Below are 55,682 nucleotides of genomic sequence, written 5' to 3' on the forward strand. Positions count from 1 at the left end.
GCGACCATCGCTTGTTGGCGCGCGACCGCTTGGGCGGGCTGCCGTTTGGCCCAGAACGCTTGCTGCTCGATAACGTCGAGCATTTGTCGATCAGCGTGCAGTTGCGCTCCAGTTGTGACGAGGGGGCGGCATGGCAATGGCGCGCGGCGGAGGCGCTGGACGGCAGCGGCGCTCAGCGGTTGGCGGCGGCGCGGCTGGAGCTGGCGTGGCGGCTGGATAGCCGTCGGGCGCGGGTGGAGCGTTTGAGCCAGGACTTGCCGTTGATGTCGACTTCGTCATGCGGGGATAAAACATGAATCATTCTGCACAGCGCGGCGGTACCTTGCTGATGGTAATGGGGCTGTTGTCGCTGCTGGCCATGCTGGTGTTGTCTTCGTCGCAGCTTATCCTCAGCGCGCGCTTGCTGGCGGCCAATGCGCAGGAGCGCCGCCGCGCCGAAGGATTGGCGCGGCAGGCTTTGCGCGGCGCGGAGCAATGGGTGTGGCAATGGGACCTGAAAAACGATATGGCCAGCCGAGCAAGCGATCCCGGCAAGTTGTATGGCCACGAGTCTGTGTTCTCGCCCACCTGCCATGGGACGCAAGGCAAGGGCCTGTGCGAGCCGACGACGCCGCCGGAGAAACAGAGCCTGAACGGCGTGCCTCTGCTGCATCCCTGCGGCAACAGCCGGGAGTACGAACTGGAACCATCGGTCAAGCAATGGCAATGCCCGCAGGGCGTGCGGGCGGGCAGCCTGTCGTGGGCGAATCCGCGTTATGTGGTGGAATTGATCGACCCGCGCTTCGGTTCCGGGCAGAACGGCCCGGCGCGTTTGTACCGGATCACGGTGCGCGCCTGGGGACATAGCCGCTTCAGCGCGGTGACGCTGCAGAGCTGGTATCGAGTGGACAATGGCGGCGAAGGACGGCGGCTGGGTTGGGAGGAGAAAGCGCGATGAACGGAAGCGGACTGCGTGGTTTCACTCTGCTGGAAATGATGATCTGCCTGGCGATTGCCGCCTTGCTGCTGTCTTTGGCGGTGCCGGGCTATCAGCAATACATGCAGCGGGCGCGGCTGGCGGAGGCGAAGGCGGCGCTGCTGGAAAACAGCCACTTCATGCAGCGCTGGTATCACGAATACGGTGTCTACTACCAGGATGGTCCGCTGGCTTGGCCTGCCTTGCCGGCTAGCGGAACGGCCGCCTTCGCCATAGGCTTCAGCAGCGCAACGCCTTCGGCCGACAATGTCGAGCAGGCCAGCTTCATCATCGAGGCGCGGCCCAAGCCGGGTTCCGGCCTCGATGAGTGGCTGCTGAAAGTCGATCAGGACGGATCGATCAAGCAGTGCAGGCTAGAGGGCGGCAGCGAGCAGTGCCAGCTCTGAGCCGCGCCTGCTTTAGGACGCGATCAGGCCTGTTGCGGCGCCGGATCGTCCCCCCACGGCGCCACCTTGACCAGCAGCATCATGCCGGGAATCGCCAGCGCCGTGCACAGGAAGAAGAACGAGGTCCAGCCGATGGACTCCACAATGTAGCCGGTGGCGGCGTTGGCCAGCGTGCGCGGCACCGCCGCCAGGCTGGTGAACAGGGCGAACTGGGTGGCGGTGTAGGCCGGATGGGTGCTGCGGGCGATGAAGGCGACAAAGGCCGCGGTGCCGAGACCGACGCCCAAGGCCTCGAAGCCGATGACCACCGCCAGCATCGCCAATTGCTCCGCGCCTACGCTGTCGAACCGGCCGTAGCTGGCCAGCCAGGCAAAGCCCAGTATCGATACCACCTGCACCACGCCGAAGGCCCACAAGGCGCGGTTGATGCCCAGCTTGATCATCCACACGCCGCCCAGCAAGCCGCCGATCACCGCCGGCCACAGCCCGGCGTGCTTGGCCACCAGGCCGATCTGCGATTTGGCGTAACCCATGTCCAGATAAAACGGCGTGGCCAGCGAGGTGGCCATGCTGTCGCCGAGCTTGTACAGGAAGATGAAGCCCAGTATCCACAGCGCGCCCTGCCAACCCTGGCGGGTGACGAATTCATGGAACGGTTCCACCACCGCCTGACGCAGGGTTTTCGGGCTGCCGGAGGCCAGCTTGGGCTCTTTGACCATCAGCGTCATCAGCGCGCCGGGCAGCATGAACAGGGCGGTAATGACGAAAACGCTGCCCCAGGGCATCCGGTCGGCCAGGATCAGCGACAGCGAGCCCGGCACCAGGCCGGCCAGCCGGTAGGCATTGATATGCACGGTGTTGCCGAGGCCGAGTTCGGCGTCGTTGAGGATTTCGCGGCGGAAGGCGTCCAGCACGATATCCTGGCTGGCGGAGAAGAAGGCCACCGTCAGCGCCAAGCCGGCGATGCTCCAGATGTCTTGTTTGGGATCGAACAGGCCGAACACCGCCAAACTGGCCAGCAGCGCCAGCTGGCTGGCCAGCATCCAGCCGCGGCGGCGGCCCAAGAGCGGCAGCGCGTAGCGGTCCATCAGCGGCGACCACAGGAATTTCCAGGTGTAGGGCAGGCCGATCAAGGCGAACAGGCCGATGGACTTCAGGTCTACGCCCTCGCTGCGCAGCCAGGCCGGCAGCAGATTGATCAGCGCGTACAGCGGCAAGCCGGAGGCGAAGCCGGTGAATACACAGACGAGCATGGTGCGCGAGAACACGTCGCGCCGCCAGTTGATGGTGGCTAGGGTCATGGGCTGGTTGTCGTTATGGTTGGCGGGCCGCCCGCGCCGGGCGCGGACGGGAATCAGCGCCGCAGCGCCCGTTCGATTTTCTGGTCGGTCTTGTACTGGCTCAGCGCGTACACCGACCACAGCGCGGCCGGCAGCCAGCCGATGATGGTCAGTTGCAGCAGCAGGCAGAACAGGCCGGCGAAGGGCCGGCCTATGGTGAAGAACTGCAGCCATGGCAGGAAAATGGCCAGCAACAGGCGCATGTTTCTCTCCTTGTGCGGGACGGAATCAGCCGCGCGCCACCCGGTAGAAGGCCAGGCTGCCGCGCAGGTTTGGCAGCAAGGATACCCGCTTGCCCTTGTCCATGACCACCCTCTGCATCACTCGGATGCGGTTTTTGGCGCAGAGTTCCTCGAAGTCCCCCAGCATGCACCAGTGGATGTTGGGCGTGTCGTACCACTGATACGGGATGGTGTCGGACACCGGCATGTGGCCCTGCAGGATCTGCAGCCGGTTCTGCCAATAGCCGAAGTTGGGGAAGGTGACGATGGCCTCGCGACCGACGCGCAGCATCTCGTTGAGGATGGCCTCGGTGTGGCGCATCGCCTGTATCGTCTGAGACAGCACCACGTGGTCGAAGCGCGCGTCGCCGAAGTCGGCCAGGCCGGTTTCCAGGTCGCCCTGGATGGCGTTGACGCCGGAGGCGACGCAGCGCACCACATTGGCCACGTCGAAGTCCACGCCATAGCCCTGCACCTGCTTTTCCTGCTGCAGGGCGGCCAGAAGCTGGCCGTCGCCGCAGCCCAGGTCCAGCACTCGGCTGTGCGGCGCGATCCAGTCGGCTATCAGTTGCAGGTCGGGACGGAGAGTCTGGATGGCGCTCATGCGTTCACCTCCTGCGCCACGCGCTGAAGATAGGCGCGCATCAGGTCCACATACGGCTGATCCAGCATCAGGAAGGCGTCATGGCCGTGCGCCGATTCGATCTCGGCATAGCTGACGCGCTTGCCGGCGGCGATCAGCGCCTGCACCGTCTCGCGCGAGCGTTCCGGCGAGAAGCGCCAGTCGCTGGTGAAGCTGGCCAGCAGGAATTGAGCCTGCGCCGGCTTCAGCGCGGCGGCCAGGTCGCCGCCGTGTTCCCGGGCCGGGTCGAAGTAGTCCAGCGCCTTGGTCATCAATAGATAGGTGTTGCCGTCGAAGTAGTCGGAGAATTTGTCGCCCTGGTAGCGCAGATAGCTCTCGATCTCGAACTCCACGTCATAGCCGAACTGATACTCGCCGGAGCGCAGCATGCGGCCGAATTTCTCGCCCATGCCATCATCGGACAAATACGTGATGTGGCCCAGCATGCGGGCCAGCCGCAGGCCGCGGCGCGGCACCGTGCCCTGCTGGTAGAAGTCGCCGCCGCAGAAGTCCGGGTCGGACAGGATGGCCTGGCGCGCCACGTCGTTGAAGGCGATGTTCTGCGCCGACAGCTTGGGCGCTGAGGCGATCACCAGCGCGTGCGCCACGCGATCGGGATAAGCGATGCTCCACTGCAGCGCCTGCATGCCGCCAAGCGAGCCGCCGATCACCGCCGCCCAGCGCGTGATGCCCAGGCGGTCGGCAAGGTGGGCTTGCGAGGTCACCCAGTCCTGCACCGTCACCACCGGGAAGGCCGAACCCCAGGGCTGGCCGGTGGCCGGGTTCAGGCTGGACGGGCCGGTGCTGCCGTGGCAGCCGCCAAGATTGTTGACGCCGACGACGAAGAAGCGGCGGGTGTCAATGGGTTTGCCAGGGCCGACCATATTGTCCCACCAGCCGGCAGCCTTATCGTCAGGCTGGTAACGGCCGGCGACATGATGATGGCCGGACAGGGCGTGGCAGATCAGGATGGCGTTGCTCTTGTCGGCGTTGAGCCGGCCGTAGGTTTCGAAGCGCAGCTGGTAGCTGGGCAGCACGGCGCCGCTGGCGAGCGGCAAAGGGACATCGAATACGGCGTCTTCGGCCGCGACGATGCCTACCGAACAATCGGAGTCGGTCATGGATTTGGGGGCCTCTTCTATTTTTTATCCGCGCCCGCCGCTCTCTGCCGGAGCATGTCATGGCGCGGTCTCCTGCGGCTACCGTCAGATTATATCCACAACATCGGCTTGCGCGGGAAGTGGTCGCGCCGGGATAATCGGCCGTTCTCCGTCACCGGTGCCGCCATGTTCGGACGCCTGTTCAAATTCTTCGCGCTGTGCCTGATCCTGTGGGCTGTCGCCCGCTGGCTGCTGGGGCCGCGGCAGCGCCGCACGCTGCATGAGTTGTTCTCCGCGCTGGCCATCGCCCTGCTGATCAGCGCCGGACTGTTCTGCGTGTTGTATTGGCTGGGCTGGCACACTATCTGAATCGGCAAGCCCTTGATCCCGCTCAGCTTGTCTGCGGTCGCATCGCGCTAGACTGCGCGCTTTTGTCGGCAACGCGATGGACCTGACCCGCCACCTTCATACCTTTGGCTATTACCTGAAACAACGCTTCGGCCAGACCGTGCATAAGTTGTCTCTGGCCGGCGATTTCACCTGTCCCAACCGCGACGGTACGCTGGGGCGCGGCGGCTGCACGTTCTGCAATGTCCACAGCTTTGGCCGCGACGCCGCCGCGCTTTCCATCAGCCAGCAGCTGGCGCGGGAGAAGGCCAAGACCGACCGCGCCCGGCTATACCTGGCCTATTTTCAGGCCTACACCAGCACCTATGCCGAAGTGGAAACGCTGCGCGCGTTGTACGACGAGGCGATGGCTGCCGCCGACGTGGCCGGGCTGTGCGTCGGCACCCGGCCTGATTGCGTGCCGGATGCGGCGCTGGATTTGCTGGCGGCTTACCGCGACGCGGGCAACGAAGTGTGGCTGGAGCTGGGCCTGCAGACCGCGCACGACCGCACCCAGGCCTTGATTCGGCGCGGCCACACGCTGGCCGATTACCGCGATGCCGTCCGCCGCGCCCACGCGCGCGGACTCAAGGTGTGCGCTCATCTGATCGTCGGCTTGCCGGGCGAGGGAAAGGATGATGCGCGGGCGACGCTGGACACGGTGCTGGATATCGGCGTCGAGGGCCTGAAGCTGCACCCGCTGATGATCGTCCGCGGCAGCCGGATGGCGGCGCAGTATCGGCGCGGCGAAGTGTCGCCCATGGCCTTGGATGATTACGCCGACCTGGCGGCATGCCTGATCCGCCACACGCCGCCGGAGGTGGTGTATCACCGGATTTCCGCCACCGCCCATGCGCCGACGCTGATCGCGCCGGACTGGTGCGGCCCGCGCTGGGCCGCCTTGCAGGCCATAGGCGAGCGGCTGGCGCGGGAGGGCGGGCAGGGCAGCGCGCTGGGGCGCGGCTGGATGTCTTGATCGGACAAAACTGTTTTCATGCGCTACTGTCAGAATCCGGAGGATGGTCCGACCAAATGGAAACGACAGGAGCGCCGCCATGCTGATCAGAAAACCCGCCGACCATTTGCCGTCGGACATCACCAGCGAATCGGTCTATTTCAACCGCCGCGCTTTCATGCTGGGCGCCGCCGGCTTGCTGCTGTCGGCGGAAACGCTGGCCGGCCTGAACGCCAAGAAAAGTCCGCTGTCGCAGCTTGCCGCCAATGACAAGCCCAACAGCCTGAAGGACATCACCAGCTACAACAATTTCTATGAATTCGGCACCGACAAGTCAGACCCGGGCCAGAACGCCGGCAGCCTGAAGACGCGGCCCTGGACCGTGTTGGTGGATGGCGAGGTGGCCAAGCCGCGCCGTTTCGCCATCGAGGATTTGCTGAAGTTTCCGCTGGAAGAGCGCGTCTACCGGCTGCGCTGCGTCGAGGGCTGGAGCATGGTGATCCCGTGGGTAGGGTTTCCGCTGGCCAGCCTGCTCAAGCAGATGAATCCGACTTCGCGCGCCAAGTATGTGTCGTTCGAGACCTTGCAGCGGCCCAGCGAAATGCCGGGCCAGCGCGACGCGGTGCTGGAATGGCCGTACCGCGAAGGCCTGCGCATCGACGAGGCGATGCATCCGCTGACCATTCTGGCGGTGGGCCTGTACGGCAATGTGCTGCCCAATCAGAGCGGCGCGCCGATCCGCCTGGTGGTGCCGTGGAAATACGGCTTCAAGAGCATCAAGTCCATTGTGCGCATCCGGTTGCAAGAAACCATGCCGGCCACCAGCTGGAATCTGGCCAATGCCCATGAGTACGGCTTCTATTCAAACGTGAACCCGGAAGTGGACCATCCGCGCTGGAGCCAGGCGTCGGAGCGGCGCATCGGCGAATTCTTCAAGCGCAAGACGTTGATGTTCAACGGCTATGCCGACCAGGTGGCCGGGCTGTACCGCGGCATGGATCTGAGAAGGAACTACTGATGACGACGCTGCGCATGAAATCCCCAGCTTCCGCGGCCGACCGCCGGCTCGCCATCGGCAAGGCATTGTTGTTCATCGTCTGCCTGCTGCCGCTATCGCGCGCCGCCTGGATCGTCTTGTCCGGCGAGGCGGTGAATCCCGTGGAATTCATCACCCGCTCCACCGGCACCTGGACGCTGGTGTGGCTGCTGGCCACGCTGTCCATGACGCCGCTGCGCCGTTTCACTGGCCAGGCTTGGCCGCTGAAATGCCGGCGCATGCTGGGCTTGTTCGCGTTTTTCTACGCCAGTCTGCATTTCACCACCTATATCTGGCTGGACCAGTTTTTCGATTGGCACCACATCCTGAAGGACATCGTCAAACGTCCGTTCATCACCGTCGGCTTCGCCGCCATCGTGCTGATGTCGCCGCTGGCGTTGACCTCCACCCAGGGCTGGATGCGCCGGCTCAAGCGCAACTGGGGCAAGCTGCATCGGCTGGTGTATCCGGTGGCCATCCTGGCGGTGACGCATTACTGGTGGCTGGTGAAGAAAGACATCACCCAACCCTTGATCTACGCCGCGGTGCTGACCCTGCTGCTGGGGCTGAGGCTGTGGTGGCGCGCGCGCAAAGCTTGATCCCCCTGCTTGGCACAGACGGGCCGGCGTTTTAAAGTCGGGTGTTTTGTCTTAGCCGTAAGCGAATCATCATGTCGAAGGAAAAAGCCCCGGTCACCCAGGCCATCCGCGTGCTGCGCGAGCACAAGGTCGATTACACCGAGCATTTGTACAAGTACGAGGAAAAGGGCGGCACCACGGTGTCGGCGCGCGAACTGGGCGTGGACGAGCACGCCGTGGTCAAGACGCTGATCATGGAGGATGAAAACAAGCATCCGCTGATCGTGTTGATGCACGGCGATTGCGAGGTGGGCACCGGCATGCTGGCCAAGCAGGTCGGCGTCAAGAAAATCCATCCCTGCGATCCGAAAACGGCCGACAAGCACAGCGGCTATCAGGTGGGCGGCACCAGCCCATTCGGCACCCGCCACGCCATGCCGGTGTATATGGAGGCCAGCATCGCGGACCTCCCGGTCATCTACATCAACGGCGGCAAGCGTGGTTTCCTGGTTGGCGTCAGCCCGCAGGACGTCATCCGCGTGCTGAAGCCGACGCTGGTCAACGCGGTGGCATAGCCTCGGGGAAGTTGCGCTGGTAGATGGCTTTCAGTGTGCCATCCTTTTCCATCTGTTCCAGCGCGCGGGCAACGTCCTCGCGGATGCGCCCCACCTGCGGGTAAGCGCGCGAGAACATCAGCGTCAGCGGCGTTTCCTTATCCAGCGGGGTGGGGATGTAACCGAACTCCTTTTCATGCTCCGGCATGGTGCTGTGTATCTGGTACAAGCCGCGTTCCAGCGTCATCGGCGCCAAGTCCAGATGTCCCAATTGCAATTGCCGCAGCGCGTGGACTTCGTCGTTGGTCAGCAGCGTGTTCAGCTTGTGCTGCTGGAATAACGGGATATACCAATAGCCAAGCTGAATGGCGATGCGGTAGCCGCGCAATTCGTCCAGCGATTTGAATTGCAGCGGCGGATGCTGCATATGCGGCTTGTAGTAGAACAGATAGCTGGTGGAGTGCATCAGCGGGGCGGAGAAGTCGAACTCGGTTTCCCGTTCTTGCGTCGGGCGGTAGGGGAAGGCGGCGGCGGCTTTGCCCGTCCGTATCATCGCCTCGGCCTTCGGCCAGCTCAGATAATTGAGATGGACCTGATAGCCGGCGCGCAGGAAGGCTTGGCGCACCATTTGCGAGAAAACGCCGTCTTGCTGCAGGCTTTGCGAGACGAAAGGCGGCCATTCGCCGGTGGCCAGCTCGACGGTGGGCTCCGCCGCGGCCAGGCTGCAGCGGAGCGACAACGCGAAAACGAGCAATAGCAAACGCCGCATGGCCATTCCTTGAATGTGGGGCTTACTGTGTTATCGCACAGCGCCTTCCGCCAACCAAGTATTAGCCGGATGCGGCTAGCCCAGACGCCGCCGCGCGCCTAGGCGCTTACCACCACCAGAACATGAAGCCCCAGGCGCAGTCCACCAGCGCCAGCGCGCCGCAGAACGGCAGCAAAGCCAGATAGCGGGCAGGGCGGCCGCTCCAGCGCGCCAGGATGCCCCCGGCCAGGCGCAAGGCCCACAGATTGGCGCCGGCCAGCAGCGCCAGACGGGCGTCGTTGACCCAGTGCATGCCATAGCCTTCGGCCTTCAGCAGCGTCACCGTCAAGGCCGACAAACCCAGAAACACGCCGCAGCCGGCCAGCGGGATCAGCGCCTGCGCCAGATGGTGCAGACGCTGCGTCTGCCATTGGCCGGCGGTGCGCACGGCCAGCGCCAGCGAAAGCAGAATGCCGCTGCCCAGCGCCAGCGCGGTGGCGGCCACATAGGAGATCAAGGACGCGCCATCCAGCCAGGAGAACACGTCGTTGTGCATCGGGTAGTGGGTGAGCAGCCACCATGGCGCATCGGTGTCCAGCGGCCACATGATGTCATGGTCCACCAGCCATTCCGCCGTGGTCTGCTTGAGCCAGACGAACCACGGGCTGACGGTCCAGTGGAAGGCGCCCATCGCCACGCCTAGCAGGCCGTAGACGATCAAGGCGGTCTGCCAGCCGTCGGCCTCTTTTTCCGCCACTCGCACCACTTCGTCGCTCATGGGGCGCGAAGCCAGGGTGATGGCCGAGCGGTGATCGCTGCAGCGGCTGCACATATGGCAGCCGCTGCCGCCCTGCATGTGGCGCAGCGGCTGCAATGGGGCGCAATCGACGCTGGCGACGCGCTGTCGCTGGTCTTGGGAGCGCTTCCAGGCGGCTTCGTCCACGCGGTAATGCATGGGCGCCAGCTTGGACAAGAGGCCGAACACGCCGTTGACCGGGCACAGATGGCGGCACCATGCGCGCTTGCCGCGGGTGTAGATGAAGCCGACGATGACCGCCGCCACCGTGGAGCCGCCCAGCACCAAGAGGGCGGCCTTAGGGTATTGGTAGACGCTGACCAGCTGGCCGTAGACCGTGGTCAGCACGAAAGCGACGAAAGGCCAGCCGCCCCAGCGCATCCAGCGCGGAATCGGCCGTCCCATGCCCTTGCGCGCGGCCCATTCCGACAGCGCGCCTTCCGGGCACAGCACGCCGCACCACAGCCGGCCGAACAGCACCATGGACAGCAGCACAAAAGGCCACCAGATGCCCCAAAACACGAACTGGGCGAAGATGGTCAGGTTGTTCCATATCCGCGCCGCGTCGTCAGGCAAGTCCAGGCAGGCGGGGACGATCAGCAGGAAGCCGTAGACCAGCACCACCGCCCATTGCAGCTTGCGCAGCAGGCCGCCATGGTCGCGCAGCCAGTTCCCCGCGAGCGCCAGCAGGCCGCTCGGCTGCCGCTCGGGGGGACAGGAAGCGCCGCCGGACGGGGCGGCGACGATGGGAATCACCCGCTGCGGCGGGCGTTGCGGGCTGCCGGTTTTCATGCCGCAGCCTGGCGACGATTGCGCCACTGGAACAGCGCCCAGATGCCCGCCCAGAACAGCGCGTAGGCGATCAGGCTCATCAGGGCCGGTTGCGCGCGGTAGCCGGTCAGCGAGGCCATCAGCCCGCCAAATGGACTCGTATCGTCCAGCAGCGCCGAGCTGTCCCATACCGGGTCCACCAGCGTCGGCAGCACGTCCATCGAGATCAGCTTTTCCACGCCGTTCAGGAACAGCGAGGCGCCCAGCAGCAGCAGCATGACTTCGGTGACGCGGAAGAACAGACGCCACGACAGCACCTTGCCGCCCAGTTGCAGCAGATAGAAAGTCAGCAGCGCCAGCGCCAGGCCGATCAGCCCGGCCAGGCCCAGCTTGGCCAGCTCCATGCCCTGGGCTTCGGCCAGCGAGCCGTACAGGAACACCACCGTTTCGCTGCCTTCGCGGGCGATGGCCAGCGCGGACAGGATGGTCACGCCCCACCAGTTGTTGCTGGCGGCCTTTTCCGACAGGCCGCTTTCCAGCTCTTTCTTCAGCGTGCGGCCGTGCTCGCGCATCCACAGCACCATCTGCACGATCAGCGCCGAGGCGATGAACACCATGCCGGTCTGGAAGTAATCCTGCGCGCCGGCCATCAGCGTGCCGGCGGCGAACAGCGCCACGGCCAGCGCCACCGCGATGACCAGGCCCAGCGCCACGCCGCCCCACAGATACGGCTTGCCGGCGCGGCCGGCCGCGTTATGGTTCATCCAGGCATTCAGGATGCCCACCACCAGCAGCGCCTCGACGCTTTCGCGCCAGACGATGAAGAGTACCTGTCCCATTGCTTGTTCCTTGTCTTACTTGGCGACGATCACGCCCTGGCCGGTTTTGGGATGGAAATCGTCAAAGAATTTGTATTCGCCGGGAGACAGCGGCTGGAACACCAGAAACGATTCCGCGCCGGGGCCCAGCACTTTTTCCTTGCGCAGCGTGATGCTTTCGAACTCCGCCGGCGTCTTGCCGACATTCATCACTTCGATCTTGAACTTCTTGCCGGCCGGCACCACCAGTCGGGCGGGAATCAGCTGGCCGTCCTTCATTTGCAGCTTGTAAACCGGTATCTCGTCGGCAAGGACGGGCGCGGCAAGTAGGGTGGCCACCAGGGCGGCGGCGATCAGGCGCAGAGTGGTCATCGGTTCATCATTCCGGAATGAGAAACAGCGCGGATCGAGTGTCCGCGCCGTCTGGTGTCGAAATCGGGCATGTCCCAGGTGGTGCCCGCGATGCGGCTTAGTAGCCGCCCTTCTTGCCGATGCCGGCGAAGGTGAACTCGTAGTTCACTTCAAACGGCTTGAACCACGGGCCCACGCCGGTTTCCTTGTCGGTATGGCGGCCGAAGTGGGCGTGCTCATTGGCCGACGGCGGCATGATGGTGTATTTCAGCTTGTACTTGCCGGGGCCTTGCAGCTTGACGTTGTCGCCGTAGTGCGGGCCGTCGTTGGCCACCATGGGCATCAGGTCGCCCTTCTGGGTCTTGCCGCCCACCTTGGTCAGTTCGTACTTGACCACCAGATAGGGCATCCAGGCTCCTTCTTCGAAGCCGTTCGGGTTGTTCTTGGTGGCGTGGATGTCGGCTTCCAGGTGGATGTCGGACGCTTCCGGCTTCAGCATCATGCCTTCCGGTTCCATCTTGGTCGGCTGCAGGTAGACGGCGCCGATCTCCATGCCGTTCTTCAGGGCCGGCTTGCCGATCGGGTATTCCTTGGCCATGGCGGCGAAGGAGGCGGACAGGGCGACGCTGGCGATGGCCAGCTGGCAGACAAAGCGACGCATTATTTTTCCCTTATGGTTTTCGCCTGGCGGGCAGGACGTAGAAGAGTATGATAATGCTAGTAATTATCGTTTGCAAACCTGCGCATGCTTAATGCGAGCGCTTATGCAATGCCATGTGAATCCTTTTTGCATCGCGCAATGGCGGCAGGCATCACTGCCGCCATTGGCTTTATCCGTTCAGGCGCAGGCGCTGCAGCTGGGCCAGGCTCTCATCCAGGATCAGCAGCTGCAGCATCTGTTCGGCCAGATGGCCGGCACCGTGGCGATAGGCCTGGGCGAAGGCGTCCACCGCCTTGGCGTCCAGTTGGCCGCCAGTGGCGGCGGCCAGCCGCGCGCCCAAGCCGTCGAAACGCGGCGCCAGGCTGGTTTGCAGCCAGCCGGACAGCGGCGGGTTGAAGCCGCGCTTCTTGCGCTGGAAGAAATCGGCCGGCAGCGCCGGATGGATGGCGCGGCGGAAGATCAGCTTGGCCGGCTGGGTGTAGCGCTCGGCGGAGGAGGTGGCCAGCAGCCGTTGGTAGAAATGGTGGTCAAGCAGCGGCGCTCGGCCTTCCAGGCCATGCGCCATGGTGCATAGATCGGACTTCTGCAAGATGTAGTCGGGCAGGTAATTGGCGAAGTCCAGTTCCAATAGCTGGTGCAGGCCGGGCTGGCCGTCCTGCGGCTCCGGGCCGATGTCGTCAGGCTTGCGCCAATGGCACAGTTTTTCCAGCGGGCGTCCGCCTTGCAGAAAGCTGCGCTGGCCCGGCGTGAAGCCGGAGAAGCGCAGCGAGTAGGCGCTTTGCCAGTCCATCGCCAGTTCGGTGGCCAGTTTGCCGCGCTTGCTGTCCAGTTGCGGTTGGATCGGCAGCGGCAGGCGGATGTTGCGCCGCCAGCGGGTGCGCAGGTGCTTGCCCATGCGCTTGTAGCCGGCCAGCAGCTCATCGCCGCCGTCGCCCACCAGCACGACTTTGACGTGCTGGGTCACTTCGCGCGCCAGATACCAGGTGGGGAAGCTGGACGGATCGGCGAACGGTTGGTCCAGGTCGGCGACGATGCGCTCGAAATCGGCCGCCAGGTTGTCCGGCATCTCCACCCTGACGTTGGGCAGACCCATGCGCTGGGCGGAATCCGCCGCATCGCCGGATTCGTCCAGGCTGGAGCCGGGAAACGCGGCGGTGAAGCTGGAGAATTGCGTCAGTTGCTGGGTGGCCAGCCGGCTGGCGATCACGGTGGAGTCGATGCCGCCTGACAGCAGCACGCCCAGCGGCCGGTCCGCCACGGTGCGCATCGACACCGCGCGGTCCAGCTCCTGCAGCCAGTCGCCGCTTTCCGCCTTGGGCTGCCAGTAGCGCTGCTTGCTCAACTGGCGGGTGTTCAGGTCAAACTCCAGCCGGTAGCCGTTTTCCAGCCTGTTGATATGGCTGAACAGCGTGGCTGGGGATGGAATGTAGCGGTGGGCCAGATAAGCGTCGATCGCCGCCGGGCTGAAATCGCGCTTGTCCGCAGGCAGGAAGGGCAGCACCGCGCGCACCAGCGAGCCGAAGGCGAAGTTGCCGTCCGCCAGCGAGTAGACCAAGGGCTTCTCGCCCATGCGGTCGCGCGCCAGATGCACCTTGCCGCTGCGCTTGTCCAGAATGGCGAAGGCAAACATGCCGCGCAGCCGGTCCAGCAGGCCCTCTATGCCCCAGGCCAGATAGCCGCGCAGGATGAATTCGGTGTCGGCATGGGTGCGGAACACCGCGCCGCCGGCTTCCAGCTCGGCCTTGCCGGCCTCCCAGTCATAGACCTCGCCGTTGTAGCAAATCCACACCTGGCCGTCGTCGCTGGCCATGGGCTGGTTGGCCACCGGCCGCGGATCGATGATGGCCAGGCGGGCGTGCAGCATCGCATTGTGGATGGCGTCGTCGTCGGCCGGATTCAGCGCCGCGTCCAGCAGCAGCCGGCTGGCATCGTCCGGGCCGCGGCGATGCAGCTCGTCCAGCATGGCTTGCGGGACGGCGGGATTGACGGGACGGCGCGAGAAAAAGCCGGCGATTCCACACATGATGACGGCGCTTCCGAATGCGCAAGGCGCCGATACGGGTTCGGCGCCTTGCTAGGGTTTTCAATGCCGCGCAGTATCCGGCGCGGCGGCGGCCGATGTCAAACGCCGGGCTTGCGGTGCAAGTTAGGCAGCGCCACTGCTGCGATGCCCAGCAATGGCAGGAAGGAGCACAGCAGGTAGACGGACTCTATGCCGTGGCTATCCGCCAGCTGGCCCAGAACCGCCGCGCCGATGCCGCCTATGCCGAAGGCGAAGCCGAAGAACATGCCGGACACCATGCCCACCTTGCCCGGCAGCAGCTCCTGGGCGTAGATCAGAATCGCCGGAAAGGCCGAGGCCAGAATGAAGCCGATGGGCAGCGACAGCGCGGCGGTCCAGAACAGGTTGGCGTGCGGCAGCGCCAGCGCCAGCGGCGCCACGCCCAGAATGGAGAAGCCGATCACCCGCTTGCGGCCGATGGCGTCGCCGATGGGGCCGCCCAATACGGTGCCGGCGGCCACCGCAAACAGGAACAGGAACAGATGCAACTGCGCCGACTGCACGCCGATATGGAAGTGGTGGATCAAGTAGAAGGTGTAGTAGCTGGTGATGCTGGCCAGGTAGAAATGCTTGGAGAAGACCAGCACCAGCAGCAAGCCCAATGTCAGCTTGACGCGGGCCGGCGACAGATCCGGCATGACGATGGCGGCGGCCTTCTTGGCCTGGCGGTGCTGGTGGGCGTACCACTGGCCGACGCGGAACAGCACCCACATGGCCAGCAATGCAACCAGGCCGAACCAGGCCACGCTGCCTTGCCCCAGCGGAATCACGATCAGCGCCGCCAGCAGCGGCCCCGTGGCGCTGCCTGCGTTGCCGCCCACCTGAAACAGAGACTGCGCCAGACCGGGGCGGCCACCGGATGCCATGCGCGCCACGCGCGACGATTCCGGATGGAAAATCGACGAGCCGGTGCCGATCAGCGCGGCGGCCAGCAACAGCAGCGGGAAGCTGCCGGCGCTGGATAACAGCAGCAGGCCGATCAGCGTGGAGCCCATGCCGAACACCAGCGAATACGGCTGCGGTTTCTTGTCGGTGTAAATGCCGACCAGCGGTTGCAGCAGCGAGGCGGTGCACTGGTAGGTGAAAGTCATCAGGCCGATCTCGGCGAAGCTCAGGTGGTAGTTGCCCTTCAGCAAGGGATACAACGCCACCAGCAACGACTGCAGCATGTCGTTGAGGAAGTGCGAGAAACTGATGGCGCCGAGGACGCGGAAGCGGGTGTCTTGAGCCGGCGCGGAGATAGAGGTGCTTGAGGCCATGGTAAAGATTCTCGATACAGGTGGTCATTGCATATTAATTCAGCAATTTAGAGCCGGTCCTGCGAAAATGAGGCATCTATCTTTTTGAAAGAGGCGATATGAACCGCTTCGACGATCTGGAACTATATGACCGAGGCGTTCTGCCGGTGGTGGGCAAGCTGCGCAATTATCCCGCAGGGTTGGAATCGCCGCGGCATCAGCATCCCACGGCGCAGCTGCTGTACTCCGTGGAGGGGCTGATGTGGGTGGGTACTGAGCGCGGGCAGTGGATTGTGCCGCCGACTCGGGCGATTTGGCTGCCCATCGGCACCTGGCACCAAGTCAAAATGGTCAGCCCGGTGCGGATGCGGAATATCTTCGTGCGCCAGGACATGCTGGCCGGTCTGCCGGAACAATGTTGCGTGCTGGAGGTGACGCCGCTGCTGCGCGAACTGGTGCTGGCGGCGGTGGATGTGGTGTTGCCCTGCGAGCCGGGATCGCGCGACGAGCGGGTGATGATGCTGGCGCTGGATGAAATCCGCCGCGCTAAGGTGCTGCCGCTGTCCTTGCCCCAGCCAGCCTCTCCTGCACTGCAGCGGTTGTGCGCGGTATGGCTGGACCATCCCGACGACGCGCGCGGCGCCGCGGAATGGGCGCGCGAGCTGGCGCTGGACCCGCGCACCTTGCAGCGCCGCTTCCGCCGCGAAACGGGCCTCAGTTTCGGCCAGTGGCGGCGCCAGGCGCGGCTGATGCAGGCCCTGCAGCGGCTGGCTTGCGGCGACAGCGTGCTGAAAGTGGCGCTGGATCTGGGCTACGCCAGCCCCAGCGCCTTCGCCACCATGTTCAAGCGCGAGCTGGGCGCGCCGCCGAGCAGCTTCTTTACGCTTTCGTAAACCGCGCCTGTCGACGTAAGAACGGTAGCGGCTCGGATGTCGTCAATGGAGGGTTATATAGATGTCCTTGCTGCGATAACGTCCCAGCGGATTTTGGCCGTAGCCGCCCACATAAGGTTTTACCAGGCGGGAGTCGGAATACTGCAGCAAGGGAATGATGGTGTAGTCCTGCATGATCAGGCGATTGGCTTCTGTTAGCAGCGTGCTTCTCTGCTCTGGATCGGGCGACAGGTTGGCGCGCTCTATTAGGGCTTCGGCGGCTTGGTTGCAACTGCCGGAAACATTTTCGGCGTCGCCGCAGCGCACGATGCTGAGCATGGAAATCGCATCGTTATAATCCGCTGTCCAGCCATTGCGGGCGATTTGGAATTGTCCTTGATGCCGCTTCTGCATCAGGGTGGGGTAGTCGGTGGATTCCAGCGTGGCATCCAGATCCAGCTTGGTTCGCCATTCGCTGGCGAGATACTCGCTTAAGGTTTTCTGGTATTCGCTGGTATTGTAAATCATCCTCAATGGGGCATGCGGCGCCACGCCTGCATCTCGCAGCAACTGTTTGGCTGCCGCCACTCTTTGGGCCATAGGCCATGATTGCCAGTCGTAGCGCGACGGCGTTGCGCCTCTTAGTCCTTGCAAGATCACGCTATAAGCAGGTGACTGGCCATCGGCGGTGATGGATTGCGCCAGCCTGTCGCGGTCCACCACCATGGACAGCGCCTGTCGCACTCGCGCATCGCGGAGTAGCGGGTCGCGTAGATTGAGGCTGAAATAGCGCAAGCTCAGCAACGGGCTGTTCTTGACTTCATCGGGATGGGATCGTCGCAACTTATTGAACTCGCCTGGCGGCAGCTGGAAAACGAAATCGGTTTTGCCTGCGAAATAGAGCGCGACATCTTGGTTAAGGTCCTCCACCGGCAGATAGTTCACACGTTGCAATACGACCGATGCGGCATCCCAGTATTGCCGATTCTTTTCCAGAACGATGCTTTGCCCTGGCGTCCATGCGGTTAGCCGGAAGGCTCCGCTGGAAACCAGTTTGCCTGGATTGAGCCAGTCTTTGCCCCATTGTTGGATCGTATGCCGGGGCACCGGTCCCCACTGCGCATTGGCCAGCAACTCGGGGAAGATCGCCACGGGATAAGCGGTAACCCACTCAACGGTATTGTCATCCAGTGCCCGCACGCCGAGGGCATCCAGCGGCATTTTTCCGTCCGCTACCGCCTGGCCGTTCTTCAGCACACTGCCAAAGCCGCTGGCGTAAGGCGAGTGCAAGGCCGGGTCCAGCAATCGTCGGACACTGTAGACGCAGTCGGAGGCACGAATGGGAACGCCGTCGCTCCAGCGCGCGTCCGGACGCAGATGGAAGATCCAAGTGTTCGAATCTTTGCGCTCCCATGACGTCGCCAAGCCGGCTTGCAGATGGCCGGCATTGTCTATTGAGGTCAGTCCTTCGAATAAGTCGTGGGTGATCATATTGTCAGGCAGGGCTTCCGCCAGTTGCGGATCCAACGTAGCAGGGTCCGATCCGTTGCTGCGAGTCAGCTCTTGGCGCTCAGCCAAGCTAATGCCAAGAGGAATGACAGCGGCTGGCGTTGGCATAGCGATGAGCGTAATGAGAAAAAACAGAGACGGCGAGGCCTTCATATGGGGGCTCCTGTCAGGTTGCGGGTGCCGGGGAGAGTTTCGCGATTCCCCAATTTTTAAATGGAAGCCATGCGAACAGGATATAAAAATCAACAATGTGGGCGAGCAAATTTTGGTTTTATTGATCGCGCATTGTTGCGATATGGAATGTGATGAAATTGATTTTGAAGTTGAATTCGCTAAGCCTTGTCATAGAGCATGCTTTTACAAGGGTGTGGTCTTGCTAGTCTGTCCGATGTTCATATTCTGATTTCGATGAAATTTATTTGGATTTGATTCTGGCGCGATCAGCACTGCCTGCCAAAGATGCTGGTTGGAATGGTTTTGTGGATCGCTATGTAGTTTTAGGCGCGTATAGGTTGGAATCGGTAGGCAACCCATAGTGATAGCATGAAAAAGCACGCCATGATTAGCGCGCATCCTTGCAGAGCGAAGGTGAAGGACACATGCGACATACTGCTGACCAAGGGCATGGATACAGCAGTTCCCATCCCGATTGAAAGCAAACGCAATGAGGCCATTTTCCCTTTGTCGCTTTCTGAGGCTTGCCGTTGCAGGGTGGTTAAAAGCCATGTGATGCTATTCAGACTGGCGAAGCCAATGATGAAGAAAGCGGCGAAATGCCACGGCGGAGTAGTCGCTAACGATAGTAGAAAAGTCGAGCCGGCTTGCAGAAATAACCAGATTGGGAGCAATTTTTGTGCCAAAGTGTGGCGAGTAAAGAAGGAGGCAGCGATCATGCCGATCGCCATCGTTCCTTCCATGGCAGAAATAGGCCAGCTCGTGCCGGCGTAATATTTCGCCACCAAGGGCACGACCAATACGTTTAGGCTGTATGACAAAATAAAGTCTGCAGAGCAAAGAACCAGCATGATCAGCACGGTCGTTTGTTTTGCTGCTTGTCTCAACAGGCGCAGCCAGCCATGCAGCGCTTGCTGAAACAACTTGCCAGGCCGCCAGCTAGATTGTGTTGTGTTGTGCCGGGTAGCAGCCAAAATAGACTGTTGTCGGGACATGATCCATGCGGAAATCAGCGAGCCAAGGACATCAAAAATCAGCGCGTAAATAGGGCTGGAGCGATACAAGATGATCCCTAGCAATGCCATGCCGCTCAATACGCCAATTTGAAACATTACCCCTATCTTGGCGTTTAAATCCCCCTGTAATTCATCTGGAATGTTCAGCGCCGTGAATTTGAATAAGGCACTGCGATGGACGTTGTCTATCAATGCGAGAAAGATAGCAGCTATGGTGATCAGTAGGACCATGCCATCTATTTTGGAGGCGGCTAGAAGAATGATGATGGCCATAGTAGCAGCGCGGGAAAGATCGCACCCCAGATAAACCTTTTTAGCATCCAGGTGATCGACCAGCGGGCCGGAAAAAGGCAAAACGCAGATGGCCCCCAGCCCCTGGAAACTCAAAATCGTTGCCATGGCGGTAATGCTGCCAGTTAGTTCGAATAATAACTGTCCCATTGCGAGAATATGCACACCAACACCAATGCTGGAGCACAAAATCGCTAATAAAAGGTTCTTTGCCGCACGGTTTTTGAATATTGACATAATTTACACGTTTAATGCTATTTGCATTTCGCGAAGTGTATCCATGCAAAGAAGGTCCGTCAAGAGAATTATCTAATACAAATTTTATATTTGACTGTACTTGCATTTGTCATTATCGTGGCGCCGTCAATCAGGAAACGCATGATCGGCAATCCAAAAATCCATATGACGGGAGTCTGTGATGAGCACTGACAACGCTACGATTGAGCTGAACTTAGACCGGGAACTGCGCGTCCTTTTTGAAAATCGACTGACGCAACTTAAGTCGGAAGGCCTGTACCGCAGTTTCATGCCCTGCGAGCACGATGCGGGTCATCCAGGCACTACGCGCTACCAGCAACGTCAGGTTGAGGTTTGGTGCAGCAATGACTATCTCGGGCTGAGCCAGGACCCGCAGGTGATTGATAGTTTGCGCGAATCCGCGGCATTGCACGGTTCGGGTACTGGCGGCTCCCGCAATATAGCCGGCACCAGCATTTCCCATGTCGAGCTGGAGCGTCAGCTGGCGCAATGGCACGGCAAGGAGCAGGCATTGGTTTTCAATGGAGGCTATACCGCCAATTTCGAGTTCTTGAGCACCTTGATCGCTGCCGTGCCTGACTTGGCGATATTTTCGGACAGCTTGAATCACCGCTCGCTGATCGAGGGCATACGCCGCCACCCGTGCCAGAAATACATTTTCCCGCATAACGATGTGGAGACGCTGGAGAAGCAGTTGGCCAGCGTGCCGCTATCGCAACCCAAGCTGATCGTTTTCGAGTCCATCTATTCGATGGACGGCGATATCGCGCCAATTCAGGTCATTCTCGATCTGGCGGATCGTTACCAAGCCTGGACCTTCCTGGACGAAACCCATGCCATCGGCCTGTATGGCGCAAGCGGCGCCGGTCTTTGCGAGGAGATAGAGGAAACTAGGGCCACATTCATTCAGGGCGTATTCGGCAAGGCCATGGGCACCTTGGGCGGCTATATTGCCGGCCCGGCCTCGGTGGTCGATTTTGTTCGTTCCAGCGCGCCTGGATTCATCTTTACCACCGCGCTGCCTCAAGCGCTGCTGGACGCGACGCTGTGCAGCTTCGACAGAGTACGGACAGATCGGCAACTGGTGCAGGACTTGCACAGCAACGTCATTTTCTTCCGCGCGCAGCTGGATTTGGCGGGAATCCCGTATTTGCCGGCTCAAAGCCACTTGGTGTTGGTGCCGGTGGCAGGGGCTGAGCGTATCAAAACAGTCGCTCGACGCCTGCTTGATGAGTTTGATATCTATGTGCAACCGATCAACTACCCTTCCGTGCCGCGCGGCGGGGAGCGTTTCCGTCTGACTGTCGGGCCTCGCCGCAGTCATGAAGAGATTCAGCGATTTGTTGCGGCCCTGAAACATTGCCTGGCTTGACAGCTTTTGGAGACACGACACCATGCGATTCAATCCGCTTTCCCCGACTATCGGCACTGAACTGACCGGCGCAACTTTCAACGATATTCTGTCTGATGCATTGTTTCCCGAGGCGGAGCAGGCTCTGCAGCAGCATCAATTGCTGGTGATCCGCGGTTTGCAGCTGACGCCGGCGCAGCAGCTAGCCCTGGCGCGGAAGTTCGGCCATCCGGTGCCGTTTGTGATGAGCCGTTATCACCACCCGGATCATCCCGAGTTGATGATCTCGTCTAATGAAGTGCAAGACGGCAAGCCGCTGGGCGTGGCGCGTGTCGGCAATTTCTGGCACCAGGATTCTTCTTTCACTCAGAACCCAGCAGCCTACACCATGTTGTATGGCATCAATATCCCGCCGCGTAGCGGCGACACTTTGTTTGCCAATGCCATTGATGTGTATCGCCGCCTTCCCGAGGAATGGAAGCAACGCATCGCCGGCCTGCAAGCGCGCCATACCGTCAGCAAGCGTTTCCGCATCCGCGCCGAGCATGTCGGTTTGTCGGTTGCAGAACTGCAGGAGGTGATCGCCCAAGAGCACCCTAATGTGTTGCATCCCCTGGTGCAGATCGATCAGGACACCAGCCGCCCTTATCTCTACGCCTCCAAGGAATATGTGGATGCGGTTGTAGGACTGGATCGGCCCAGCAGCGACGAGTTTCTCGATCTGATCGATCAATTGACGCAAGATCCTGAACATGTATACGTCCATCGCTGGCTGCCGGGCGACCTGCTGATCTGGAAGACCCGCATTGCGCTGCATGCCGCCACGGCTATTGAGCCTGGGCTCAGTCGCACGGTTCACCGGGCCAGCATCGAGGCGCGCGGCTGATGCCGGGCATTGTTACGCCGGCCATACGCTATCCGCAGGGCCGCGTCGAGGCCAAACAGTTGCATCTGTCCAGCGGAGCGCCGTTGGACGAAGTGCTGAACATCACCCGTTGCGATGGATTTCCGGCCTTGGCCGCCGCAGAGCAAAGCTGGGAGCTGGCTGCTGAAGCGGCTGGCGACCTGCTGCGGAGAGAGGGCATCGTGCCTGATCAGATCAGCCATGTCATTTATGCCGGCACCGGCTGTTGGGATCAGCCGTTTTGGTCTCCGGCGGCCAAAATCGCCCAGGCCATAGGCATTCATGGCGCCCACTGTTTCGAAGTCACCAATTTTTGCAATGCCGCCTGGACGGCGATCAGTCTGGCTTGCGACAAGCTGGAGGCCGGGCGCGCCGATCTGGTGCTGGTGGTCACCGCTGATCAGCTCAGCCGTCTAGTGGACCGCGACAGCGCGGATTCGCTGTCGTTGTTCAACTTTGGCGATGCGGCGGCGGCAGTATTGGTGAAACGGAGCGAAGGGCGATATCGCCTGTTGCATAGCGCTATGCGCACCGATCCAGAGTGGGTGGATTACTACGCCGGCGTTTGGCGGGAGGGCAAGGTACGGATCGAGCGGCAGCCGCATCGCCGTGGGCTGGCCCAGGCCTATCTGGATAATTTCGCGGCTTTGGTTCAGCGCACCCTGGAAGCGCTGGGAAGGTCTCTGTCCGAGGTGCGTTATCTGCTCATCAACCATGGCGACGAAGACATGCATCGCAGCTTGTTGGAGCGGCTGGGCTTGAGCGAGGAGCGCACCGTTTTCAATTATCACCGGCTGGGCCATATGGGGAGCGCCGATACCTTGATCGCGCTGGAACAACTTGAGCGGGAGCAGCGACTGCGGGCCGGAGATCTGATTCTGTTGGCCAGCAGCGCGATGGGCTTTAGCTGGGGCATTAGCGCAGTGGAGTACCAAGCATGAAGATTCTGATCATCCATCAGGTGCCTTATCCTAAGATGCAATACCACTTGGGGCTGGATCATCAGCAACATGAGATCACGTATATCGGTTATCCGGCGCGGATGGCCGAGCTCCCCGGCTCATTGCGGGCGCAGCGCCTGTTGTTGAATGACGATGAGGACTTGGCCGACGGCATCATCCGGCAGACTTCGCCGCAGGATGGCTACCAGGCGGTGCTGTCTTTGTCGGAGTTCGGCATTCTGCAGGCGCATCGGGTACGCCTGCATCTGGGAGTGCCGGGGGACGATCTCGCCATGCTGCAGCGCGTGCGTGACAAGGTAGAGATGAAAGCCGCGCTGCGGGGTTCCGGTATCGACTTTCCGCGTTTCTTTCCCGCGCCGGATCTGTCCGCGCCGGACTGGCAAGGCCGAACTGTGCTCAAACCACGGCAAGGCGCCTCCAGCGAGGGAGTGAGGATTTACCCTGAATTGGATCAGGCCTGGGCCGCGTTTGCTGAGCTGCCAGATGGCGACGACTGGCAGTTGGAGGAATACATAGAGGGTGGTATTCATCATGCGGATGGCTTGGTGCAAGCTGGCCAACTGATCGATCTGACCGTCAGCCGCTATCTCAACAAGCCTGTCGACTTTGCCAAGGGCTGCCCGCTCGGTTCCTATCAATTGCCTACCGATCCACGCCATTCCGCCTTTGCTGCCGATGTAGTGCAGGCTTTGGGCATACGCGACGGTTGCTTGCATCTGGAGTTTTTTGAAACCACTGATCAGCGGCTGATCTTTCTGGAAGTGGCGAATCGAATGGGAGGGGCCGGTGTGGTCGACGCGCATTGGCGGCATGGCGGCATCCATTTGCCCAGCCATGAGATAGCCATCCGCCTTGGGCTACCCAGACCGCAGCCGCAACCAGGCAGCGGCCGCTTTCATGGCTGGCTGGTTTTTCCCGGCCATCATCTGGGAGAGGGCGAAGCGGATCTGCGTGTGCCAGAGGACTTGGCCACCGATCGCCGGTTGGATCGCTTGCACGCCCTGCCTGCCGGCCAAGCGCTGAACCAGAACATCACTTACCACGAGTGGCAGGTGCCGGCATTTGTTGAAGCCTCGGCAGAAACCCCCCAGGCCCTGGCGGCTTTTCTTAGCGATTGCATGCAACGCATCCAAATAAACAGGAAACCGACATGATTTATTTCCCAAGCGATCTGCTGCTGGCGCTGGGCTCGCTCGACCGTCAGCGACCAGATTGGGAAGGCTTGCTGGCCAGCCATCGACTCACAGACCTCGACCCGCTGCTGGATGTCGCGGCCTTCCATGACGCGCTAGATGCTTTGCTGGATGGCGTCGCGCAATATCCATTTCAGGCCCATCCGTACAGCAACGATGTATCCGAATGGTTGCCGGCTGGACGCGTCTTGCTGGAGGATGGCGTGGCCGCCAGCACGCTGCGTGGCTTGATTTGGGCGCTTGCTTTCGGCAATGAAGTATACATCCGCAGCCAACGGCCGGCTTTCTGGCAGGGACTGGCCGGTTTGTTGAACGCGGGAGGTTGGCCATTGCCGCGCATCGATTCCGGGACGGCTGCTGCGGCGACGCCGGCTGTTGCGGTGAGCGTGCCGGTTCTGGCCCTGGAGGGCGAGTCTCCGGCCGATAGCAGGCGCGAGATCGCCGTGCCTGCCGGCGATGAGGGGCGGCAATTGGTTTTGGCCGGAGTGGCGCAGGCGTTGCCTGCGGATTGCTTGTCCCGAGTCTGGCAACTGGATAGCCACGATGTGTGGCTGGGCCAGCTTTACCGTCGCCGCCACCGCCCCGGGGTGACCTTGGCGCGCGCGCGCGCTGAACAAGGGGAGGCGGGGTCGCGCGCGAGGCTGGACGCGAAATTGCGCTATCTGGTGCAACGGGCCAAGCGCACGCCGCATTACCTGGCTTTGCCCGATATTCAGGGTGCGTACGCTTTGCGAGAATTGCCCATTCTGGACAAGGCCGCGCTGGAGGCGCAGTCGCTGCCATTCAGCCGAAATTTGTGCAGCGGCGCAGCGCCCAGCGGTGAGGTGCTGCGCAGCGGCGCTACTTCCAGCCAGCCGCGTTATATCGTTTATTCGCAGACGGACTGGAACAATATGATCCGCGAAGCGATTCCCTTGTTTTATTCCTTGGGACTGCGGCGCGGGGATAGGCTGATCAATACGCTGTATGGCGGTGCCATGTACGGAGGGCTCACGACAACCATCTGCGAATTTTCGCGTATGCCGCTGGAAACCTACAGCACCGGCCAGGCGATTACGCTGGACACTTTGCTGATGCTTACCGACTGCTTCCAGGCCAATGCTATCATCGGCATTCCCGCGTTGATCCTGCCTTTGCTGCGCGAGGCCAAGGCGCATCGTCCGCAGTTGCGGCTGGAAAAAATACTTTACGGCGGCACGCCGATGGCGGAGGTGGATAAACAATGGCTGCGTGAAGAATTGGGCGCGCAAATCATCACCAGCGTTTTGGCGGCCAACGACGGCGCGCAGATCGGCTACCAGTGCGGCCACTTGCAAGGCAGCCTTCATCATTTGTGCGACGATTACAATCTGCTTGAGATCGTCGACGACGACGGCCAGCCGCTGCCGGATGGCCAGCCGGGCCATATCCTCATCACCAGCCTGCAGAAGCAGGAAGGTCCGCTGATCCGCTACCGCATTGGTGATTACGGCCGCATCGTCCACCATGACTGCTCATGCGGGGCGTCGGGGCGAGTGCTGGACTACATCGGTCGCAGCGATGGCTTGATCAAGGTTCAGACCAACACGGTGCTCTACAGTGAACTGCTCGAGTCATTACAGCCGTTTGGCGTTTCTCTATTGCAAGTTGAGATTGCGAGCGTCGCGCACAGCGAATCGCTGATCCTTCGCACGGAGTCGCCACAGCGTGCCGACGCGGACGCTATGCGCCGGCATCTGCTGGAGTGTTTCGAGACCTTGCGCGGCGATGCCGACATCCATGCCCAGCTGGAAGTGATTGTCGAGTCGCTCGGAGAGGGAGAACTGCCGCGCAACAGCGTCAGCGGCAAGGTGAAGCCGGTAATCGATACCCGGGTGTGAGCAAACGCCATGACTAGAGCCGCGCTGCGCACCGAGGCCGGGGCGAGGCGCGGCGTTTTGCATCAGGCCAGTTTGATCAGCATTTTGCCCTGATTCGATCCGGCCAGCATATCTACAAAGGCTTGCGCCATATTCTCCAGTCCTTCGCGGATGGTCTGTTGCGGCTGCAGCCGGCCCGACTGCAGATGTGGGACGACAAAGGCCTCCAGTTCGTCCTGTAGGTGGCGGTAGTTTCGCACCAGAAAGCCTTCCAGCCGCAAGCTCTTGCCTACGATGTCGTAGAGATTGCGCGCGAGTTCAGGCGACGCTGCATGGTTGTATTGCCCCACCGCGCCGACCCAGGCGATGCGGCCATGTTCGCGGATATGCCGGATCGCCGCCTCTTGGTGTTTGCCGCCGACATTATCGATGTAAATATCGAACCCTTCCGGAGCGGCCTCTCCCAGAGCTTGGGACAGATCTTGGCTGTTGTAGTTAATGGCAAAGTCATAGTTTAGCGTGTCTGTCAGGTAGCGGACCTTGGCGGCAGAGCCGGTGCTGCCGATCAAGCGGCCGGCCCCCATCAGCCTAGCCAACTGCGCGATCGCGCTGCCGACGCCGCCTGCGGCCGCCGAGACGAAAATATCTTCCCCGGCTTGCAGTTTGGCGATTCGGGTTAGCGCCACATAGGCGGTGAGTCCGGTACCGCCGAGAATGCTCAAAAATGCGCTGGGGTCGACGCCGCGGTACTCTTTCAATATTCGCAGCTCGTTGGGGGCTACGGCCGCATGGCTGCGCCAGCCTTCGCGATGAAAGACCAGCTCGCCGACATTCAGGCCGCTGCTGCCGGCATCGATGACTCGGCCTATGCTGCGGCCCTCCAGCGGGGCATGCAATGGCCATTCCTCTTCTAAGTCCATGCATTCCCGCATATAAGGGTCGACGGATAAGTACAGGTTTTCAATCAGTGCTTGGCCGGCTTGAAGTTTGGGGAGCGTAACTTCTTCGAGAGCGAATAGATCGGCGGTGGGCGTGCCTGTAGGGCGGCGAATTAGGTGGATTTCCAAGCTCTTCATGCGGTTGGCTTTCACATTTTAATGAAATATAACAATATCATAAAATGTCTCGCTCTCGATCCGAAAGTTATGATTTCCCTCCAGCGAGTACGCAGGCGGGATGCCGACGGCAGACCGGCCTGCTGGCTATGTTGTCCGCCAAGAATTTGTCCTCTCGCAGACTCAGGTACTGGATCCGGCGTAGCGGCATGACACTATTTTTTTGCCAGTTTCACCGCCAACTCCGCCAACCGCTTTCCCTGCGCCATCGCCAATGCCTTCTCATGCTCGCTGATCGGCTGCCTGTCATCCATGCCTGCCACATGACTCACGCCATACGGCGTGCCGCCGGTTTGCGTCGCGGTTAGCGCCGCTTCGGAGTACGGCAGGCCGGCGATCACCATGCCGTGGTGCAACAGCGGGATCATCATGGTCAGCAGCGTCGATTCCTGGCCGCCGTGCAGGGAGGCCGAGCTGGTGAAGACGCAGGCCGGCTTGCCCGCCAGCGTGCCCTGCATCCATTCGCCGCCGGTGCCGTCGATGAAGTATTTCATCGCCGACGCCATATTGCCGAAGCGGGTAGGGCTGCCCAGCGCCAGGCCGGCGCAATCCACCAGGTCCTGCCGCTCGACATACGGCGCGCCGTCTTCCGGGATGCCCGGCGCCACGGCTTCGCATACGGTGGAAATCTTGGGCACGGTACGCAGCCGCGCCTGGCAGCCGGGCACGCTGTCCACGCCGCGGGCGATCAGCCGCGCCAGTTCGCGGGTGGCGCCGTGCTGGCTGTAATACAGGACCAGGATGTCTAGCATGGGAGTAACCTCGCAATCACGGATAACCGACGCATGATAGGGCAAAGCGGCACGGCTTGCCTCATCGTTGCTTTGCCATTACCTTTGCGCCCATGCAAGCTCAACGATTCGAACCCTATTTCAGCTTTGCCCGCTTCATCGTCCGCCGCATGAGCTGTCTGCGCGTGCTGCAGGTGTCGGGCAGCCTGACTTTTACCACGCTGCTGGCGCTGGTGCCGCTGTTCACCATCGCGCTGACGGTGATTTCGGCGTTTCCGGTGTTTGCCGATTACAGCACCCGCTTCAAGATCATGCTGCTGTCGACGCTGGTGCCGGAATTCGCCGGCAAGGTGATTACCGTTTACATGCGGCAGTTCGCCGACAATGCGGAAAAGCTCACCGCCGCCGGCATTGTGATGCTGGGCGTCACCGCGCTGATGCTGATGTCTACCATAGAGCGCACTTTCAACGCGATTTGGGGCGTGCGCCGCGGCCGGCCCTGGCTGCAGCAGAGCATGGTGTACTGGACGGTGCTGACGCTGGGGCCACTGGTGCTGGGCGGCAGCCTGCTGTCGTGGCGCTGGCTGTTCCGGGTGACCCGCTTCGAGAAGAACCTGCCGTTATTGGCCGGCGTGGTGGAAGTGGGCGGCACCATCGTGCTGACCGCGCTGGTGTTGTCGCTGCTGTACCGCATCGTGCCCAACCGCTTCGTGCCGTTCCGCCATGCGGTGGCGGGGGCGTTGGCCACTTCGCTGTTGCTGGAGGCTACCAAGGCCGGTTTCGGCTTTTACATCGGCCAGGTGGCCAACTACCAGCTGGTGTACGGCGCTTTCGCCAGCATCCCGATTTTCCTGCTGTGGGTGTATTGCCTGTGGCTGGTGGTGTTGGCCGGCGCGGTGTTCACCTCGGCGCTGTCGTATTGGGAGGGCGAGGCCTGGCGGCGGCGCAACGAGCCGCACCGCCGTTTCCTGGACGCGGTGGAAGTGCTGCTGCTGCTGGATGCCGCCCAACTGCGCGGCGAGGCGATGACGCCGCCGCAATTGCGCCGCGAGATCAAGGTCGGCTACGACGAATTGGGCCTGGTGCTGGATAGGCTGGCGCAAAATGGCTATGTGCAGAAGGGCGGCGGCGACGCCTGGGTGTTGATGAAGCGGGCGTCGGCCATTCATCTGGCCGAGTTGTTCGAGCTGTTTGTCTATCGCCGCGAAAGCGAGCGCGACGATGCGCTGGGCAGGGCGCTGGCCGAGCTGCTGGGGCCGATGACCGACGGGCTTCAGGCGGAGACGGTGGCGGATTTCGCCCGGCGCGTGGGGCAGAAGTAGGCGGTATTGGCGTAGAAGGCCGGATCTTCGTTGTCCGGCCACCAGCCCGGTATGCCCAGCAAGGGCAGCGGGCACAGCGCGCGCGGGCGGGGAAGGAAGGCGTCGTCGTCCAGCCTGGCCGCCAGCATGGCATCCAGATGGCGCAGCTGGGTGGCATCGTCCCGCGCGAAGAAGTCCGGCGCGACGTCTAGAATCAGCGCCTTGCCGCACCAGCCGATGTGCGGCGTCAATCCCATCTCCATGACCGCATGGCCCAGCGTGAACGCCGCGATGCGGCGGCCCCAGTCGGCGCGGCGCGCGATGAACAATTCCTGCCAGCGCATATCGTCCAGCGCCTGGCCCAGCGCCGGATCGGCGGTAGCCACGATCACGCCGCATTCGTCCAGCAGCGTGGCGGCGTCGCGCAGCGGCCCGCGCCGGGTCTCGCCGCGGGCGATGGCCCGCACATGGCGGCGGTTCAGCGCGGCTTTGGCGCGCGGCCAGGCCAGCCAGGCCAGTGCATTGAACCAGTCATGCCAGTTTTGCGGACGGGTGGGCACCTCGCCGGTGGCGCCGATATGCATCTCGTAATAGGCCTCTGGTTCCAGCGCGCAGACGAAGCGCAGCGCGTCGGGCAAGGGCGCGCCGCCGTCTCGCGCGGCGGCCAGCAGGTCGTCGAAATCGGCTTGCCGCGGCCACGTCGGCCAGGCCGGGACGAAGCGGCGCACCGGCCGATAGAGCGGGTGGGCGAGGTAGTCGGTATGCCAACGGTTCATGGATCGGGCGGGAGCGGCTGAGGGCGCCATTCTAGCCGGAAACCGCCTCAGGCGGCGCAGCGCCGTCGGCAAAGACGCGGTTGCGCCCCTCGCGCTTGGCCTGGTACAGCAGTTTGTCGGCGCGGCTGAGCACTTCGTCGATATCGTTCTCGTCCGGCAAGCGCTGCGCCACGCCGATGCTGACGGTGAAGGACAGCGTGCTGCCGTCTGCCGGCAGCCTGGCCGCCGCCACGGCCGCGCGCAGCCGTTCCGCCACCAGCCGCGCGTCGTCGATGCCTGTGTCCGGCAGCAGCGCCGCGAACTCCTCGCCGCCCAGCCGGCCGCACAGGTCGCAGGCGCGCAGGGTCTCCCGGCACAGGTCGGCGAAGTGGCGGATCACCACGTCGCCCACGGCGTGGCCGTGGTGGTCGTTGATCTGCTTGAAATGATCGAGGTCCATCATCATCACCGTCAGCGGACCCTGGTGGCGCCGGCAACGCTCCAGCTCGCGGTCGGCCAGCTCGATGAACTGGCGGCGGTTGTTCAGCTCGGTCAGGCTGTCCTGCGTGGCCAGCCGGAACAGCTGTTTCTCATGGCCGTGGCGCTGCAGCGCGATGGCGATGATGTGGGTGCTGCGGTGGGCCAGCGCCAGTTCCTCCGGCGTGGGGCTGCGCGGTTCGCGGTAATAGGTGGCGAAAGTGCCGAGCAGGCGACGGTCGCTGGAGAAAATGGGAGTGGACCAGCAGGCGCGTAGGTCGAATGGACGCACCTTATCCTGCGCGTGTTGCCACAGCGGGCTGTTGAAGATGTCGTCCACCACGATGGTGCGCTTCCAGTGCGCCGAGGTGCCGCAGGAGCCGACGCTGGGGCCGATTTCCACGCGGTCTATCAGCTTGCGGTAGGCCGCCGGCAGGCTGAGCCCGGCGGCGAAGCGCAGCGACTGGCCGTCATCGTCCAGCAGCATGATGCTGCACATGCCATTGGGTTGCTGCGACTCCATCATCTGGCAGATCTGGTTCAGCGTCTGCGGCAGCGGGTGGTTGCCGGCGATCATTTCCAGCACGGCGTTTTCCTCGGCCAGCAGCTTTTCGCCCTGGCGGCTGGACGTGACTTCGCGGTCCACGGAGAGGATGGTTTTCAGCATGCCGGCGCTGTCGAATTCCGGAAACAGGCGGATTTCGAAGATATGGCGGTTGGGGCCGTTGTTCAGCTCCAGCTCGAAATTGCGCGCTTCCCAGGTATTGATGAGTTGACGGCACTCGTGTTCGAAGCGGCTGCTGGCGTCTTCGTTCCAGCCTTTTTCGCGCGGCGTCTTGCCCAGGTGTTCTTCCAGCGGCAGGGGGAAATAGCGGCTGACGCTGCGGTTGATGAACAGGCAGCGCAGTTCCAGATCATAGCGGGCGACGATGTCCTCGGAGTTGTCCACCAGGGTGCGGAACTGCTGCTCGCGGCGCATCATCGCCGCTTCGTGGTGCTTGCGCGCGGTTGCGACGCGGCATAGGGCTGTCAGCTTCTGCACGCGGCCGCCGCGCCAGCCGGGGCGCCAGGTGATTTCCAGCCATTCCCAATGCCCGCTGTGATGGCGGATGCGCACTTCGTAATTGGCTTCCGGCGCTTGTGGCGGCGTGGCCAGCAATTGGGAGAAGCGCGGGCGGTCCTCTGGGTGCAGCAGGCCCAGCCAGCGGCCAAAATCCATGTCCTGGGTATGGGCGGGCATGCCCAGCAGCCGCTGCAGCGATTGCGCCCGGCTGCGCACATGCTGGCGCGGCAGATGGAATTCCAGCAAGCCCAGGCAAGCGTCCTGCAGCGTGCCGCGCGCGCGGCGTTGCCGCATCAGGCCGTACAGCCACAAGCCGGTGGCGATGGCGGCCAGCAGCCAGCCGGTTCCGGCGAAGCCGCTGGGCGTGGTGGAGGCGGCCCCTGCGGGCAACGGCCCGCACCAAGGCAAGGCCAGGCCGGCTCGGCTCAGGAAGAGAATCAAACGGCTTTGCAACTGAACCATCCGGAAAAGCGAAACGTGAATTTTGACACCGACCGGCCACTTGCCCCTGACGGGTCGCTCATCCCGCTTGGCTAGCGTCGTATTTACGCAACAAATGCAGTATGCTTGAACGCATACAATTGCGGCGCCTATATGGCGCAAGACCGGTCTGGACTGGGTGGTGAGTCTACCGGGCATGGAGCGTGAAATGGAATTCTTTCCGATTTTTCTGAAGCTGCGGCAGCAGCCCTGCTTAGTGGTGGGCGGCGGGGAGGTCGCCTTGCGCAAGGCGCGCCTGCTGCTGGCGGCCGGCGCCCGGCTGCAAGTGGTGGCGCCGGAACTGGCGCCGGAGCTGGCGCAGCTGGCCAGCGAGGGCGAACTGACGCATCTGGCGGCGCGCTATGCCGCGGAGCAGCTGGACGGCCAGCGTCTGGTGGTGGTCGCCACCGATGACCGGACCGTCAACCATCAGGTAGCGGCCGACGCCGAGGCGCGCGGCATCCTGGTGAATGTGGTGGATGATCCCGCGGCTTCGCGCTACATCAGCCCGGCCATCATAGACCGCTCGCCGTTGATGGTGGCGGTAGCCAGCGGCGGCAGCGTGCCGGTGCTGGCGCGCTCCATCCGCGCGCGGCTGGAAAGCCTGATTCCGGCCGGTTACGGCCGGCTGGCGCGTTTCGGCGCCTCGTTCCGCGACGCGGTCAAGGCGCGTTTCCCCGACGTCGACGCCCGCCGCCGCTTCTGGGAGACGGTGCTGGAAGGACCGCTGGCCGACGCGGTGATGAATGGCGACGAGGCGGCGGCGCGGGCCGAAATGGAATCGCGCATCGCCGCCGGCGTCGCGGATCGCGCCGGCGCGGTCTATCTGGTGGGGGCCGGGCCGGGCAATCCGGACCTGTTGACCTTCCGCGCGCTGCGGCTGATGCAGCAGGCCGACGTGGTGCTGTACGACAAACTGGTGGCGCCGGAACTGCTGAACCTGGTGCGGCGCGACGCCGAGCGCGTCTACGTGGGCAAGGCGCGCGCCAATCATGCCCTGCCGCAGGATGACATCAACCAGTTGATGGTGACCCTGGCCAAGCAGGGTAAAAGAGTGTTGCGGCTGAAGGGCGGCGATCCGTTCACCTTCGGCCGCGGCGGCGAGGAAATCGCCACGCTGGCGGAGCAGGGCATTCCGTTCGAAGTGGTGCCCGGCATCACCTCGGCCAGCGGCGCGGCGGCTTACGCCGGCATTCCGCTGACGCACCGCGACTACGCGCAGTCTGTCACCTTCGTTACCGGACACAAGCAAGACGGCACCATTCAGCTGGATTGGCCCGCGCTGACCCGGCCGCAGCAGACCGTGGTGGTGTATATGGGGGTCTCGACGGCGGCGGAGTTGTGCCAGGCTTTCATCGCGCATGGCCGCGGCGCGGAGACGCCGGCGGCGGCGGTGGAGTGGGCCACTACGGAAAGACAGCGCACGGTGTGCGGCACTTTATCGACTTTGCCCGGTCTGATGGCCTCGCACGGCATCGCGTCGCCGGCCTTGATCATCGTGGGTGAAGTGGTGGAATTGGCGGACAAGCTGGCCTGGTACCGCCGCAGCGAGAATTCAGCTGTTACAATTCAGGAAGATTGATCTCGCGGATGCGTGGGCCTGGCCCGCGCGAGTTCGAGCTTTGCTCATCAACGCGGCGGGCTGGTCCGGCCGCACCAACTCGAAGACTCAGGCATGGTAGGTGTTCTGATAATTGCACATGGAGACCTGGGACGGTGCCTGGCGGATTGCGCCAGACACATTCTGGGCCGGGAGCCGGAAAACCTGGCGGTCATGACCGTGGACAAGACGGAAGACCCGGAACGCAAGCTGGGCGAGGCGCAAGGCCTGGTGGACGGACTGGAGCAGGGCGACGGCGTGGTGGTGCTGACCGATATGTACGGCGGCACGCCCTCCAATATCGCCAGCAGGCTGATCCGGCCTGGCCGCGTGGAGGCGGTGGCGGGCGTCAACCTGCCTATGCTGGTGCGGGCGTTGTGCTATAGCAGCCAGCCGCTGGAGATCGTTGTCAGCAAGGCGATCACCGGCGGGCTGGAAGGCGTGCTTTACATTATTCCGGGGGAAGGAAATGCTGCGATCTGAAGTGGAAATCATCAACAAGCTGGGACTGCACGCGCGCGCGTCCAGCAAGTTCACCCAGCTGGCCAGTCGTTACAAGAGCGATATCTTCATCGCCCGCAACAGCCGCCGCGTCAATGGCAAGAGCATCATGGGCGTCATGATGCTGGCGGCGGCCAAGGGCGCCAAGGTGGAGCTGGAGGTCAGCGGCGAGGATGAGCAACAGGCGCTGGAAGCGCTGGTCGCGCTGATCAACAACCGCTTCGACGAGGCGGAATAAGGCGCGAGCGGGCGGAGGCCGGCTTTTCCCCGGCCTTTCAGGGAGTCGCCGCAATATGCGGCGGAGGTCATGGCGGGCATAGCGACAAAAACACGGCCCGCCTGGGGAGGGGCAATGAGCATCATCCTGCACGGGGTGGCCATTGGCGGGGGCATCGCCATCGGCCGGGCCCACCTGATATCGCGCAGCATGGACGATGTGGCGCACTATCTGCTGGAGGACGACGAGGTCCCGGCGGAAAAACTGCGTTTTGACGAGGCGGTGCGGGCCACCCGCAAGGAGCTGGAGATGCTGTGGGGCAGCATCCCGGAGAACGCGCCGGCGGAGCTGGGCGCTTTCCTGTCGCTGCACATCATGCTGCTGGGCGATGTCACCATCTCGCGCGAGCCGCGCGAGATCATCGAGAAACAGCGCTGCAACGCCGAATGGGCGTTGAAGCTGCAGTGTGACCACCTGATCGAGCAGTTCGACGCGATCGAGGAAGACTACCTGCGCGAGCGCAAAAACGACGTGCTGCAGGTGGTCGAGCGCATTTTCACCAATCTGGACGGCGACGCGCCGCAATTGCCGGCGCCGGAAGATTTGGTGGAAGACCACATCCTGGTGGCGCACGACCTGTCGCCAGCCGACATGGTCTATTTCAAGGATTCCAACTTCGCCGCCTTCATCACCGATGTCGGCGGCGCCACCTCGCATACCGCCATTCTGGGCCGCAGCCTGGATTTGCCGTCGGTGATCGCCTTGCATCACGGCCGCGAGCTGATCCGCCAGGACGAGATGATCATCGTCGACGGCCAGCAGGGCGTGGTGATCATCAACCCGGACGCGCTGGTGCTGACCGAATACCGCCGCCGCTTGCGCGCCTGGCGTGGCGCGCGGCGCAAGCTGTCGTCGATCCGCAAGTCCAGCGCCGTCACCCGCGACGGCTCGGTGATCGAACTGCTGGCCAATATCGAGCGGCCGCAGGACGTGGACGACGTGCGCGAGTCCGGCGCGGTCGGCATCGGCCTGTTCCGCAGCGAATTCCTGTTCCTGGGCCGCGATACCCTGCCGACCGAGGACGAGCAATTCGAAGCCTACCGCCATGTGGCGGCGGCGATGAAGGGCATGCCGGTCACCATCCGCACCATGGACCTGGGCGCCGACAAGAGCCCGAAATGGCTGACCCACGACCAGGCCGACAATCCGGCGCTGGGACTGACCGGCATCCGGCTGTGCCTGGCCGAGCCGCTGATGTTCCGCGCTCAGCTGCGCGCCTTGCTGCGCGCCTCGGTGCACGGCAGGATCCGCGTGCTGTTCCCGATGGTGAACTCCCTGCCGGAACTGAAGCAAGCCTTGGCGCAGTTCGAATACGCCAAGGAGGAATTGCGCGACGAGGGCATAGGCTACGCAGACGACATCGAAGTGGGCGCGATGATCGAGATTCCGTCGGCCGCGCTGGTAGCCGGCAGCTTCACCAAGCACGTTGATTTCCTGTCCATCGGCACCAACGACCTGATCCAGTACACATTGGCGATCGATCGCAACGACGACACGGTCAGCCACCTGTACGACCCGGTGCATCCGGCGGTGCTGAAGCTGATCCTGCACACCATCAAGTGCGGCATCAAGGCCAATGTGCCGGTCTCGGTATGCGGCGAGATGGCGGGCGACGCCAAGCTGACCCGGCTGCTGCTGGGCATGGGCCTGCGCAAGTTCTCGATGCACCCGGCCAATCTGTTGTCGGTGAAGCAGCAGGTGCTGACCAGCCATCTGGACGAAATCGCGCCGATTGCGGCGCGCATGCTCAGATCGGAAGATCCTGATAAAATAGCGGATTTGTTGCAACTGCTGAATGCAGAGCCGGGCGAATGACCCGGCTTTTTTAATCGATGCTGAACGATCCTATAGCCCTGTCCGACGTGCGCCGCGCGCTGGTGATCAAGCTGCGCCACCACGGCGACGTGCTGCTGACCTCGCCGGTGTTTTCCGCGTTGCAGGCGGCGGCGCCGCAGCTGGAAATCGACGCGCTGGTCTACCACGACACCCGCGAGATGTTGAGCCTGCACCCCGCCATCAGCGAACTGCATACCATAGACCGCGGCTGGAAGAAGCTGGGGCTGCTGGGCCAGTTGCGCGCTGAATGGGGGCTGTTTTCTCGGTTGAAGGCGCGTCGCTACGACCTGGTGATCACGCTGACCGAGCACAACCGCGGCGCCTGGCTCTCCCGCTGGCTGAAGCCGCGCTGGTCGGTGGGGCCGTCCGGTCCGTATGGACGCTTCTTCAAGAAGAGCTTCAGCCACCGCTATCTGCAAGTACCGGGCAACCGGCGCCACACCATCGAGATCCATCTGGACGCGCTGCGCCGCATCGGCGTCTATCCGGCGGCCGAGCAACGTGGGCTGACCCTGGTTCCGGGCGCCAACGCCGAGGCCACGCTGGCCGCCAAGCTGGCTGAGCGCGGCTTGCAGCCCGGACGTTACATCCTGGTGCATCCGACCTCGCGCTGGTCGTTCAAGAGCTGGCCGGAAGAAAAGATGGCGGCGCTGATCGACGCCTTGAGCGCCCGAGGCGAACAGGTGGTGTTGTCCGCCGCGCCCAGCGGCGAAGAGCTGGCGATGGTGGCCGAGATCGAGAAACGGTTGGCGCGACCGGTGGCCAGCCTGGCGGGGCTGCTTTCCCTCAAAGAGCTGGCAGCCGCGATAGACCATGCACGGCTGTATATCGGCGTTGACTCCGTGCCGATGCACATCGCCTCTGCGATGAAGACGCCTTGCGTGGCGCTGTTCGGTCCATCCGGCGACATTGAGTGGGGACCGTGGCAGGTGCCGCATCGCATTGTCAGCGAACCGGTGCCCTGCCGTCCCTGCGGCAACGCCGGCTGCGGTGGCGGCTGGCAAAGCGAATGTCTGCAGCGGATTCCGCTTGAGCGCGTGCTGGTAGCGGTGGATGCCGTGTTGAAGGAAACGCAATGAAGCGGCTGGCTATTGTCCGCCAAAAGTATAATCCGGCTGGCGGCGCCGAACGTATCGTCAGCGCCATCCTGCGCCAGTTGCACAATAGTGATGCACTGCGCCCGATGCTGATCACCCGCAATTGGGAGTCGTTGGACGGCGTTGAGGCCGTCCGCGTCAAACCGTTCTATCTGGGCAGCGTCTGGCGCGACTGGAGCTTCGCTCGCGCCGCGCGGCAGGTTTGGCGAGAAAAGCAGGCGGATCTGGTGCAGTCGCATGAGCGCATACCAGGCTGCGACATTTTCCGCGCCGGCGACGGCGTGCACGCGGCCTGGCTGGAGGCTCGGCTAGAGGGGCGTGGGTGGTTCGCTCGGCTGGCAACGTTCTGCAATCCCTATCATCACTACATGCTGCGCACCGAGCGGGCGATGTTCCGTCATCCGGCGCTGCGCGCGGTGATCTGCAATTCCGAACTGGTGCACGACGATGTGACGCGCCGTTTCGGCGTGCCGCCGGAACATTGCGTAGTGATCTACAACGGCGTGGACAGCGCGTTTTTCAATCCTGTTGACGCCCGGGCGCGGCGCGGCGAGCTGCGCGAACAATACGGCATTGAACAGGATGCGCCGTTGCTGGTCTATGTGGGTTCGGGCTTCGAGCGCAAAGGGGTCGCGCAGGCAGTGCGTGCCATCGCGCCGCACCCAGATGTGCAGCTGATGGTGGTGGGAGGCGACAAGAAACTGCCTTGCTACCAGCAATTGGCGGAAAGCATGGGCGTGGCAAACCGCGTACATTTCACCGGCCCGCAGCGCGACGTGCGCAGCTTTTACGGCATGGCTGACGGCTTTATTCTGCCTACCCTGTATGAGCCGTTTGGCTCGGTGGTGGTGGAGGCCATGGCCTGTGGTCTGCCCGTGTTGACCAGTACCCGCTGTGGCGGCGCCGAGCTGCTGAAGGCTGGTGAAACGGGCTGGATCGCGCCGGCAGGCGATGCCGAGCAATGGCAGCGTAATGTGGGTCTGTGGTTGGCGACGCGGGAGCGCTGGGATGAGATGGGAGCGCAAGCGCGCGCGCGCGCGCGGGACCTGAGCGAAGAAAACATGGTTGGGCAGATGCTGGCCTTGTATCAGCGGTTGCTGGCGGAAACGAAGATGAGGTCTTTGACATGAGGCCGGGACGTTTTCCCGGCCGGTTGCTGATTTTCGCCGCATTGCTGTGCCGTTTGCCATGGCAGTGGTTGCGCCGCAAACCTAGGCCCGATGCGGTGAGCAGGGTGTTGATCCTGCATCAGTTTTTGCTGGGCGACGCGTTGATGGCGACCAGCCTGCTGGCCAAGGCGCGCGAGCGCTTTCCCGAGGCCGAGATCGTATTGGCCTGCCCGCCTGGGCAGGCTGCGCTATACGACAGCCGCCCCTACGGCATCCAGACTTTGCCCTGGCATCCGCGAGACTTTGCTTCAATACGCAGGCTATTCGCAGAACCGCGTTTCGACATCGTTTATTTGATGGGTGAGAACCGACTCAGCTTCCTGGCTCGCGCCATCGGCGCGCGCTGGATCGTCGGTTTTGCTGGAGAGACGCCGACTTACAAAAACTGGCTGGTGGATGAAGCGATACCCTATGCCGATCAGCCGGAAGCTTGGACCGATACCGCAGCCCGCTTGGTGGACGGACCCGAGCCCCGTCCGTTCCGGCTGGAGGATTGGCCATTGGGAACAGTGACCACGCCGACACTGCCTGAGCACTATGTGGTGCTGCATGTCGGCGCGAGTTCCGCCACCCGTTTCTGGCCGGCGGCATCCTGGCGCCAAGTGGCAGACGAGGTTCGTTGCCAGGGGGCGACGGTTGTCTGGTCTTGCGGGCCTGGCGAGCAATACTTGCTGGACGAGGTCGGGCCGCAGGAAAACGAGCTGACGATGGCCGGCAATCTGTCCTTGCCGCAACTGCGCGCCGTACTGGCAAGTGCGCTGGCGTGCGTGTGTCCAGATACCGGCATCGCCCATCTGACCAAAGTAGCGGGCTGCCCTCTGATCATGCTGTTCGGTCCGGGCAGCGAGATCTTGTTTGGCGCCAGCCGCTTCTTTGCCGGGCAGGCATGCCTTGGCGTCGGGCCCGCGTTGTTTCCGTGCCGCAACCAGCGCAGCGTGCATTACCGTGAAGTGGATTGGGCATTGCGTTGTTTCCGGCAGGCGGGTGATGCCGTGGGCCGTTGTGCCACGCCCCAGTGTATGGACGCCGTACGAGCTGCAGAGGTGCGAGCCGCCTTGATAAATGTGATTCGAAATGGGAAATAGCTGTGAGCGGAATGGGGAATGGAGTGAATGAGTTGAAACCGTGGCAAAGCCGTTTGCAATGGCCGCTGCTATTGTGCGTTTTCCTGTTCGGCGTAACCGGCATGACGATGAAGGGCGGTGCGAATATTTTCCTGTTTCTGATGACTTTGTTCTCTCTGCCGCTGCTGAAAGATGCGCGCGGCGACCGTTGGACTTGGGCCTTGTTCATCGTGTTATCGGCCTCGCTGCTGGTTACGGCATTGCAGCTGGCTGCAGGCATGTCATATGTGGGACACAAAGCGTTGGATGCGCCAACGCGTTTCTTCCTGGCCGCATTGTGCCTGTTTGCGCTGAAGAGATTGCCGGCGCGGCGTCTCGCCACTGCATGTTGGGGAGTATGGCTGGGGGCGCTGGGGGTGATGGTTTGGGGGTATTTAAGTACTCATATTACCCTTTACTTTTGGGGGGATGGTAGCCGCGCTTGGAACCAGTTCAGCAATCCGATTCCATTCGGCGTTTTGTCTGTGATGCTGGGTTTTCTCTCATTCAACCTGCCTATTGCAGGTTGGAGAGGGGTGTCGATCAAATTGCAGTGGCTGGTCGGTGCTGCAGGGCTGTTGGCAGGGGTAATCGCTGGCTATTATTCCGGTTCGCGGGCGCCGTTCCTAATCGTGCCACCGTTAGTGATCATTGTGATGCTAGGTGCAACCCGTTGGCGTATCGGACGTATACTGTCCTTGCTGGCACTGATTATAGTAGCGTCAATGGTCTTAGTGATGAGTACCCAGAATAAGCTGCAGACGCGGGTAGATGAGGGTGTAAACGATTTACGCGTTTTCAAACATGACCAGAACACCTCCATGGGCTTGCGTTTGGAGATGTGGCGCGTGGCGCGCGACATCATTGCAGACCATCCCTTGACCGGTGTCGGCAAGCAGGGCTATTACGACGAGGTCAATGCACGAATCAAACAAGGCAAGGCTCCCGTCATCATCAACGCCGCGCCGCACCCGCATGGCGAGTTGTTGAACTTCGGCGTCGAAATGGGTTTGCCGGGCTTGATTCTCGGCTTGTTGATATTCGCAGTTCCGGCGGCCCTGTTCTTTCCCTTGCTGCGGGCTGATGATGCTCTGCTACGTTTTGCCGCTACCGGCGGTTCCATCGTGGTTGTGGGTCAGTTTGTCGCCGGCCTGATGGACACCTATTTCTGGATCGTATCGCAGACGGCTTTCTACGGTACCTTTGTCGTAGTGTTTGCCGCGATTATTCTGGCCAGGCGGCAGGAGCTGGCAGGGCGATGAGCGACTACATCCTGTTCACCGAGTCCTCTCCCAACGTCGGAGGCCAGGAGTTGCAATTGATGCAGCAAATGGCCATGTTGGCAGAGCGCGGTTTTCGGCCGGTGCTGGCTTGCCGCCCTGGCAGCCGGGTTGAGGAGGTCGCGCTTGGCAAGGGGCTGGAGGTACTGCCATTGCGTTTTCGCAATAGCGCGCACTTACCCACTATCCTGCGTTTGCGCAGCTGGATGGCTAAACATAAGCCACGGCTGGCGATCTGCCACAGTGGTCACGACAGCAACAATCTTTCGATCGCGGCTCGCTTGCTTCGACAGCGGCCTTTCCTGCTTCGCTCCCGCACCTATCAGCCTGGTTCACCGTCAGCTTGGTCATATAACCAGTTGGTTGATGCGACTATGCTGCCCAGCCGTTATTTGAAGGACTGCCTGCTGGCTAATCCGGAAATACATGCGGAACGTTTGCATGTGGTCTACCCCGGAATCGACTTCGCCGAGCTGGACGAAAACATGGCTAAGCCTTTGCCAACAGCGGTGGAGGCATGGCTGGCTGCCGGCGAGGGGCCGGTGCTGGCGCATGCGGCGATGCTGCGTGGCGAGAAGGGGCATATGACTCTGCTGGCCGCTTTGCATGCCTTGCGCGAGCGCTGGCCCAATGTGCGTTATGTGATCGCTGGCGAGGGCGGGGAGCGCGAGCGTATCGTCGCGGAAATCGAGCGGCTGGGTCTGCAGTCTAGGGTGTTGCTGGCCGGCATGGTCAGCCCGGTTGCGGCCTTGCTGGCGCGCGCCGACCTGGTGGTCATGCCGTCTAGTTACGAGCCCTTGGGCATGTCTCAAATCGAGGCTCTGGGGCTCGGCGTGCCGGTGGTCGTCAGCCGTACCGGCGGCATTCCGGAAACGGTGCGGGATGGCGAAACGGGCTTGCTGGCGGCGCCGGGCGATATCGATGCCTGGGCGCGCGCGCTGGATCAGGCCTTGAGCGATCCGGAGCGGATGCGGCGCATGGCGCAAGCCGGCCGGGTCGATGTGCGCGCCCGCTTCGCGCCGGAACATAATTTGCAAAGCATATTGGAATTGGCGGGGCTGGCGTCTCCGTCGCAAGGACAGACATGACGAAACATGGTTTCAAGGACAGTTGGGCCATTTACCGCCGACTGTTGAGTTATCTGCTGGGCTATTGGAAAATCCTGTTGCTGTCGATGTTGTCGATGACGGTGGCGGCGCTGACCGAGCCTGCTGTTGCCAAGCTGCTCAAGCCGCTGATCGATGGCGGCTTCGTCAACAAGGATCCACATGTGATCATGTGGGTGCCGCTGGCGATTATCGGCATCTACCTGATACGCGGCGTGGCCGGCTTCGTCAATGAGTACACTGCCAGTTGGCTGACCGGCCATCTGGTGCAAACCTTGCGGCAGCAGATGTTCGCCAAGCTGGTGCGTCTGCCGGCGCATTATTATGACGAGAACCAGACCGGCCGGCTGATGTCCCGCATCACCAATGATGTCAATCAGGTGACCGAGGCCGGTTTCAATGTGATTACCGTCACGGTGCGCGATGGCGTGACGGCGCTGGCCATGCTGGGCTTGATGCTGACGACGGACTGGCAACTGACGCTGATCTGTCTGGTGGTGTTGCCGGCGGTAACCTACTGCATGAAGCTGGTGGGGCAGCGCTTGCGCGGCTTGGCGCGCCAGAATCAGCAGCATATGGCGCAGATGACCCAGGTGTTGGCGGAGAGCATCCAATGCCAGCGCGCCATCAAGGTGTATGGCGGCGATCAGCGCGAGATGGCGCGCTTCGACCATACGGCGGGATCGGTGCGGCGCAATCAGATCAAGCAAACCGCGGCCAGCGCCGCCAATACCGGCGTCACCCAATTGATGATCGCCTGCGCGCTGGCGGCTATCTTGTACTTTGCCGGACTGCGGGCACAGCATGGAGCCCTGACGGCCGGCGACTTCATGGTGTTCCTGACGGCCATGCTGGGCCTGTTCGCCCCGGTCAAGCGGATTTCCAGCGTATCGCAGGCGCTGCAGCGCGGCCTGGCGGCGGCGGAGTCGGTGTTCGCCTTCATCGATGAGCCGGGCGAGCCGGATCATGGCTCCCATGCCTTGTCTGTGATTCGCGGCCAGCTGAGTTTCGATGCGGTCAATTTCACTTACGCCAATGCGGATAGTCCGGCGCTATATGGCATCGACCTGGCGATTCAGCCGGGCGAAACGGTGGCGCTGGTCGGGGCGTCCGGCAGCGGCAAAACCACGCTGGCGAGTCTGGTGCCGCGGTTCTACGAGCCGTCTGCCGGCCGTTTGCTGTTGGATGGCGTGGCGCTGACCGATATTCCGCTGCGGCAGCTGCGGGAGCATATTGCCCTGGTCAGCCAGCAGGTGGAGCTGTTCAACGATACCGTGGCGGCCAATATCGCTTACGGCAAAGAGAATGCTTCGCGCGAAGCTATCATCGAGGCCGCGCGCGCCGCCAATGCCCTGGAGTTCATCGAAGCCTTGCCGGAAGGCCTGGACACCATCATCGGCGAGAATGGCACGCGTTTGTCAGGCGGCCAGCGCCAGCGGCTGGCGATTGCCCGCGCCTTGCTGAAGAATGCGCCGCTGCTGATTCTGGACGAGGCGACTTCGGCCTTGGATACCCAGTCGGAACGGCTGGTGCAGGCGGCCTTGGAAAATCTGATGCAAAACCGCACCACCATCGTCATCGCCCACCGGTTGTCCACCATTGAAAACGCCGATCGCATCGTCGTGATGCATCAGGGCCGGTTGGCCGAGCAGGGGCGGCATGACGAGCTGCTGGCCAAGGGCGGTTTGTATGCCAAGCTGTACAGCCTGCAGTTCAGCGAGCCGCAGCCGGAGTAGCGTGAGAAGCACGTGAAATGACAAAGGGCCGCGTCTGCGGCCCTTTGGTTTTGAGTAGCCAAGGGTTACATCTTGGCAAACAACGGTTCCTGTGGCGCCAGTTCGCGGCCGTTTTCCTGGATGGTGCGCCAAACCGGTTGGCCTTGCACCTGCGCCTGCACGTCCCGCGCCAGCATCACGTAGGCTTCGCTGTCGCGGGCGCTGGAGTAGGCGCGCAGCAGGGTCACCTTGGCGTGGAGATTGTTGGGATCGTCGCGCAGCGAATCCTTGAGCACGCGCACAGCTTCCCGGGTGCGGCCATAGGCCAGATACACTTCGGCTTCCCCTATTGGATCAATGCCGCGGCGCGCGGGTTTGACGTAACGAAGACGGCGCCAGAAATGGCGCAGCGTATAGTAGACGAGCATCAGGGCCAAGCTGCAGGCCAATGCCGAAAAGACATCCATTTTGTTTCTCCCCCTCGTGGTACAACATCTTATGTAGTCTGTTGATTATTCTGATGAGGAGGGCGGCGCGCAATCCGTATTATTTCGTAGCCGCCCGGACAGCCTGGAAAATCAGCTGTTTGCCCGCAGGACGCGATCCAGCAATGAGGCATCCAGACCCGGTTGTATCACAGCCTGGCCCAGTTTGCGCAATAAGATGAAGCGTATGGTGCCGGACTCCACTTTTTTGTCGTGCGCCATCAACTGCAGCCACTGCTCCAGCGGCATCTTGGGAGCTTGTGTAGGCAGGCCGGCCGCTGCCACCAGCCGGCGCACGCGTTCTACGTCTTCCTGAGCGATCCAGCCCAGCTGGGCCGAGGCCGCGGCGGCCAGCACCATGCCGGCGGCGACGGCCTCGCCGTGCAGCCAAGCGCCGTAACCCAGTCCAGCCTCGATGGCGTGGCCGAAGGTATGGCCCAGGTTCAGCAGCGCGCGCACGCCGTGTTCTTTCTCATCCTCGCCGACGATGGCGGCCTTCATCTCGCAGCTGCGCTTCACTGCATATTGCAGCGCGGCCCCGTCTCGGGCGCGCAGCACCGGCATATTGGTTTCCAGCCAGGCCAGGAAGTCGGCGTCGCCCAACAGGCCGTATTTGATGACTTCGGCCAGGCCGGCCGACAACTCGCGGTCTGGCAGCGTGGCCAGCAGGTCCATGTCGGCGATCACCGCCTGCGGCTGATAGAAGGCGCCTATCATGTTCTTGCCCTGCGGATGGTTGATCGCGGTCTTGCCGCCGACCGACGAGTCCACCTGGGCCAGCAGGGTGGTGGGAATCTGGATGAAAGGCGCGCCGCGCTGGTAGCAGGCGGCGGCAAAGCCGGTCATGTCGCCGATCACGCCGCCGCCCAGGGCGATCAGCGTGGTCTTGCGTTCGGCGTTGCCGGACAGCAAGGCGTCGAAGATGCGGTTAAGCGTCCGCCAATCCTTATGCGCCTCGCCGTCCGGCAGCACCACGCTCAGGCAGCTCACGCCGCGCGCCTCCAGCGCCGCTTGCAGGCGGTCGAGGTAGCGCGGGGCGACGGTTTCGTTGCTGACGATGGCCGCTTTGGGAATGGGCAGATGAGGAAGCAAGAGATCGACCTGTTCCAGCAGTCCGTGGCCAATGTGTATCGGATATCGGGTATCGGGCAGGATCAGGTCGAGGGTGATCACTCTGAGCTTCCTTGTCGGGGATGTTGGTAGACGTACAGCTGTTCGATCAGATGGCTGACCAGCAGATTGACGTTTTGTTGCGTGGTGTCGACCACGATGTCGGCAATCTCGCGGTACAGCGGATCGCGCTCGTTGAACAGGCTTTCCAGCTTGCCGCGCGGGTCGGCGATCTGCAGCAGCGGGCGGTTCTTGTCGTGCTGGGTGCGCAACAACAGGTCATCGATGGTGGCGCGCAGGTAGATCACGGTGCCATAGGAGGCCAGCACCCGACGGTTTTCCTCGCGCAGCACGGCGCCGCCGCCGGTAGCCAGCACAATGTCGCGTTGCTGGGCCAGATCGCGGATCACGCAGGATTCGCGATTGCGGAAGCGTTGTTCGCCTTCGATGTCGAAGATGGTGGCCACGCGCACGCCGGTGCGCGCTTCGATCTCCTGGTCGGAGTCGTAGAACGTCTTGCCGGTGCGGCGCGCCAAGGCGCGGCCGACGGTGGTCTTGCCCGCGCCCATCAGGCCAACCAGAAAAAAATTGCCTGCCAGTTTCTCCATGGCAGGCATTGTAGCCGATAGCCGCCGGCTCTGTCTCGTAGCCGGCGGGGCGGTTTGGCCGGTCTCAGTTGTTGGCGTTGATCAAGTCGTTGATCACCTTGGGCGTGATGAAGATCAACAGTTCGCTACGCTTGTCTATCTTTTGCGTGTTGCGGAACAAGGCGCCGAGGAAGGGGATGTCGCCAAGCAGCGGCACCTTGTTGACCACGTCGTTCAGCTGCTGCTGGTAGATGCCGCCGATTACCACGGTGCCGCCGTTGTCGACCAGCACCTGGGTGACGATTTTTTCGGTGTTCAGCGATGGCGTGCCGTTGACCGTTTGCTGGAAGTTGGCCGAGTCCTTGTTGACGGTGATTTCCATCAGCACGCGGTTGTCCGGCGTGATCTGGGGCATGACTTTCAGGCTGAGCACGGCCTTTTTGAACGCAGTGGAGGTGGCTCCGCTGGAGCTGGACTCCTGATAGGGGATTTCCTGGCCTTGCTCGACGGTGGCCTCTTGCCGGTCCGCCGTCATCACGCGCGGGCTGGAGATCACTCGGCCCTTGTCCTCGGCCTGCAGCGCCTGCAGCTCCAGGCCGATGATGCCGGACTTGCCGACGCTGTACAGCGCTGTCAGCGAACCCGCCGGGTTGGCGATCGGCAGATTGACGCCGGGCGTGACGGTGTAGGGCGTCTGGGTGGCACCCTGCACCGGCGGGATGCGGCCATTGGCGTTGGTGATGGCATTGGTCAGGCCGCTGCCGCTGATCAGGCCGTCGCTGCCTATGCGTTCATAGGCCAGCCGCACGCCCAGGTCGCGTTCCCAGTTGTCGGTGGCCTCGACGATGCGCGCCTCGATCAGCACCTGCTTCACCGGGATGTCGGTCTTGCCGATGATGTCGCGGATTTTGTCGATGACCGAGCCGATATCGTTGACGATCAGGGTATTGGTTTTTGAGTCGATCAGCACGCTGCCGCGCTCGGACAGCAGGCTTTGCTTCTTGCCGGAGGTATTGTCTCCATCCAGCACTTTCTTGAAGTCGTCGGCCGAGCGGTAGCGCAGCACGAAGGTTTCGGAGCGCAGCGGCTCCAGCGTGGCCAGCTGCTGGCGCGCTTCCTGCAGTTGCTTGTCGCGGGCCAGCAGCTCGTCGCGCGGGGCGATCTGGATGATGTTGCCATTGCGGCGCTGGTCCAGGCCCTTGGTCTGCAGGATCAGGTCCAGCGCTTGATCCCACGGCACATCTTTCAGGCGCAGCGTGATGTTGCCGGTCACCGAGTCGCTGGTGACGATGTTGAGGCCGGTGAATTCGGCGATCACTTGCAGCACGGTGCGCACTTCGATGTTCTGGAAGTTCAGCGACAGCTTGTCGCCCTTGTACAGTTGCTTGCCGCCGTCGGCGACCACTTGATCCGCAGTCGGACGACGCACCTCCACCACCAGCTTGCCGTCGGTCTGATACGACGAGTAGTCCCAGTCGCCCTGCGGCTGGATCAGGATGCGGGTGTTGTTGCCGAGGTTGTTGGCGTCCACTTTGGCCACCGGGGTGCCGAAGTCGGTGACGTCCAGCCGGCGGACCTGCTGGCGCGGCAGCGTCGCGCCGATGATGTCCACCGCCAGGTTCTTGCCGTCGCGGCGGATGTCTACCGGCGTATTGGCGTTGGGCAGGGTCAGCTCGACCCGGCCCTCGCCGTTTTTGCCGCGGCGGAAATCCAGAGCCGCAGGTTTGCCGGCGGCGGCCAGCTGTTCCGTGGCCTGTTGCGCGGCATTGAGCGGCGAGGTTTGTTCGGTTGGCGTGGCGCCCTGGTTCGGCGACATCGAGCCATCCAGCGTCAGCAGCAGCTTGTTGCCCTGCATTTGGCTGCGGTAGGCGGCGAGCCGGCCCAGATTCAGGATCAAACGGGAGCGGCCGGTGGCCTCCACCGCGACGGCGGATTTCAGCAAGGGGCCGTCCACATTGATGGCCGGGCTGGCCAGCTTGACGGCGGTATCGGCGAAGTCCAGCGCGATGCGCGGCGGATTGGACATGGAGAAGCTGTTCGGCTTTACCGCCGGACCATCAAAGGTGATCTGCACCGTTTGCAGGTTGCCGTCTATTTTTCCCGTGTCTATCGCGGTGATGGCCGGCCTGGCCAGCGCGTGCACGGCCGCCAGACTCATCGCCAGTCCCCCCAGCAGTGCGATGGATAGCTTATTCATTTATTCTGCCCTTGTTCTTCCAGGTACAGGTTGCTTTCGCGCTGTACCCATTCTCCATTTAGGTCTTCAACGGTCTCGGCCAGCTTGACGCCGGCATCGTCGATAGCGGTGACTTTGCCGTAATTGGTGCCGACATAATTGCCAGGCTGGATGCGGTAGACCGTGCCTTCCGGCGTGCGGATCAATGCATAGATTTTGCTGCCTTGGCGTATGGTCCCCACCATCGCCAGCTTGTCCATGTCATAGTTTTCCAGCGCCTCGCGCGGTCGCTTCATGTCCGGCGCATTGGCGGAATTCTGGCTCTTGCCGGCCTGCAGTTTCTGCGGATTGAACGGGTCCAGCAGATCAAAAGCCTGGTAACTGAACGGTTTGTAGGCCTGTACCTGAGGCAGCGGCTCGATCTGGCCGCGCAGGCCCTGGCTGCTGGAGACGACCCAGGCCTGAAGGTCGTCATTGCCGGCGTTGCCGCAGCCGCACAGTAGCAGAGCGGGCAGGAGGAGGGTGAATCGGTTCTTCATCGCGGCGGCTCCTTACTTGGCCGCCGGGGCTGCCGGCACGCCCATGCGCTCGCCGGGCTCCAGCGCGCGATAGGTGCGCGCCGTGGCGTCCATCGTCAGCCGGTTGCCGTTGCCGGGGGTGAGGTTGATGTCGCTGATGGTGACGATGCGCGACAGCTGCGCCACGTCGTTGACGAAGGCGGCCAGGTCGTTGTAAGTGCCGGTCAAACGGATGGTGATGGGCACTTCGGCCATTTCCGTGGAGCGGATTTCGGTGCCGGGTTTGAACAGATCGAACTGCAGCCCGCGGCCGATGCCGGCCTGGTTGATCTCCGTCAGCAGCGTGTCCATGTCCGACTTGGTGGGCAATTGCTTCAGCAGCGCGCCGAAGGAGGCGTCGATTTCCTTCAGCTGCTGTTCCAGCGCGTCCAGGTTGACCGCCTGCCGTTTTTTGTCGATGAAGGTCTGCTTCAGCTGTTCTTCCTGTTGCTTGGCCTGTTGCAATTGATCCAACTGCTCGCCCAGCACGAAGAAGTAGCCCAGGCCCAGCAGCATCAGCAGCATCACGGCCAGCGCCAAGCCTTGCGCCTGCAGCGGCCAGTTGGGCATGTCCTTGGGGTCGAGGGCGCGTAGTTCGTCCAGCGTCATGGCTTGGCTCCGGAGGGATTGGCATTTTTCAACTGCGTATCCGGCGGCGCTTGGCGCAGCGTGGCGTTCAGGGTGAAGGCGTTGGCCCGCTGGTTGTTGGCGATGGTGGCGGTGACCTCAACCAGCACTGGCGATTCGAAGGTTTCCGACTGGCCCAGCTGGCGCATGAAGTTGGACACCCGCGCGCCGGACTGGGCGAGTCCGGTCAGCGTCACTTGGTTGCCGGTTTGCTTGAAGGAGCGCAGATAGATGCCGTCCGGCGTTTGCCGCACCAGTTGGTCGAACAGGTGCACCGCGCCGTTGCGGCCTTCCTGCAGCCGTTCCACCAGCTGCTTGCGCGCCAGCAGGTCGTCACGCTGTTTCTTCAGCTTGCCGATGTCCTTGATCTGCCGGTCCAGCTTGCCGATTTCGGCTTGCAGAAACTGGTTGCGCCGCTGCTGGTCCGCCTGAATATGCTCCAGCACCAGATAGGCCACGCCCAGCAGCAAGACCGCGGCGGCGATGGTCGCGCCGGTCAGCAACTGGAAACGCAGGCGATGCGCCGCTTTTTTCTGTTCGCGGTGGGGGAGGAGGTTGATCCGTATCATTCAGTCGAACCTCCTGAGCGCCAGGCCGCTGGCGATCAGCAGCGACGGTGCGTCCATCAGCAATTCCTTCAGTCGGATGGAGCCGGACTGTACCATGGTGGTGAAAGGGTTGGCGATCATGGTGCTGATCTGGGTGCGGCCGGCCACGGCGTCGTCCAGGCCGGGCAGCATGCTGCAGCCGCCGGCCAGCAGAATGTAGTCCACGCGCAGATATTGCGACACGCTGACCGTGGTGTAGAAGAACTGCAGCGCGCGCTGGATTTCCTGCGCCAGCGAGTCGATGAACGGGTGCATCAGCTCCGATTCATAGCCGTCCGGCAGCGCCATGCTGCGCTTGCTGGCCTCGGCCTCCTCGAAGCTGATGTTGTAGCGGCGCTGGATGTCGCGCGTCAGTTGATGGCCGCCGAACATCTGCTCGCGATAATAGATTTGCTGCCCGTTGCGGATGATGTTGCAGTGGATGCGCGTGGCGCCGATATCGAACAGGGCGAAGGTCTGGTTCATGCCGTGGTCCGGCAATTGCTGCTGGATCTGCTCGAACGCGGTCATCATCGCAAACGATTCCACATCCACCACCTGCGGCCGCAGGCCCGCCATTTCCACCACCGCGACGCGCTCTTCCACTTTCTCTTTGCGCGCCGCGCACAGCAGGACTTCCATGTCGTCGATGCTGGATGGCGACGGCCCCAGCACCTGGTGGTCCAGATTCACTTCTTCCAGCGGGAACGGGATGATCTGGTGGGCCTCGTTCTCGATGATCTCGTCCATGTCATCGATCTGGCTCACCGGCACCAGGATCTTTTTGTAGATGGCCATCGGCGTGGGGATGGCGATGGCCACGTTGCGAACCGGGCTGTCCAGCCGTTTCCAGGCGCGGCGTATGGTTTCGGCGATGCCTTCGATTTCCACCAGATTGCCGTCGTTGACGGCTTCCTTGGGCAGCGGTTCGATCACGTACCGCTCCACCTGGCAGTTTCTGCCGTTGCGCGACAGCTCCACCAGCTTGATGGCCGTGTTGCTGATATCCAGCCCAAGCCGCGGCGAATTGTGGGCTTTTCCCAGTCCCAGCTGTTCGAGCCAGGGCAGCTCGAGCTTCAGTTTTTCGAATAACATCTTCGCCTCAATCCGCTTCTCTGCAACAGAATTTCGAACTGTTGCCGCCATTGTTTGTCTTGTTGGCATTCACAAGACGTTATAATCCGCTTTCCAATGAAAGCCCATCGTATATATGCTCAGACGATTTCTTGCAATCATGGCGGGTGTTTTTCTAGGCGGTGTGGTATTGCTGGCGGGCGCCGCAGCAATTGCCGTCATCATAACCTACCCCCGCTTGCAAAGCCTTGATGTAATCACGGATTACCGTCCGAAAATCCCGCTACGCGTGTATTCCGCCGACAGCCAGCTGCTGGGCGAATTCGGCGAAGAGCGGCGGTCGTTTTCCCGCATCCACGAAGTTCCGCAGCTGATGAAGCAGGCCGTGCTGGCCGCGGAAGATGAACGATTCTACCAGCACAGCGGCATCGATTACCTAGGCATCCTGCGCGCGGCGGTCGGCAATATCGTGTCCGGCCATACGCGATCCGGCGCCAGCACCATCACCATGCAGGTGGCGCGCAACTTCTTCCTGTCCAGCGAGAAGACCTTCACCCGCAAGTTCAACGAAGCGCTGCTGGCGTTCAAGATCGAGCACACGCTGAGCAAGGACCAGATTCTGGAGCTGTATTTCAACCAGATCTATCTGGGCCAGCGCGCCTATGGTTTCGGCGCGGCCGCTCAGGCTTATTACGGCAAGTCGCTGAATGAGCTCAGCATCGCCCAGATGGCGATGCTGGCCGGCCTGCCCAAGGCGCCGTCAGCCTACAACCCGGTGGTCAACCCCGACCGCGCCAAGCTGCGCCAGCAATACGTGCTGCGCCGCATGCGCGAGCTCAACTTCATCACCGAAGACCAGTACCAGCAGGCGCTGAACGAGCCGCTGAAGCTGGCCAGCCAGGCTGCCGATACCAGCCAGCCCGGCCAGTATGTTGCGGAAATGGTACGCCAGGCCATGTACGAGCGGTACAAGGAAGCCGCGTACACCGAAGGCTTCAAGGTGTACACCACCATCGACAGCCGCCACCAGCAGTGGGCGTATGACGCGCTGCGCGCCGGCCTGACCGATTACGACCGCAAGACCGGCTACCGTGGCCCGGAAAGCTATCTGGACCTGCCTTCCGGCAGCGGCGAGGACCTGACCGAAGCGCTGGACGAGGCGATGGGCGATCTGCGCGACAGCGGCGACATGCTGCCAGCCATCGTGCTATCGGCCAGCCCGAGCGAGGTGCAGGCCTATATGCGCGGCGGCAAGACCGCGGTGATCAAGGGCGCGGGGCTGGATTTCGCCCGTCGCGGCCTGAGCGCCAAGGCTTCCGCGCAGCAGCAGATCCGCCGCGGCGCGGTGATCCGCGTCCAGGCGAATCCCAAGGGTTACTGGGAAATCGTGCAGATGCCGGAAGTGGAAGGCGCCTTCGTGTCGCTGGATACCCGCACCGGCGCCATCAAGTCGCTGGTGGGCGGCTTCGATTTCAACCGCCGCAGCTTCAATCACGTGACCCAGGCCTGGCGTCAGCCCGGCTCCTCGTTCAAGCCGTTCATCTACTCGGCCGGCATCGAACGCGGCATCACGCCGTCCACCATGATCAACGACGCGCCGCTGTCGGTGCCCGGCGTCAACGGCCAGATGTGGGAGCCGAAGAACGATGATGGCAAATTCTCCGGCTTGATCACACTTCGCCAAGGTCTGACTCGCTCCAAGAACCTGGTGTCGGTGCGCGTGTTGATGGCCATCGGCACGGATTACGCTCAGCAGTACATCCAGCGCTTCGGTTTCTCGCCCAAGCAGCATCCGGCTTATCTGCCGATGGCGCTGGGCGCCGGCTCGGTGACGCCGCTGCAGATGGCGGAGGGGTATTCCGTGTTCGCCAACGGCGGCTATCGCACCAAGGCCTACTTCATCGACCGCATCGAAGACCAGTCCGGCCGCGTGCTGGCCAAGACCGTGCCCACCGTGGCCGGCCAGAACGCGCAGCAGGCGATCGATCCGCGCAACGCCTTCATCATGCGCTCGATGATGGGCGACGTGGTGCGCTACGGCACCGGCTTCCGCGCGATGAGCCTGGGCCGCAGCGATCTAGGCGGCAAAACCGGCACCACCTCGGATTGGAAGGACGCCTGGTTCGTCGGCTTCAATCCCAATCTGGTGGCGGCCACCTGGGTGGGCTTCGACCAGCCGCGCTCGCTGGGCCGCTACGGCTACGGCGGCACCGCCGCGCTGCCCATCTGGATCAACTACATGGGCAATGCGCTCAAGGGCCAGCCGGAAGTGGAGCTGCCGGTGCCGCAGGGCATCGTGGTGAAGCCGGGCGCCGGCCAGCGCGGCGGCGACGAGTATTACTACGAAGAATTCCAGAAGACCAATCCGGAACTGCGCATCGACAATAGCGGCTCCGTGCCGGGCGGCGACGTCGACGCCAGCGCGCCGGTGGACGACGGCAGCAAGCCGGCCGCGCAGGACGCGGTGGAGAACGTCAAAGACCAGCTGTTCTGATAGGCTTCCGGTCCATGCGCCAGCCCCGACGGCACCCGCCGCCGGGGCTTTTTTGTGCGTGCCGGCCAAGATGGGCATAATCGAAGCATTTGGCATGGCAAGGAGGCCGCCATGAAAATCGCGCAACTGACCGATATCCACCTGTTTGCCAGCCCGCAGGGCAGGTTGATGGGCGTGGATACCTACGCGGCGCTGCGCAAGGTGCTGGCGTCGGTGCAGGAGCAGCATGCCGATGCGGTGTTCCTGACCGGCGACATCTCGCAGGACGAGTCCGAGGCGTCGTACCGGCTGTGCGCCGAGGCGCTGGCCGGCTTGGGGCTGCCGGTGCACTGGATCGCCGGCAATCACGATAAGCCGGCTACGACCGCCCGCGTGTTCGCCGAGTACGACTTCATGCATCCGCTGGATACGCTCAGGCTGGGCGGCTGGACTTTTCTCGGCGTCGATTGCTGCGTGGCGGGGCACGACGAAGGCCGCATCGACGACGCCGGGCTGGCCGCGTTGCGGAGCAGGCTGGCGCGAGTGGACGATGGTCCGGCGGCCGTGGTGCTGCACCATCATCCGCTGGCGGTAGGCACGCCGCTGCTGGACGACTGCATGCTGATGGACGGCGGGCGGCTGTGGGCCATGCTGGCGCAAGCCGAGCGCGCCAGATTGGCGATCTGCGGCCATGTTCACGGCGATCATCGCATCGTGCGCGATGGCCGCGTGCTGGAAGTGTGCCCGGCCACCTGCTTCCAGTGGATCAAGGGCACGCGCGAGGCGGCTATCGAAAACCGCCAGGGCTACCGCTTGTTCCGTTTCCTGCGGGATCATTACGAGGCGAAAACCCTGTTCTTGTGATCAGCCGCAGGCTTGGCCGCAAGCGGGGTCAGGGTTTATAGTCTGGCATCCTGAGGCGATGCCGCCGCGACGGCATCGCCTTGATGCAAGTTCAAGGAGAGCGGATGCCTTATTTCAAGTTGACCATTGTCGCCATTTTCATTCTGTCCACTGCCTACGTGCACCTGCGCGGCCGGGTGCGGCTGGGCTTCTGGCGCCAGTTGAGCGACCACTCCACCATCATGGCGCCGATCAACTGCTTCATGTACCTGTTCTCCAAAGTGCCGCCCAAGCCCTATCTGCCGGTTGAGCGCTTCCCGGAGCTGCAGGCGCTGACGGCCAACTGGGAAAAAATCCGCGAGGAAGCGGCCGCGCTGTACGACCAAGGCAATATCAAAGCCTCGGACAAATACGACGACCTGGGCTTCAACTCCTTCTTCAAAACCGGCTGGAAACGCTTCTACCTCAAGTGGTATGGCCAGGATCACGCCTCGGCTCAGGCGCTGTGCCCGTACACCACCCAGCTGCTGAAGCAGTTCCCCAATATCAAGGCCGCCATGTTCACCGCCTTGCCGCCCGGCAGCCGCCTGGTGCGCCACCGCGACCCGTTTGCCGGCTCCGTGCGCTATCACCTGGGCCTGATCACCCCCAATGACGACGGCTGCTATATCGACGTGGACGGGCAGAAATACAGCTGGCGCGACGGCGAGGCGGTGATCTTCGACGAAACCTATCTGCACTACGCCGAGAACACCACGGACCAGAACCGCATCATCCTGTTCTGCGATATCGAACGCCCCATGTGGTTCGCCCCGGCGCGCTGGATCAACCGCATCATCAGCCGCGTGCTGGTGGGCGCGGCCAATTCCCCCAATCAGGAAGGCGACCGCACCGGCGGCCTCAACCGCGCCTTCCGCTACATCCAGCAAGTGCGCCTGTTCGGTAAGAAGATCAAGGCGCAGAGCCGCTTCACCTATTACCTGCTCAAATGGCTGCTGCTGGGCGGTCCCATCGTGCTATGGCTGTTCTGGGGCGCATGGCGCTGAGGCTGCCGTGCAGGCATTGAAAAACCGCATGTCGAGAGGCATGCGGTTTTTTGTTGCTCACACAGCTCGCCACGTTTTTATCGACCAGCGGCTGGGCGGTGAGCGAAGGGGCAATAGCGGTCATTGGATTTGTCCTTATCGTTTGATCTGAATAGCGGTGGATGCAATCGGATACGCCGATCAGCGAATGCAGTATTTCAGAAATTTCAAATCGAGTTTGGCGGGCTTGTTGTGTGGAATCGCCACACAACAACAAAACTTGAAAAGCCGGAAAAACACGGATTGGGCTATTGACGACAGGGCAAGAAATGGAAATTGGCGGGGCAACTTCTGAATAACGGGACTGTGTCGGACCAATACGGACGGCACAGGACACACTCGGCGGAAGATTTAGGCGGGAAGAGAAAGGGAAGGGCTGAAACGTCAGTTAGCGAAAACAGCGGCTGCATGCATAGAGTGCATGAAAGCGCATGAATATTGGCAGGGGAAAAGCAGTGCGCCAGGCCATACGGTACGGGCCTGACGCGGGTTCATGCAGGTGCA

Annotated in this window: 53 protein-coding genes (1 of these 53 only partly in view); 28 read left to right on the plus strand and 25 right to left on the minus strand. The window is 62.5% G+C overall.

The window, feature by feature from the left end; all coding sequences use genetic code 11:
* The 3 genes in view from JHD59_RS05130 to JHD59_RS05140 are tightly spaced (each overlapping or abutting the next) and all read left to right on the plus strand, a layout consistent with a single transcriptional unit that may run on beyond the window.
* A protein-coding gene (locus JHD59_RS05130; RefSeq protein ID WP_199153399.1) for a hypothetical protein crosses the window boundary here: on the plus strand, positions 1-296 show its 3' end. 577 nt of this gene lie to the left of the window's left edge; 296 of the gene's 873 nt are visible here — the last part of the coding sequence; the start codon falls outside the window, past its left edge; its stop codon occupies positions 294-296.
* Positions 293-937 (plus strand): pilus assembly protein, encoded by a 645-nt coding sequence (locus JHD59_RS05135; RefSeq protein WP_103321208.1) that lies wholly within the window; start codon positions 293-295, stop codon positions 935-937. The genes JHD59_RS05130 and JHD59_RS05135 overlap by 4 nt, the downstream gene beginning before the upstream one ends.
* Positions 934-1,362, plus strand: a complete 429-nt coding sequence (locus tag JHD59_RS05140) for a type IV pilin protein (protein WP_103321207.1) — start codon at positions 934-936, stop codon at positions 1,360-1,362. The genes JHD59_RS05135 and JHD59_RS05140 overlap by 4 nt, the downstream gene beginning before the upstream one ends.
* Positions 1,363-1,385: 23 nt before the next feature.
* Here JHD59_RS05140 and JHD59_RS05145 read toward each other — a convergent pair whose 3' ends face one another.
* From JHD59_RS05145 to JHD59_RS05160, 4 genes are read right to left on the minus strand one after another with little or no spacing between them, the layout of a single operon-like run.
* On the minus strand, positions 1,386-2,663 hold the full coding sequence (locus tag JHD59_RS05145; protein ID WP_199153400.1) for an AmpG family muropeptide MFS transporter: 1,278 nt from the start codon (positions 2,661-2,663) through the stop codon (positions 1,386-1,388).
* Between the two features lie 53 nt (positions 2,664-2,716).
* Positions 2,717-2,905, minus strand: coding sequence for a YqaE/Pmp3 family membrane protein (locus tag JHD59_RS05150; protein WP_103321205.1), 189 nt, complete (start codon positions 2,903-2,905; stop codon positions 2,717-2,719).
* A 25-nt stretch (positions 2,906-2,930) separates the two neighbouring features.
* On the minus strand, positions 2,931-3,527 hold the full coding sequence (gene metW, locus JHD59_RS05155) for a methionine biosynthesis protein MetW (protein WP_103321204.1): 597 nt from the start codon (positions 3,525-3,527) through the stop codon (positions 2,931-2,933).
* Positions 3,524-4,666: a homoserine O-acetyltransferase gene (locus tag JHD59_RS05160; RefSeq protein WP_199153401.1), complete on the minus strand. Its 1,143-nt coding sequence runs from the start codon at positions 4,664-4,666 to the stop codon at positions 3,524-3,526. Before JHD59_RS05160 ends, metW begins: the two co-directional genes overlap by 4 nt.
* 165 nt (positions 4,667-4,831) lie before the next feature.
* Here JHD59_RS05160 and JHD59_RS05165 point away from each other — a divergent pair, with 165 nt between their 5' ends.
* From JHD59_RS05165 to ybaK, 5 genes are all read left to right on the plus strand, one after another.
* The gene (locus JHD59_RS05165) at positions 4,832-5,014 is read left to right on the plus strand and encodes a hypothetical protein (protein ID WP_103321202.1); all 183 of its coding nucleotides are present in this window, start codon (positions 4,832-4,834) and stop codon (positions 5,012-5,014) included.
* 76 nt (positions 5,015-5,090) lie between these two features.
* Entirely contained in the window at positions 5,091-6,008 is a 918-nt protein-coding gene (locus JHD59_RS05170; protein ID WP_199153402.1) for a TIGR01212 family radical SAM protein, read from the plus strand.
* A 79-nt stretch (positions 6,009-6,087) separates the two neighbouring features.
* Entirely contained in the window at positions 6,088-7,005 is a 918-nt protein-coding gene (gene msrP / locus JHD59_RS05175) for a protein-methionine-sulfoxide reductase catalytic subunit MsrP (RefSeq protein ID WP_199153403.1), read from the plus strand.
* A complete protein-coding gene (locus tag JHD59_RS05180; protein ID WP_199153404.1) occupies positions 7,005-7,622 on the plus strand; it encodes a sulfite oxidase heme-binding subunit YedZ in 618 nt (205 codons plus the stop codon). Before msrP ends, JHD59_RS05180 begins: the two co-directional genes overlap by 1 nt.
* A gap of 71 nt (positions 7,623-7,693) precedes the next feature.
* The gene (gene ybaK / locus JHD59_RS05185; RefSeq protein WP_199153405.1) at positions 7,694-8,176 is read left to right on the plus strand and encodes a Cys-tRNA(Pro) deacylase; all 483 of its coding nucleotides are present in this window, start codon (positions 7,694-7,696) and stop codon (positions 8,174-8,176) included.
* On the opposite strand, the gene JHD59_RS05190 is transcribed toward ybaK, so the two are convergent.
* From JHD59_RS05190 to JHD59_RS05220, 7 genes are all read right to left on the minus strand, one after another.
* Positions 8,160-8,924, minus strand: a complete 765-nt coding sequence (locus JHD59_RS05190; RefSeq protein ID WP_199153406.1) for an ABC transporter substrate-binding protein — start codon at positions 8,922-8,924, stop codon at positions 8,160-8,162. The genes ybaK and JHD59_RS05190 overlap by 17 nt on opposite strands.
* Positions 8,925-9,030: 106 nt before the next feature.
* On the minus strand, positions 9,031-10,491 hold the full coding sequence (locus JHD59_RS05195) for a 4Fe-4S binding protein (protein WP_199153407.1): 1,461 nt from the start codon (positions 10,489-10,491) through the stop codon (positions 9,031-9,033).
* Positions 10,488-11,309 carry an FTR1 family protein gene (locus JHD59_RS05200; protein WP_199153408.1) on the minus strand — a complete coding sequence of 274 codons (822 nt, stop codon included), beginning with the start codon at positions 11,307-11,309 and terminating at the stop codon, positions 10,488-10,490. Before JHD59_RS05200 ends, JHD59_RS05195 begins: the two co-directional genes overlap by 4 nt.
* Positions 11,310-11,324: 15 nt before the next feature.
* Complete coding sequence (locus JHD59_RS05205; protein ID WP_199153409.1) at positions 11,325-11,660, minus strand: cupredoxin domain-containing protein; 336 nt, start codon at positions 11,658-11,660, stop codon at positions 11,325-11,327.
* Positions 11,661-11,757: 97 nt separating this feature from the next.
* Positions 11,758-12,300 (minus strand): iron transporter, encoded by a 543-nt coding sequence (locus tag JHD59_RS05210; RefSeq protein WP_103321193.1) that lies wholly within the window; start codon positions 12,298-12,300, stop codon positions 11,758-11,760.
* A gap of 169 nt (positions 12,301-12,469) precedes the next feature.
* The gene (gene asnB / locus JHD59_RS05215) at positions 12,470-14,323 is read right to left on the minus strand and encodes an asparagine synthase (glutamine-hydrolyzing) (protein ID WP_199153410.1); all 1,854 of its coding nucleotides are present in this window, start codon (positions 14,321-14,323) and stop codon (positions 12,470-12,472) included.
* Between the two features lie 98 nt (positions 14,324-14,421).
* Complete coding sequence (locus tag JHD59_RS05220; RefSeq protein ID WP_199153411.1) at positions 14,422-15,621, minus strand: MFS transporter; 1,200 nt, start codon at positions 15,619-15,621, stop codon at positions 14,422-14,424.
* A 98-nt stretch (positions 15,622-15,719) separates the two neighbouring features.
* On the opposite strand from JHD59_RS05220, the gene JHD59_RS05225 reads away from it, so the two are divergent.
* Positions 15,720-16,493, plus strand: coding sequence for a helix-turn-helix transcriptional regulator (locus JHD59_RS05225; RefSeq protein ID WP_199153412.1), 774 nt, complete (start codon positions 15,720-15,722; stop codon positions 16,491-16,493).
* 42 nt (positions 16,494-16,535) lie between these two features.
* On the opposite strand, the gene JHD59_RS05230 is transcribed toward JHD59_RS05225, so the two are convergent.
* Together JHD59_RS05230 and JHD59_RS05235 are read right to left on the minus strand one after the other, a co-directional pair.
* On the minus strand, positions 16,536-18,134 hold the full coding sequence (locus tag JHD59_RS05230; RefSeq protein WP_199153413.1) for a peptide ABC transporter substrate-binding protein: 1,599 nt from the start codon (positions 18,132-18,134) through the stop codon (positions 16,536-16,538).
* A gap of 344 nt (positions 18,135-18,478) precedes the next feature.
* Entirely contained in the window at positions 18,479-19,699 is a 1,221-nt protein-coding gene (locus JHD59_RS05235; RefSeq protein ID WP_199153414.1) for an MFS transporter, read from the minus strand.
* A gap of 181 nt (positions 19,700-19,880) precedes the next feature.
* Between JHD59_RS05235 and hemA the strand changes: the two genes are divergently transcribed.
* Genes hemA through JHD59_RS05260 form a run of 5 tightly spaced genes read left to right on the plus strand, consistent with a single transcriptional unit; the run spans position 19,881 to position 25,989 of the window.
* Positions 19,881-21,092, plus strand: a complete 1,212-nt coding sequence (gene hemA, locus JHD59_RS05240) for a 5-aminolevulinate synthase (protein ID WP_103321187.1) — start codon at positions 19,881-19,883, stop codon at positions 21,090-21,092.
* Positions 21,093-21,114: 22 nt separating this feature from the next.
* The gene (locus tag JHD59_RS05245) at positions 21,115-21,957 is read left to right on the plus strand and encodes a TauD/TfdA family dioxygenase (RefSeq protein ID WP_103321186.1); all 843 of its coding nucleotides are present in this window, start codon (positions 21,115-21,117) and stop codon (positions 21,955-21,957) included.
* A complete protein-coding gene (locus JHD59_RS05250) occupies positions 21,957-22,916 on the plus strand; it encodes a 3-oxoacyl-ACP synthase III family protein (protein WP_199153415.1) in 960 nt (319 codons plus the stop codon). The genes JHD59_RS05245 and JHD59_RS05250 overlap by 1 nt, the downstream gene beginning before the upstream one ends.
* Complete coding sequence (locus JHD59_RS05255; RefSeq protein ID WP_103321184.1) at positions 22,913-24,091, plus strand: acetyl-CoA carboxylase biotin carboxylase subunit family protein; 1,179 nt, start codon at positions 22,913-22,915, stop codon at positions 24,089-24,091. The genes JHD59_RS05250 and JHD59_RS05255 overlap by 4 nt, the downstream gene beginning before the upstream one ends.
* On the plus strand, positions 24,088-25,989 hold the full coding sequence (locus JHD59_RS05260; protein WP_199153416.1) for a phenylacetate--CoA ligase family protein: 1,902 nt from the start codon (positions 24,088-24,090) through the stop codon (positions 25,987-25,989). The genes JHD59_RS05255 and JHD59_RS05260 overlap by 4 nt, the downstream gene beginning before the upstream one ends.
* 62 nt (positions 25,990-26,051) lie before the next feature.
* Here the strand turns inward: JHD59_RS05260 and JHD59_RS05265 are convergent, their stop codons facing one another.
* Both JHD59_RS05265 and wrbA read right to left on the minus strand, forming a co-directional pair.
* Positions 26,052-27,044, minus strand: coding sequence for an NADP-dependent oxidoreductase (locus JHD59_RS05265; protein WP_199153417.1), 993 nt, complete (start codon positions 27,042-27,044; stop codon positions 26,052-26,054).
* Between the two features lie 194 nt (positions 27,045-27,238).
* On the minus strand, positions 27,239-27,835 hold the full coding sequence (gene wrbA, locus JHD59_RS05270; protein WP_103321181.1) for an NAD(P)H:quinone oxidoreductase: 597 nt from the start codon (positions 27,833-27,835) through the stop codon (positions 27,239-27,241).
* 92 nt (positions 27,836-27,927) lie between these two features.
* Here wrbA and JHD59_RS05275 point away from each other — a divergent pair, with 92 nt between their 5' ends.
* The gene (locus tag JHD59_RS05275; protein WP_199153418.1) at positions 27,928-29,136 is read left to right on the plus strand and encodes a YihY family inner membrane protein; all 1,209 of its coding nucleotides are present in this window, start codon (positions 27,928-27,930) and stop codon (positions 29,134-29,136) included.
* Here the strand turns inward: JHD59_RS05275 and JHD59_RS05280 are convergent.
* Together JHD59_RS05280 and JHD59_RS05285 are read right to left on the minus strand one after the other, a co-directional pair.
* On the minus strand, positions 29,088-29,891 hold the full coding sequence (locus tag JHD59_RS05280; protein WP_199153419.1) for a DUF3025 domain-containing protein: 804 nt from the start codon (positions 29,889-29,891) through the stop codon (positions 29,088-29,090). The genes JHD59_RS05275 and JHD59_RS05280 overlap by 49 nt on opposite strands.
* 31 nt (positions 29,892-29,922) lie before the next feature.
* Positions 29,923-31,863 carry a diguanylate cyclase gene (locus tag JHD59_RS05285; RefSeq protein WP_199153420.1) on the minus strand — a complete coding sequence of 647 codons (1,941 nt, stop codon included), beginning with the start codon at positions 31,861-31,863 and terminating at the stop codon, positions 29,923-29,925.
* Positions 31,864-32,059: 196 nt separating this feature from the next.
* Between JHD59_RS05285 and cysG the strand changes: the two genes are divergently transcribed.
* The 10 genes from cysG (at position 32,060) to msbA (ending at position 43,595) form a co-directional block, all read left to right on the plus strand.
* Complete coding sequence (gene cysG / locus JHD59_RS05290) at positions 32,060-33,472, plus strand: siroheme synthase CysG (protein ID WP_199153421.1); 1,413 nt, start codon at positions 32,060-32,062, stop codon at positions 33,470-33,472.
* A gap of 93 nt (positions 33,473-33,565) precedes the next feature.
* On the plus strand, positions 33,566-33,973 hold the full coding sequence (locus tag JHD59_RS05295; protein WP_043629499.1) for a PTS sugar transporter subunit IIA: 408 nt from the start codon (positions 33,566-33,568) through the stop codon (positions 33,971-33,973).
* Complete coding sequence (locus JHD59_RS05300) at positions 33,960-34,229, plus strand: HPr family phosphocarrier protein (protein ID WP_103321176.1); 270 nt, start codon at positions 33,960-33,962, stop codon at positions 34,227-34,229. The genes JHD59_RS05295 and JHD59_RS05300 overlap by 14 nt, the downstream gene beginning before the upstream one ends.
* Positions 34,230-34,343: 114 nt before the next feature.
* Positions 34,344-36,083, plus strand: a complete 1,740-nt coding sequence (ptsP, locus tag JHD59_RS05305; protein ID WP_103321175.1) for a phosphoenolpyruvate--protein phosphotransferase — start codon at positions 34,344-34,346, stop codon at positions 36,081-36,083.
* Between the two features lie 17 nt (positions 36,084-36,100).
* On the plus strand, positions 36,101-37,183 hold the full coding sequence (gene rfaQ / locus JHD59_RS05310) for a putative lipopolysaccharide heptosyltransferase III (RefSeq protein ID WP_199153422.1): 1,083 nt from the start codon (positions 36,101-36,103) through the stop codon (positions 37,181-37,183).
* On the plus strand, positions 37,180-38,331 hold the full coding sequence (locus JHD59_RS05315; protein ID WP_199153423.1) for a glycosyltransferase family 4 protein: 1,152 nt from the start codon (positions 37,180-37,182) through the stop codon (positions 38,329-38,331). Before rfaQ ends, JHD59_RS05315 begins: the two co-directional genes overlap by 4 nt.
* Before the next feature lie 23 nt (positions 38,332-38,354).
* Positions 38,355-39,455, plus strand: coding sequence for a glycosyltransferase family 9 protein (locus tag JHD59_RS05320; RefSeq protein WP_199153424.1), 1,101 nt, complete (start codon positions 38,355-38,357; stop codon positions 39,453-39,455).
* A 23-nt stretch (positions 39,456-39,478) separates the two neighbouring features.
* Complete coding sequence (locus tag JHD59_RS05325; protein WP_199153425.1) at positions 39,479-40,735, plus strand: O-antigen ligase family protein; 1,257 nt, start codon at positions 39,479-39,481, stop codon at positions 40,733-40,735.
* Positions 40,732-41,841: a glycosyltransferase family 4 protein gene (locus JHD59_RS05330; protein WP_199153426.1), complete on the plus strand. Its 1,110-nt coding sequence runs from the start codon at positions 40,732-40,734 to the stop codon at positions 41,839-41,841. Before JHD59_RS05325 ends, JHD59_RS05330 begins: the two co-directional genes overlap by 4 nt.
* Positions 41,838-43,595, plus strand: a complete 1,758-nt coding sequence (msbA, locus tag JHD59_RS05335) for a lipid A export permease/ATP-binding protein MsbA (protein ID WP_199153427.1) — start codon at positions 41,838-41,840, stop codon at positions 43,593-43,595. The genes JHD59_RS05330 and msbA overlap by 4 nt, the downstream gene beginning before the upstream one ends.
* 65 nt (positions 43,596-43,660) lie before the next feature.
* Here the strand turns inward: msbA and JHD59_RS05340 are convergent, their stop codons facing one another.
* The 8 genes from JHD59_RS05340 to JHD59_RS05375 all read right to left on the minus strand — a co-directional run bounded on the left by JHD59_RS05340 (position 43,661) and on the right by JHD59_RS05375 (position 50,798).
* Complete coding sequence (locus JHD59_RS05340) at positions 43,661-44,041, minus strand: FimV family protein (protein WP_233163907.1); 381 nt, start codon at positions 44,039-44,041, stop codon at positions 43,661-43,663.
* A 111-nt stretch (positions 44,042-44,152) separates the two neighbouring features.
* Positions 44,153-45,232 carry a 3-dehydroquinate synthase gene (gene aroB / locus JHD59_RS05345; RefSeq protein WP_199153428.1) on the minus strand — a complete coding sequence of 360 codons (1,080 nt, stop codon included), beginning with the start codon at positions 45,230-45,232 and terminating at the stop codon, positions 44,153-44,155.
* On the minus strand, positions 45,229-45,786 hold the full coding sequence (gene aroK / locus JHD59_RS05350) for a shikimate kinase AroK (protein WP_103321167.1): 558 nt from the start codon (positions 45,784-45,786) through the stop codon (positions 45,229-45,231). The genes aroB and aroK overlap by 4 nt, the downstream gene beginning before the upstream one ends.
* Positions 45,787-45,841: 55 nt before the next feature.
* Positions 45,842-47,953 carry a type IV pilus secretin PilQ gene (gene pilQ / locus JHD59_RS05355; RefSeq protein WP_199153429.1) on the minus strand — a complete coding sequence of 704 codons (2,112 nt, stop codon included), beginning with the start codon at positions 47,951-47,953 and terminating at the stop codon, positions 45,842-45,844.
* On the minus strand, positions 47,950-48,471 hold the full coding sequence (locus tag JHD59_RS05360; RefSeq protein WP_199153430.1) for a pilus assembly protein PilP: 522 nt from the start codon (positions 48,469-48,471) through the stop codon (positions 47,950-47,952). Before JHD59_RS05360 ends, pilQ begins: the two co-directional genes overlap by 4 nt.
* 12 nt (positions 48,472-48,483) lie before the next feature.
* Positions 48,484-49,098 carry a type 4a pilus biogenesis protein PilO gene (locus JHD59_RS05365; RefSeq protein WP_199153431.1) on the minus strand — a complete coding sequence of 205 codons (615 nt, stop codon included), beginning with the start codon at positions 49,096-49,098 and terminating at the stop codon, positions 48,484-48,486.
* Positions 49,095-49,685 carry a PilN domain-containing protein gene (locus JHD59_RS05370; protein ID WP_199153432.1) on the minus strand — a complete coding sequence of 197 codons (591 nt, stop codon included), beginning with the start codon at positions 49,683-49,685 and terminating at the stop codon, positions 49,095-49,097. Before JHD59_RS05370 ends, JHD59_RS05365 begins: the two co-directional genes overlap by 4 nt.
* Positions 49,686-50,798, minus strand: a complete 1,113-nt coding sequence (locus tag JHD59_RS05375) for a pilus assembly protein PilM (RefSeq protein ID WP_103321163.1) — start codon at positions 50,796-50,798, stop codon at positions 49,686-49,688.
* A 268-nt stretch (positions 50,799-51,066) separates the two neighbouring features.
* On the opposite strand from JHD59_RS05375, the gene JHD59_RS05380 reads away from it, so the two are divergent.
* The 3 genes from JHD59_RS05380 (at position 51,067) to lpxO (ending at position 55,139) form a co-directional block, all read left to right on the plus strand.
* Positions 51,067-53,271 (plus strand): penicillin-binding protein 1A, encoded by a 2,205-nt coding sequence (locus JHD59_RS05380; RefSeq protein ID WP_368671529.1) that lies wholly within the window; start codon positions 51,067-51,069, stop codon positions 53,269-53,271.
* A gap of 111 nt (positions 53,272-53,382) precedes the next feature.
* On the plus strand, positions 53,383-54,114 hold the full coding sequence (locus JHD59_RS05385; RefSeq protein ID WP_199153433.1) for a metallophosphoesterase: 732 nt from the start codon (positions 53,383-53,385) through the stop codon (positions 54,112-54,114).
* A gap of 104 nt (positions 54,115-54,218) precedes the next feature.
* The gene (gene lpxO, locus JHD59_RS05390; protein ID WP_199153434.1) at positions 54,219-55,139 is read left to right on the plus strand and encodes a lipid A hydroxylase LpxO; all 921 of its coding nucleotides are present in this window, start codon (positions 54,219-54,221) and stop codon (positions 55,137-55,139) included.
* Positions 55,140-55,682: the final 543 nt, after the last annotated feature.

Origin of the sequence: Chromobacterium sp. ASV23 (genome assembly GCF_016428945.1) — a bacterium.
Lineage (GTDB): Bacteria > Pseudomonadota > Gammaproteobacteria > Burkholderiales > Chromobacteriaceae > Chromobacterium > Chromobacterium sinusclupearum.

Excerpts from the sequence above, each read along its gene's own strand:
- JHD59_RS05245 (WP_103321186.1), top strand. The coding sequence starts at position 21,115 with ATGCGATTCAATCCGCTTTCCCCGACTATCGGCACTGAACTGACCGGC.
- JHD59_RS05250 (WP_199153415.1), top strand. The coding sequence starts at position 21,957 with ATGCCGGGCATTGTTACGCCGGCCATACGCTATCCGCAGGGCCGCGTC.
- cysG (WP_199153421.1), top strand. The coding sequence starts at position 32,060 with ATGGAATTCTTTCCGATTTTTCTGAAGCTGCGGCAGCAGCCCTGCTTA.
- JHD59_RS05255 (WP_103321184.1), top strand. The coding sequence starts at position 22,913 with ATGAAGATTCTGATCATCCATCAGGTGCCTTATCCTAAGATGCAATAC.
- JHD59_RS05385 (WP_199153433.1), top strand. The coding sequence starts at position 53,383 with ATGAAAATCGCGCAACTGACCGATATCCACCTGTTTGCCAGCCCGCAG.
- aroK (WP_103321167.1), bottom strand. The coding sequence starts at position 45,786 with ATGCCTGCCATGGAGAAACTGGCAGGCAATTTTTTTCTGGTTGGCCTG.
- wrbA (WP_103321181.1), bottom strand. The coding sequence starts at position 27,835 with ATGCTAGACATCCTGGTCCTGTATTACAGCCAGCACGGCGCCACCCGC.
- JHD59_RS05210 (WP_103321193.1), bottom strand. The coding sequence starts at position 12,300 with ATGCGTCGCTTTGTCTGCCAGCTGGCCATCGCCAGCGTCGCCCTGTCC.
- JHD59_RS05365 (WP_199153431.1), bottom strand. The coding sequence starts at position 49,098 with ATGACGCTGGACGAACTACGCGCCCTCGACCCCAAGGACATGCCCAAC.
- rfaQ (WP_199153422.1), top strand. The coding sequence starts at position 36,101 with ATGCTGAACGATCCTATAGCCCTGTCCGACGTGCGCCGCGCGCTGGTG.
- JHD59_RS05300 (WP_103321176.1), top strand. The coding sequence starts at position 33,960 with ATGCTGCGATCTGAAGTGGAAATCATCAACAAGCTGGGACTGCACGCG.
- JHD59_RS05275 (WP_199153418.1), top strand. The coding sequence starts at position 27,928 with ATGCAAGCTCAACGATTCGAACCCTATTTCAGCTTTGCCCGCTTCATC.
- JHD59_RS05340 (WP_233163907.1), bottom strand. The coding sequence starts at position 44,041 with ATGGATGTCTTTTCGGCATTGGCCTGCAGCTTGGCCCTGATGCTCGTC.
- hemA (WP_103321187.1), top strand. The coding sequence starts at position 19,881 with ATGAGCACTGACAACGCTACGATTGAGCTGAACTTAGACCGGGAACTG.
- JHD59_RS05180 (WP_199153404.1), top strand. The coding sequence starts at position 7,005 with ATGACGACGCTGCGCATGAAATCCCCAGCTTCCGCGGCCGACCGCCGG.
- JHD59_RS05315 (WP_199153423.1), top strand. The coding sequence starts at position 37,180 with ATGAAGCGGCTGGCTATTGTCCGCCAAAAGTATAATCCGGCTGGCGGC.
- JHD59_RS05265 (WP_199153417.1), bottom strand. The coding sequence starts at position 27,044 with ATGAAGAGCTTGGAAATCCACCTAATTCGCCGCCCTACAGGCACGCCC.
- JHD59_RS05195 (WP_199153407.1), bottom strand. The coding sequence starts at position 10,491 with ATGAAAACCGGCAGCCCGCAACGCCCGCCGCAGCGGGTGATTCCCATC.
- msbA (WP_199153427.1), top strand. The coding sequence starts at position 41,838 with ATGACGAAACATGGTTTCAAGGACAGTTGGGCCATTTACCGCCGACTG.
- JHD59_RS05225 (WP_199153412.1), top strand. The coding sequence starts at position 15,720 with ATGAACCGCTTCGACGATCTGGAACTATATGACCGAGGCGTTCTGCCG.
- pilQ (WP_199153429.1), bottom strand. The coding sequence starts at position 47,953 with ATGAATAAGCTATCCATCGCACTGCTGGGGGGACTGGCGATGAGTCTG.
- JHD59_RS05145 (WP_199153400.1), bottom strand. The coding sequence starts at position 2,663 with ATGACCCTAGCCACCATCAACTGGCGGCGCGACGTGTTCTCGCGCACC.
- JHD59_RS05170 (WP_199153402.1), top strand. The coding sequence starts at position 5,091 with ATGGACCTGACCCGCCACCTTCATACCTTTGGCTATTACCTGAAACAA.
- ybaK (WP_199153405.1), top strand. The coding sequence starts at position 7,694 with ATGTCGAAGGAAAAAGCCCCGGTCACCCAGGCCATCCGCGTGCTGCGC.
- lpxO (WP_199153434.1), top strand. The coding sequence starts at position 54,219 with ATGCCTTATTTCAAGTTGACCATTGTCGCCATTTTCATTCTGTCCACT.
- JHD59_RS05165 (WP_103321202.1), top strand. The coding sequence starts at position 4,832 with ATGTTCGGACGCCTGTTCAAATTCTTCGCGCTGTGCCTGATCCTGTGG.
- JHD59_RS05160 (WP_199153401.1), bottom strand. The coding sequence starts at position 4,666 with ATGACCGACTCCGATTGTTCGGTAGGCATCGTCGCGGCCGAAGACGCC.
- JHD59_RS05150 (WP_103321205.1), bottom strand. The coding sequence starts at position 2,905 with ATGCGCCTGTTGCTGGCCATTTTCCTGCCATGGCTGCAGTTCTTCACC.
- asnB (WP_199153410.1), bottom strand. The coding sequence starts at position 14,323 with ATGTGTGGAATCGCCGGCTTTTTCTCGCGCCGTCCCGTCAATCCCGCC.
- JHD59_RS05360 (WP_199153430.1), bottom strand. The coding sequence starts at position 48,471 with ATGAAGAACCGATTCACCCTCCTCCTGCCCGCTCTGCTACTGTGCGGC.
- JHD59_RS05135 (WP_103321208.1), top strand. The coding sequence starts at position 293 with ATGAATCATTCTGCACAGCGCGGCGGTACCTTGCTGATGGTAATGGGG.
- JHD59_RS05200 (WP_199153408.1), bottom strand. The coding sequence starts at position 11,309 with ATGGGACAGGTACTCTTCATCGTCTGGCGCGAAAGCGTCGAGGCGCTG.
- JHD59_RS05205 (WP_199153409.1), bottom strand. The coding sequence starts at position 11,660 with ATGACCACTCTGCGCCTGATCGCCGCCGCCCTGGTGGCCACCCTACTT.
- JHD59_RS05190 (WP_199153406.1), bottom strand. The coding sequence starts at position 8,924 with ATGCGGCGTTTGCTATTGCTCGTTTTCGCGTTGTCGCTCCGCTGCAGC.
- JHD59_RS05280 (WP_199153419.1), bottom strand. The coding sequence starts at position 29,891 with ATGAACCGTTGGCATACCGACTACCTCGCCCACCCGCTCTATCGGCCG.
- JHD59_RS05235 (WP_199153414.1), bottom strand. The coding sequence starts at position 19,699 with ATGTCAATATTCAAAAACCGTGCGGCAAAGAACCTTTTATTAGCGATT.
- ptsP (WP_103321175.1), top strand. The coding sequence starts at position 34,344 with ATGAGCATCATCCTGCACGGGGTGGCCATTGGCGGGGGCATCGCCATC.
- JHD59_RS05330 (WP_199153426.1), top strand. The coding sequence starts at position 40,732 with ATGAGCGACTACATCCTGTTCACCGAGTCCTCTCCCAACGTCGGAGGC.
- JHD59_RS05230 (WP_199153413.1), bottom strand. The coding sequence starts at position 18,134 with ATGAAGGCCTCGCCGTCTCTGTTTTTTCTCATTACGCTCATCGCTATG.
- JHD59_RS05140 (WP_103321207.1), top strand. The coding sequence starts at position 934 with ATGAACGGAAGCGGACTGCGTGGTTTCACTCTGCTGGAAATGATGATC.
- msrP (WP_199153403.1), top strand. The coding sequence starts at position 6,088 with ATGCTGATCAGAAAACCCGCCGACCATTTGCCGTCGGACATCACCAGC.
- JHD59_RS05295 (WP_043629499.1), top strand. The coding sequence starts at position 33,566 with ATGGTAGGTGTTCTGATAATTGCACATGGAGACCTGGGACGGTGCCTG.
- JHD59_RS05370 (WP_199153432.1), bottom strand. The coding sequence starts at position 49,685 with ATGATACGGATCAACCTCCTCCCCCACCGCGAACAGAAAAAAGCGGCG.
- JHD59_RS05260 (WP_199153416.1), top strand. The coding sequence starts at position 24,088 with ATGATTTATTTCCCAAGCGATCTGCTGCTGGCGCTGGGCTCGCTCGAC.
- JHD59_RS05375 (WP_103321163.1), bottom strand. The coding sequence starts at position 50,798 with ATGTTATTCGAAAAACTGAAGCTCGAGCTGCCCTGGCTCGAACAGCTG.
- metW (WP_103321204.1), bottom strand. The coding sequence starts at position 3,527 with ATGAGCGCCATCCAGACTCTCCGTCCCGACCTGCAACTGATAGCCGAC.
- JHD59_RS05220 (WP_199153411.1), bottom strand. The coding sequence starts at position 15,621 with ATGGCCTCAAGCACCTCTATCTCCGCGCCGGCTCAAGACACCCGCTTC.